Origin of the sequence: Burkholderia sp. LS-044, assembly GCF_004803625.1 — a bacterium.
Lineage (GTDB): Bacteria > Pseudomonadota > Gammaproteobacteria > Burkholderiales > Burkholderiaceae > Burkholderia > Burkholderia cepacia.
The window spans coordinates 283089-338381 of sequence record NZ_SSWO01000003.1; the positions used below are offsets into that span (position 1 = coordinate 283089).

At 67.7% G+C, this 55293-nt stretch carries 54 protein-coding genes and 1 tRNA gene (1 of these 55 cut by a window edge); 27 read left to right on the forward strand and 28 right to left on the reverse strand.

Annotation, left to right across the window (positions count from 1 at the left end; genetic code table 11):
* Positions 1 to 79 precede the first annotated feature (79 nt).
* Genes E9536_RS09725 through E9536_RS09735 form a run of 3 tightly spaced genes read right to left on the reverse strand, consistent with a single transcriptional unit; the run spans position 80 to position 2843 of the window.
* Positions 80 to 325 (reverse strand): ferredoxin family protein, encoded by a 246-nt coding sequence (locus E9536_RS09725; protein WP_006764074.1) that lies wholly within the window; start codon positions 323 to 325, stop codon positions 80 to 82.
* Positions 326 to 336: 11 nt separating this feature from the next.
* Entirely contained in the window at positions 337 to 2076 is a 1740-nt protein-coding gene (locus tag E9536_RS09730) for a fumarate reductase/succinate dehydrogenase flavoprotein subunit (RefSeq protein ID WP_027787121.1), read from the reverse strand.
* Positions 2073 to 2843: a GntR family transcriptional regulator gene (locus E9536_RS09735; RefSeq protein ID WP_136469788.1), complete on the reverse strand. Its 771-nt coding sequence runs from the start codon at positions 2841 to 2843 to the stop codon at positions 2073 to 2075. The genes E9536_RS09730 and E9536_RS09735 overlap by 4 nt, the downstream gene beginning before the upstream one ends.
* Before the next feature lie 324 nt (positions 2844 to 3167).
* On the opposite strand from E9536_RS09735, the gene E9536_RS09740 reads away from it, so the two are divergent.
* The 11 genes from E9536_RS09740 (at position 3168) to E9536_RS09795 (ending at position 13362) form a co-directional block, all read left to right on the forward strand.
* Positions 3168 to 4397 carry an MFS transporter gene (locus E9536_RS09740; protein WP_027787123.1) on the forward strand — a complete coding sequence of 410 codons (1230 nt, stop codon included), beginning with the start codon at positions 3168 to 3170 and terminating at the stop codon, positions 4395 to 4397.
* Positions 4398 to 4675: 278 nt separating this feature from the next.
* On the forward strand, positions 4676 to 5077 hold the full coding sequence (locus tag E9536_RS09745) for a DnaJ family domain-containing protein (RefSeq protein ID WP_006478536.1): 402 nt from the start codon (positions 4676 to 4678) through the stop codon (positions 5075 to 5077).
* Positions 5074 to 5670, forward strand: a complete 597-nt coding sequence (gene tadA / locus E9536_RS09750; RefSeq protein WP_021160355.1) for a tRNA adenosine(34) deaminase TadA — start codon at positions 5074 to 5076, stop codon at positions 5668 to 5670. Before E9536_RS09745 ends, tadA begins: the two co-directional genes overlap by 4 nt.
* A gap of 100 nt (positions 5671 to 5770) precedes the next feature.
* Positions 5771 to 6709 (forward strand): muramoyltetrapeptide carboxypeptidase, encoded by a 939-nt coding sequence (gene ldcA, locus E9536_RS09755; protein ID WP_027787124.1) that lies wholly within the window; start codon positions 5771 to 5773, stop codon positions 6707 to 6709.
* 307 nt (positions 6710 to 7016) lie between these two features.
* On the forward strand, positions 7017 to 7721 hold the full coding sequence (locus E9536_RS09765; RefSeq protein WP_059694660.1) for a GntR family transcriptional regulator: 705 nt from the start codon (positions 7017 to 7019) through the stop codon (positions 7719 to 7721).
* 149 nt (positions 7722 to 7870) lie between these two features.
* Entirely contained in the window at positions 7871 to 9355 is a 1485-nt protein-coding gene (locus tag E9536_RS09770; protein ID WP_059694659.1) for an NCS1 family nucleobase:cation symporter-1, read from the forward strand.
* A 10-nt stretch (positions 9356 to 9365) separates the two neighbouring features.
* Positions 9366 to 10157 carry an aspartate/glutamate racemase family protein gene (locus tag E9536_RS09775; RefSeq protein ID WP_027787127.1) on the forward strand — a complete coding sequence of 264 codons (792 nt, stop codon included), beginning with the start codon at positions 9366 to 9368 and terminating at the stop codon, positions 10155 to 10157.
* 148 nt (positions 10158 to 10305) lie between these two features.
* Positions 10306 to 11259 carry an allantoinase PuuE gene (puuE, locus tag E9536_RS09780; RefSeq protein ID WP_059694654.1) on the forward strand — a complete coding sequence of 318 codons (954 nt, stop codon included), beginning with the start codon at positions 10306 to 10308 and terminating at the stop codon, positions 11257 to 11259.
* Entirely contained in the window at positions 11256 to 11777 is a 522-nt protein-coding gene (uraD, locus tag E9536_RS09785; RefSeq protein WP_027787129.1) for a 2-oxo-4-hydroxy-4-carboxy-5-ureidoimidazoline decarboxylase, read from the forward strand. Before puuE ends, uraD begins: the two co-directional genes overlap by 4 nt.
* A gap of 62 nt (positions 11778 to 11839) precedes the next feature.
* Positions 11840 to 12853, forward strand: coding sequence for an allantoicase (alc, locus tag E9536_RS09790; RefSeq protein WP_136469790.1), 1014 nt, complete (start codon positions 11840 to 11842; stop codon positions 12851 to 12853).
* Positions 12850 to 13362 (forward strand): ureidoglycolate lyase, encoded by a 513-nt coding sequence (locus E9536_RS09795; protein ID WP_136469791.1) that lies wholly within the window; start codon positions 12850 to 12852, stop codon positions 13360 to 13362. The genes alc and E9536_RS09795 overlap by 4 nt, the downstream gene beginning before the upstream one ends.
* Before the next feature lie 86 nt (positions 13363 to 13448).
* Here the strand turns inward: E9536_RS09795 and E9536_RS09800 are convergent, their stop codons facing one another.
* Positions 13449 to 14411 (reverse strand): LysR family transcriptional regulator, encoded by a 963-nt coding sequence (locus E9536_RS09800; protein WP_134255256.1) that lies wholly within the window; start codon positions 14409 to 14411, stop codon positions 13449 to 13451.
* Positions 14412 to 14563: 152 nt separating this feature from the next.
* Here E9536_RS09800 and E9536_RS09805 point away from each other — a divergent pair, with 152 nt between their 5' ends.
* Complete coding sequence (locus tag E9536_RS09805) at positions 14564 to 14968, forward strand: RidA family protein (RefSeq protein WP_060084307.1); 405 nt, start codon at positions 14564 to 14566, stop codon at positions 14966 to 14968.
* A 26-nt stretch (positions 14969 to 14994) separates the two neighbouring features.
* Here the strand turns inward: E9536_RS09805 and E9536_RS09810 are convergent, their stop codons facing one another.
* Positions 14995 to 15810 carry an aminotransferase class IV family protein gene (locus E9536_RS09810; RefSeq protein ID WP_211097458.1) on the reverse strand — a complete coding sequence of 272 codons (816 nt, stop codon included), beginning with the start codon at positions 15808 to 15810 and terminating at the stop codon, positions 14995 to 14997.
* A 134-nt stretch (positions 15811 to 15944) separates the two neighbouring features.
* Here E9536_RS09810 and E9536_RS09815 point away from each other — a divergent pair, with 134 nt between their 5' ends.
* Positions 15945 to 16865, forward strand: a complete 921-nt coding sequence (locus tag E9536_RS09815) for a LysR substrate-binding domain-containing protein (protein WP_136469793.1) — start codon at positions 15945 to 15947, stop codon at positions 16863 to 16865.
* A 75-nt stretch (positions 16866 to 16940) separates the two neighbouring features.
* Positions 16941 to 17351, forward strand: coding sequence for an ACT domain-containing protein (locus tag E9536_RS09820; RefSeq protein WP_124532558.1), 411 nt, complete (start codon positions 16941 to 16943; stop codon positions 17349 to 17351).
* Between the two features lie 101 nt (positions 17352 to 17452).
* Here E9536_RS09820 and E9536_RS09825 read toward each other — a convergent pair whose 3' ends face one another.
* Both E9536_RS09825 and uraH read right to left on the reverse strand, forming a co-directional pair.
* Positions 17453 to 18646 carry a urate hydroxylase PuuD gene (locus tag E9536_RS09825; protein WP_021160368.1) on the reverse strand — a complete coding sequence of 398 codons (1194 nt, stop codon included), beginning with the start codon at positions 18644 to 18646 and terminating at the stop codon, positions 17453 to 17455.
* A 52-nt stretch (positions 18647 to 18698) separates the two neighbouring features.
* A complete protein-coding gene (gene uraH, locus E9536_RS09830) occupies positions 18699 to 19052 on the reverse strand; it encodes a hydroxyisourate hydrolase (RefSeq protein ID WP_059694643.1) in 354 nt (117 codons plus the stop codon).
* Positions 19053 to 19571: 519 nt separating this feature from the next.
* On the opposite strand from uraH, the gene E9536_RS09840 reads away from it, so the two are divergent.
* Complete coding sequence (locus tag E9536_RS09840; protein ID WP_136469794.1) at positions 19572 to 20984, forward strand: 8-oxoguanine deaminase; 1413 nt, start codon at positions 19572 to 19574, stop codon at positions 20982 to 20984.
* Between the two features lie 147 nt (positions 20985 to 21131).
* On the opposite strand, the gene E9536_RS09845 is transcribed toward E9536_RS09840, so the two are convergent.
* Positions 21132 to 22061 carry a LysR substrate-binding domain-containing protein gene (locus tag E9536_RS09845; protein ID WP_006478550.1) on the reverse strand — a complete coding sequence of 310 codons (930 nt, stop codon included), beginning with the start codon at positions 22059 to 22061 and terminating at the stop codon, positions 21132 to 21134.
* A 222-nt stretch (positions 22062 to 22283) separates the two neighbouring features.
* Positions 22284 to 22493, reverse strand: a complete 210-nt coding sequence (locus E9536_RS09850; protein WP_021160372.1) for a dodecin — start codon at positions 22491 to 22493, stop codon at positions 22284 to 22286.
* A 135-nt stretch (positions 22494 to 22628) separates the two neighbouring features.
* On the opposite strand from E9536_RS09850, the gene E9536_RS09855 reads away from it, so the two are divergent.
* Complete coding sequence (locus E9536_RS09855; protein ID WP_136469795.1) at positions 22629 to 23522, forward strand: NAD(P)-dependent oxidoreductase; 894 nt, start codon at positions 22629 to 22631, stop codon at positions 23520 to 23522.
* Positions 23523 to 23588: 66 nt separating this feature from the next.
* Here the strand turns inward: E9536_RS09855 and E9536_RS09860 are convergent, their stop codons facing one another.
* The 4 genes from E9536_RS09860 to E9536_RS09875 all read right to left on the reverse strand — a co-directional run bounded on the left by E9536_RS09860 (position 23589) and on the right by E9536_RS09875 (position 26963).
* On the reverse strand, positions 23589 to 24035 hold the full coding sequence (locus E9536_RS09860) for a hypothetical protein (protein WP_027784713.1): 447 nt from the start codon (positions 24033 to 24035) through the stop codon (positions 23589 to 23591).
* Positions 24036 to 24368: 333 nt separating this feature from the next.
* A complete protein-coding gene (gene mscL / locus E9536_RS09865; protein WP_006487991.1) occupies positions 24369 to 24800 on the reverse strand; it encodes a large conductance mechanosensitive channel protein MscL in 432 nt (143 codons plus the stop codon).
* A gap of 231 nt (positions 24801 to 25031) precedes the next feature.
* On the reverse strand, positions 25032 to 26192 hold the full coding sequence (locus E9536_RS09870; protein ID WP_136469796.1) for a tetratricopeptide repeat protein: 1161 nt from the start codon (positions 26190 to 26192) through the stop codon (positions 25032 to 25034).
* Between the two features lie 90 nt (positions 26193 to 26282).
* Entirely contained in the window at positions 26283 to 26963 is a 681-nt protein-coding gene (locus tag E9536_RS09875) for a PspA/IM30 family protein (RefSeq protein ID WP_021160377.1), read from the reverse strand.
* A gap of 443 nt (positions 26964 to 27406) precedes the next feature.
* Here E9536_RS09875 and E9536_RS09880 point away from each other — a divergent pair, with 443 nt between their 5' ends.
* Positions 27407 to 29923 carry a penicillin-binding protein 1A gene (locus E9536_RS09880; RefSeq protein ID WP_027787140.1) on the forward strand — a complete coding sequence of 839 codons (2517 nt, stop codon included), beginning with the start codon at positions 27407 to 27409 and terminating at the stop codon, positions 29921 to 29923.
* Between the two features lie 84 nt (positions 29924 to 30007).
* On the opposite strand, the gene E9536_RS09885 is transcribed toward E9536_RS09880, so the two are convergent.
* The 4 genes from E9536_RS09885 to mfd all read right to left on the reverse strand — a co-directional run bounded on the left by E9536_RS09885 (position 30008) and on the right by mfd (position 36510).
* The gene (locus tag E9536_RS09885) at positions 30008 to 30427 is read right to left on the reverse strand and encodes a DUF3574 domain-containing protein (protein WP_247873431.1); all 420 of its coding nucleotides are present in this window, start codon (positions 30425 to 30427) and stop codon (positions 30008 to 30010) included.
* A 196-nt stretch (positions 30428 to 30623) separates the two neighbouring features.
* Entirely contained in the window at positions 30624 to 31643 is a 1020-nt protein-coding gene (locus E9536_RS09890; protein WP_027787142.1) for a threonine/serine dehydratase, read from the reverse strand.
* 60 nt (positions 31644 to 31703) lie between these two features.
* Complete coding sequence (argE, locus tag E9536_RS09895) at positions 31704 to 32924, reverse strand: acetylornithine deacetylase (RefSeq protein WP_021160382.1); 1221 nt, start codon at positions 32922 to 32924, stop codon at positions 31704 to 31706.
* Positions 32925 to 33039: 115 nt separating this feature from the next.
* Positions 33040 to 36510 carry a transcription-repair coupling factor gene (gene mfd, locus E9536_RS09900; RefSeq protein ID WP_136469798.1) on the reverse strand — a complete coding sequence of 1157 codons (3471 nt, stop codon included), beginning with the start codon at positions 36508 to 36510 and terminating at the stop codon, positions 33040 to 33042.
* A 107-nt stretch (positions 36511 to 36617) separates the two neighbouring features.
* Here mfd and ispD point away from each other — a divergent pair, with 107 nt between their 5' ends.
* Positions 36618 to 37328, forward strand: coding sequence for a 2-C-methyl-D-erythritol 4-phosphate cytidylyltransferase (gene ispD, locus E9536_RS09905; protein WP_059694632.1), 711 nt, complete (start codon positions 36618 to 36620; stop codon positions 37326 to 37328).
* A gap of 28 nt (positions 37329 to 37356) precedes the next feature.
* Complete coding sequence (ispF, locus tag E9536_RS09910; protein ID WP_021160386.1) at positions 37357 to 37842, forward strand: 2-C-methyl-D-erythritol 2,4-cyclodiphosphate synthase; 486 nt, start codon at positions 37357 to 37359, stop codon at positions 37840 to 37842.
* 132 nt (positions 37843 to 37974) lie between these two features.
* On the opposite strand, the gene E9536_RS09915 is transcribed toward ispF, so the two are convergent.
* The 4 genes from E9536_RS09915 to ompR form a co-directional block, all read right to left on the reverse strand.
* The gene (locus tag E9536_RS09915) at positions 37975 to 38502 is read right to left on the reverse strand and encodes a carboxymuconolactone decarboxylase family protein (RefSeq protein WP_011352388.1); all 528 of its coding nucleotides are present in this window, start codon (positions 38500 to 38502) and stop codon (positions 37975 to 37977) included.
* Positions 38503 to 38578: 76 nt separating this feature from the next.
* Positions 38579 to 39127 (reverse strand): peroxiredoxin, encoded by a 549-nt coding sequence (locus E9536_RS09920; protein ID WP_006478563.1) that lies wholly within the window; start codon positions 39125 to 39127, stop codon positions 38579 to 38581.
* Positions 39128 to 39316: 189 nt separating this feature from the next.
* On the reverse strand, positions 39317 to 40678 hold the full coding sequence (locus tag E9536_RS09925) for an ATP-binding protein (protein WP_027787146.1): 1362 nt from the start codon (positions 40676 to 40678) through the stop codon (positions 39317 to 39319).
* Positions 40679 to 40718: 40 nt separating this feature from the next.
* Entirely contained in the window at positions 40719 to 41444 is a 726-nt protein-coding gene (gene ompR, locus E9536_RS09930; RefSeq protein ID WP_004199523.1) for a two-component system response regulator OmpR, read from the reverse strand.
* 267 nt (positions 41445 to 41711) lie between these two features.
* Between ompR and E9536_RS09940 the strand changes: the two genes are divergently transcribed.
* From E9536_RS09940 to E9536_RS09950, 3 genes are all read left to right on the forward strand, one after another.
* Positions 41712 to 41990, forward strand: coding sequence for a hypothetical protein (locus E9536_RS09940; RefSeq protein ID WP_011352385.1), 279 nt, complete (start codon positions 41712 to 41714; stop codon positions 41988 to 41990).
* Positions 41991 to 42132: 142 nt separating this feature from the next.
* Positions 42133 to 43635: a DUF1800 domain-containing protein gene (locus E9536_RS09945; protein ID WP_136469799.1), complete on the forward strand. Its 1503-nt coding sequence runs from the start codon at positions 42133 to 42135 to the stop codon at positions 43633 to 43635.
* Between the two features lie 67 nt (positions 43636 to 43702).
* The gene (locus tag E9536_RS09950; RefSeq protein WP_027787148.1) at positions 43703 to 44911 is read left to right on the forward strand and encodes a DUF1501 domain-containing protein; all 1209 of its coding nucleotides are present in this window, start codon (positions 43703 to 43705) and stop codon (positions 44909 to 44911) included.
* 13 nt (positions 44912 to 44924) lie between these two features.
* Here E9536_RS09950 and hpnD read toward each other — a convergent pair whose 3' ends face one another.
* Complete coding sequence (gene hpnD / locus E9536_RS09955; RefSeq protein ID WP_027787149.1) at positions 44925 to 45758, reverse strand: presqualene diphosphate synthase HpnD; 834 nt, start codon at positions 45756 to 45758, stop codon at positions 44925 to 44927.
* Positions 45759 to 45993: 235 nt separating this feature from the next.
* Between hpnD and E9536_RS09960 the strand changes: the two genes are divergently transcribed.
* Together E9536_RS09960 and E9536_RS09965 are read left to right on the forward strand one after the other, a co-directional pair.
* Positions 45994 to 46080: transfer RNA gene (locus tag E9536_RS09960), tRNA-Leu, on the forward strand.
* A 196-nt stretch (positions 46081 to 46276) separates the two neighbouring features.
* Positions 46277 to 46570, forward strand: a complete 294-nt coding sequence (locus E9536_RS09965; protein ID WP_136469800.1) for a hypothetical protein — start codon at positions 46277 to 46279, stop codon at positions 46568 to 46570.
* A 103-nt stretch (positions 46571 to 46673) separates the two neighbouring features.
* On the opposite strand, the gene E9536_RS09970 is transcribed toward E9536_RS09965, so the two are convergent.
* The 4 genes from E9536_RS09970 to E9536_RS09985 all read right to left on the reverse strand — a co-directional run bounded on the left by E9536_RS09970 (position 46674) and on the right by E9536_RS09985 (position 50421).
* On the reverse strand, positions 46674 to 46904 hold the full coding sequence (locus E9536_RS09970) for a hypothetical protein (RefSeq protein ID WP_021160392.1): 231 nt from the start codon (positions 46902 to 46904) through the stop codon (positions 46674 to 46676).
* A 114-nt stretch (positions 46905 to 47018) separates the two neighbouring features.
* Positions 47019 to 48128, reverse strand: coding sequence for a class II histone deacetylase (locus E9536_RS09975; RefSeq protein WP_060174331.1), 1110 nt, complete (start codon positions 48126 to 48128; stop codon positions 47019 to 47021).
* Positions 48129 to 48144: 16 nt separating this feature from the next.
* Positions 48145 to 49353, reverse strand: coding sequence for an MFS transporter (locus E9536_RS09980; RefSeq protein WP_136469801.1), 1209 nt, complete (start codon positions 49351 to 49353; stop codon positions 48145 to 48147).
* A gap of 21 nt (positions 49354 to 49374) precedes the next feature.
* Complete coding sequence (locus E9536_RS09985) at positions 49375 to 50421, reverse strand: porin (protein ID WP_119338197.1); 1047 nt, start codon at positions 50419 to 50421, stop codon at positions 49375 to 49377.
* Positions 50422 to 50723: 302 nt separating this feature from the next.
* Between E9536_RS09985 and E9536_RS09990 the strand changes: the two genes are divergently transcribed.
* Together E9536_RS09990 and E9536_RS09995 are read left to right on the forward strand one after the other, a co-directional pair.
* Positions 50724 to 51869, forward strand: a complete 1146-nt coding sequence (locus tag E9536_RS09990; protein ID WP_136469802.1) for a helix-turn-helix transcriptional regulator — start codon at positions 50724 to 50726, stop codon at positions 51867 to 51869.
* Between the two features lie 87 nt (positions 51870 to 51956).
* Positions 51957 to 52955, forward strand: coding sequence for a 2-dehydropantoate 2-reductase (locus tag E9536_RS09995; protein ID WP_059490001.1), 999 nt, complete (start codon positions 51957 to 51959; stop codon positions 52953 to 52955).
* A 169-nt stretch (positions 52956 to 53124) separates the two neighbouring features.
* Here the strand turns inward: E9536_RS09995 and E9536_RS10000 are convergent, their stop codons facing one another.
* Complete coding sequence (locus tag E9536_RS10000; protein ID WP_021160399.1) at positions 53125 to 53574, reverse strand: MarR family transcriptional regulator; 450 nt, start codon at positions 53572 to 53574, stop codon at positions 53125 to 53127.
* A 62-nt stretch (positions 53575 to 53636) separates the two neighbouring features.
* Positions 53637 to 54782 carry a glycerate kinase gene (locus E9536_RS10005; RefSeq protein ID WP_136469803.1) on the reverse strand — a complete coding sequence of 382 codons (1146 nt, stop codon included), beginning with the start codon at positions 54780 to 54782 and terminating at the stop codon, positions 53637 to 53639.
* A 386-nt stretch (positions 54783 to 55168) separates the two neighbouring features.
* Between E9536_RS10005 and tig the strand changes: the two genes are divergently transcribed.
* Positions 55169 to 55293, forward strand: partial view of a trigger factor gene (gene tig, locus E9536_RS10010; RefSeq protein ID WP_027787157.1) — the start only. The gene runs 1222 nt beyond the window's last position; 125 of the gene's 1347 nt are visible here — the first part of the coding sequence; the start codon lies at positions 55169 to 55171; its stop codon lies beyond the right edge, outside the window.

Below are 55293 nucleotides of genomic sequence, written 5' to 3' on the forward strand. Positions count from 1 at the left end.
GGCGAACGCCGGCCCGGCCGTCACGTCGTCGATGCACGGCCCGCGCGGGCGGCACGACGACGACCGGCCGCGCGCGCGCTCAGCGCAGCAGGTAAGGGATGTCGACCTTGACCGCGCCGGTCGGGCAGTCGCGCTCGCACGGCATGCAGTACCAGCATTCGTCGAACTGCATGTAGGCCTTGCCCTTGGTCACGTCGATCGCGAGCAGGTCGAGCGGGCACACGTCGACGCAGACGGTGCAGCCCTTGTCGGCAATGCAGCGTTCCTCGTCGATCGTCACGGGCGCGCTGCTGCGCAGGAAGATGTCGTGCGGGGTATGGGGCACGGTAGGGCTCCTCAGAGGGCGGCCGCGAGCGCGGCCGGTTCGCGGATGCGCAGATTCGTGTAGGCGCCGCGATCGTCGTCGGCGAGCGGCACGACGTACGGTTCGACCGGGCGCTTCTCGCTGCGCATCGCGCCGTCGGCGTCCTTGCGCAGCCAGGTGTGGCAGAACCATTCGGCGTCGTTGCGATGCGGAAAGTCGACGCGATGGTGGTACAGCCCCCAGCGGCTCTCGGTGCGGAACAGCGACGCGCGCGCGGCCATTTCCGCGCAGTCGCGGATCGCGCGCACCTCGGCGGCGCGCATCAGTTCGTGCGGATGGCTTGCCTTTATCTCTTCGATATCCTCGGTAATGGCATCGAAGCGCTGCAGCCCGATTTCCATTTTGCGTGTCACTTTCGGCGGTTGCAGATAGTCGTTCACCATGCGGCGCAGCTTGTATTCGACCTGCGCCGGTGCCAGGCCGCGCTCGCGCAGCAGCGGGGCAAGCACGCGCTTGCGTTCGGCGGCGACCTGTTCGTCGTTCACCGGCGCATGCTCGCGGCCGGCCACGTAATCGGCCGCGTTCTGCCCGGCAAACCAGCCGTACGTAAATGCGCCGAGCATGTAGTTGTGCGGGACGGCCGCCATGTCGCCGGCCGCGTAGAGGCCGGGCACGGTCGTCTCCGCGCGTGCGTTCACGTACACGCCGGACGCGCTGTGGCCGCTGCAGAAACCGATCTCGGAGATGTGCATCTCGACCATCTGGCTGCGGTAGTCGGTGCCGCGCCCCGCATGGAAGCGGCCACGGCTCGGTCGCTCGTTCGTATGCAGGATCTGCTCGATGGTCTGGATCGTTTCCTCCGCGAGATGGTCGAGCTTGAGGAACACGGGGCCGTTGCCGCTTTGCAGTTCCTGGTAGAACTCCCACATCATCTGGCCGCTCCAGTAGTCGCATTCGATGAAGCGTTCGCCCTTGCCGTTCGCGGTGAAACCGCCGAGCGGGCCCGTCACGTACGCGCACGCGGGGCCGTTGTAGTCCTTGATCAGCGGATTGATCTGGAAGCACTCGAGATTCGCGAGCGCGGCACCGGCGTGATAGGCCATTGCGTAGCCGTCGCCCGCGTTGGTCGGGTTCTCGTACGTGCCCATCAGGTAGCCCGAGGCCGGCAGGCCGAGGCGGCCGGCCGCGCCGCAGCAGAGAATCACGGCCTTCGCGCGGATCACATGGAACTCGGCCGTGCGGCAGTCGAAGCCGAGTACGCCGCTCGCGCGGCCCTGTGCGTCGGTCAGCACGCGCGTCGCGACGATCCGGTTCGTGATCGCGATGCGCGCGCGCTTCAGTTGCCGGTACAGCACCTTCTTGATGTCGTGTCCTTCCGGCATCGGCAGCACGTACGAACCCATGTGATGGACCTTCTTCACCGCGTAGTCGCCGGTGCCGTCCTTCTCGAACTTCACGCCCCAGCGGTCGAGCTGCTCGATCGTCGCGAAGCTGTGTGTCGCATACGCGTACACGGCTTCCTGGTCGACGATCCCGTCGTTGGCGATCGTGATCTCGCGCGTGTATTGCTCGGGCGTCGCATGCCCGGGAATCACCGCGTTGTTCAGGCCGTCCATCCCCATCGAGATCGCGCCGCTGCGTTTCACGTTGGCTTTTTCGAGCAGCAGCACACGCAGGGACGGGTCGCGCTCCTTCGCCTTGATCGCCGCCATCGGGCCGGCCGTGCCGCCGCCGACCACGACGATGTCGTATTCGAGCACATGGGTAGTCATCGTTGTTTCCTTGCAGGTTTGCGCGGTTTTTGCCGGTCGATGCGCAGCCGGTACTGGAAGGCATCGCCGCGGAAGTACAGGTATTCGTAGTCGATCGGTGCACCCGACGCGTCATGCGTGAGGCGCTCGATGCGCAGCATGGGGCTGCTTTCCTCGACGTGCAGCGCATCGACGATCTCGTCGTCGGCGAGGATCGCGTCGATCGACACGTCGGCATGGCCGAGCGGAATGCCGCAGTCGTTTTCCAGCACGAGGAAGATGTCGCGGGTCGCGAGATCGGCACCCGCGAGGCGCTTGCCGAGTGCCTCGGGCACCCAGGTCTGTTCGAGCGACACGGGCTCGCGATTCAGCAGCCGCACGCGGTGGATCTCGACGAGCGGTGCGCCTTCCGGCACGTTCAGCTTCGTTGCGAGATGGCGGTCGGCCTTGACGGTGCGGACACTGCGCACCTGGTTGACGATCTCGTAGCCCATCGACGACATCGCCTCGGCGAAGCCCTGCAGCGACGTCACGTTCTGGAATGCCTTCGGCTTCGACACGAAGGTGCCCTTGCCGTGCAGCTTGAACAGCAGTCCTTCCTTCTGCAGATCGCCGAGCGCCTGGCGCACCGTGATCCGGCTGACGCCGAACGCCGCGCAGAGTTCGTGCTCGGAAGGCATCCGGCTGTGCGGCGCATAGGTGCCGTCGAGGATGCGTGCGCGCAGCGTGTCCTTGATCTGCACGTAGAGCGGGGCCGCGGACAGCGGCACGACGTTGGGTGAGGTCATCGATCAACTTGTTATGACAAGATAGCTCGAGTGTAGTCAGCGCGATCGCGCGTCCCAACCAACGATTTCTGATTTCGACTTTCCGATTCCGGAAAAGCACGGCGGCAGGGGCGGACCGGACGGACGATCCGGCGTGAGGTGTCGATCCGATCCACCCATGACGGGCGAAGTGGAGCGGCGGACAATCAAGGAAATTCGCGGGCGCATGTGCCGCGCGTGTCGATTTCCCGATGCGTCGCCCGTCGTATCCATGTCGACCGGGCATTGCACCTTGCGGGTAGCGCCCGGGTACCGAGGAGTGCCGTAACGAAAAGGAGACCTCCCATGCCGGATTCCCGATACCGCTGGGTCATCGTCGCCGCGGGCGGCTTGATGGGCTGCATCGCCATCGGCGCGATGTTTTCGCTGCCCGTTTTCCTGCGCGCGATCGCGCGCGACACCGGCTGGTCGATGACCGGCATTTCCGGCGCGATGACGCTCGGCTTCATCGCGATGGCCTTCGCGAGCATGGGGTGGGGCAGCCTGTCGGACCGCGTCGGCACGCGCCCGGTCGTCATGACGGGGGCCGTCCTGCTGTCGGCAAGCCTGGCGCTGGCGAGCCGCGCGCCGTCGCTGCTCGCGTTCCAGCTGACTTTCGGCCTCGCCGTCGGTGGTGCGACGGCCGCGATATTCGCGCCGATGATGGCATGCGTGACGGGCTGGTTCGACACGCACCGCAGCCTGGCGGTGTCGCTCGTGTCGGCCGGCATGGGAATGGCGCCGATGACGATGGCCCCGCTGGCCGCGTGGCTCGTGTCGGTGCGCGACTGGCGCACGTCGATGCTGCTGATTGCGGCGCTGGCGGCCGTCGTGATGATTCCGGTGTCGCTGCTGGTGCGCCGGGCGCCCGCGCTCGACGGCGCGCATGCGGCCCCGGCGGCCTCCGCGGCTCCTGCGCCGGCCGGTGACCCCGCGGCGATGTCGGTCGCGCACGCGCTGCGTTCGCCGCAGTTCATCGTGCTGCTGCTGACCAACTTCTTCTGTTGCGCGACGCATTCCGGCCCGATCTTCCATACGGTCAGCTACGCGGTGACTTGCGGGATTCCGTTGATCGTCGCGGTGTCGATCTACAGCGTCGAAGGGCTCGCCGGCATGGGCGGCCGGATCGCGTTCGGGATCCTGGGCGACCGCATCGGCGCGAAGCGCACGCTGGTGGCCGGGCTGTTTGCGCAGGCGCTCGGCGCGCTCGGGTACGACTTCGTGCGCACGCTCGACGGGTTCTACGCGGTCGCGACCTTGTTCGGCTTCATCTATGCGGGCGTGATGCCGCTGTATTCGGTGCTCGCGCGCGAGAACTTCCCGCTGCGGATGATGGGCACCGTGATCGGCGGCTGCGCGATGGCCGGCAGCCTCGGGATGGCCGCGGGCCCCGTGGCCGGCGGCCTGATCGTCGATACGTTCGGCAGCTATGGCTGGTTGTACGTCGGTTCGTTCGCGATCGGCGTCGGCGCGTTCCTGATGGCGATGATGTTCCGCCCGTTCGCGAAAGCGCGGCCGGAAACGGTGGCCGCGTGACCCGGCGGCGGAAACACGGCGGCCTGAATTTCACCGTATCGGCGCGGCTCGGCCCGCGTCGTCACTGACAAAAAACGGGGCCGGCATTGCGTCCGTTCGCGGGTGTCTGGACAGCCTGCAGCCCGCTGCGGCGCAGCAGCGCGGCAAATGATGCCGATCGGCACGCATGCGCCGCGATTCGGCCCCTAAAAATGCAATGTCGAGCATATATTCGAAGGGCCTGTCATACCCGCGTCACCCTGCTAGAATTCGGCCTGCCGCATTGTTCCGATTGACTGATGAGATTGCTTGACGCCCTGGTCGAACAACGTATTGCCGCCGCCGCCGCGCGGGGCGAGTTCGACGATTTGCCGGGTACCGGCGCGCCGCAGGCGCTGGATGACGACCTGCTCGTGCCCGAGGAGGTGCGGGTGGCCAACCGTATCCTGAAGAATGCGGGCTTCGTGCCGCCGGCCGTCGAGCAATTGCGCGCGCTGCGCAACCTGCACGACGAAGTGCAGGCGGTCAGCGACCGTGCCGCGCGGTGCCGGCTCCAGGCGAAGATCCTCGCGCTCGACATGGCGCTCGAATCGCTGCGCGGCGGCCCGATGGTGATGCCGCGCGATTACTGCCGGCGCATCGCGGAGCGCCTGTGCGAGCGCGGGCTCGACGAAGCGTCCGCCGAAGCGGGGCCGATGTGACGTCCGACGCGCTGCACGACGCAGCCCGCCCGGCAGACACCCCGGCGGCCGAACCCGCCGCCGATTCCCCCGTTCCCGAAGCTGCGCCCGTATCGGCGCGCGACCTGCATTTCATGCGTCTCGCGCAGGCCGCCGCCGAAGAGGCGCGCGCGGCCGGCGAAGTGCCGGTCGGTGCGGTGCTCGTGCGCGGCGACGAAGTGATCGCGCGCGGCTTCAACCATCCGATCGGCGGGCACGACCCGTCGGCCCATGCGGAAATGGCCGCGCTGCGCATGGCCGCGCAGCATCTGCAGAATTACCGGATGCCCGGCTGCGAGCTGTACGTGACGCTCGAACCGTGCCTGATGTGCGCGGGCGCGATCATGCATGCGCGTATCGCGCGGGTCGTCTACGGCGCCGCCGATCCGAAGACGGGCGCCTGCGGCAGCGTGATCGACGCGTTCGCGAATCCGCAGTTGAACCACCATACCGAAGTGACCGGCGGCGTGCTCGCCGACGAGTGCGGCGCCGCGCTGAAGTCGTTCTTCGCCGAGCGCCGTCGCGCGCTGCGCGAAGCGCGGCTGGCCCGCGACGCCGAATCCGGCGCGTCATAGGCGCGCCCGCCGCCCCGACCCGAGCCGGGCGTGCACGGCTTCGTGAACCGGAGACGGTTCAGACCCTCTAAGCAGGTTTGACGACCCGACACCTTTCGCCATGTCCTTCCAGCCCGCCGCGTCCTACACCATCCGGCTGCTTGCGCCGTCCGGCTATCCGCACGACCCCGACGCGATCAACCGCGCGCTCGAGCGCCTCAGCACCGCACAGCACCGCATCGAGAACATCGAGGCGACGCAGCGGCGCTTCCAGCGGTTCGGCGGCACCGACGGCGAGCGGGCAGGCGACCTGAACCGTCTTGCCGATCCCGAGCGGCCGCTGCCGGACATCGCGCTGGCGGTGCGCGGCGGCTACGGCGCCGCGCGTATCCTGCACGGGCTCGACTATCGCGGGCTCGAACGCAGGCTGCGCGACCAGCCGGTCGCGCTCGTCGGCCACAGCGACTTCACGGCACTCCAGCTCGCGCTGTATGCGAAGGCACGCATCAAGACGTTCGGCGGCCCGATGCTGTCCGCCGATTTCGGCGCGGAAACGCCGAGCGACTTCACGATGCAGCACTTCTGGCAGACGCTGACGCAGCCGAGCACGACGATCGTCGCCGACGCGCCGCAGGTGCAGAGCGTGAACGTGACGGGCACGCTGTGGGGCGGCAACCTCGCGATCCTCTCGTCGCTCGTCGGCACGCCGTACATGCCCGACATCGAAGGCGGCATCCTGTTCATCGAGGACGTCAACGAGCAGCCGTTCCGGATCGAACGGATGATCTATCAACTGCACCTGTCGGGGCTGCTCGCACGCCAGCAGGCGCTGGTGCTCGGCCAGTTCACCGGTGCGCGGCCGTTCGAGTACGACAACGGCTACGACATGCAGGCGATGATCGAGCAGGTGCGCGCGGTGGTCGGGATTCCGGTCGTCACGGGGCTCCAGTTCGGCCACGTGCCCGACCTGCTGACGCTGCCGTTCGGCGCGCACGCGCAGCTGGTCGCGAATGCGCACGGTTTCCGGCTCACGCTGTCCGACTATCCGCACCTCGGCTGAGATGGGCGCGATCGATCGAAAGGCGGGTTTCCCGCCTTTTTCTTTAGGTAAGCGCGCAACTAACGATCAAGTTTTTTCGTCGACATCTACAGCGCAGTCGCCGAATTTTGCACCAGTTTTGTCAACAAAAAGGCCGGAAGGGTATACGACGAGAAGGGCCTCCGTCGTACGTCTCGGCCTTGTCGTGCATGGATTCGACGCATCATGCACCGAACGGGGTCGCGTCGATGCACGCAGATTGTGCGCAATGCCGGAAAAGAATTGTTGACAATCTTTATGTCCGCCCTAGGATGAGGATCATCACACGATGCCGATCATGAACGAGCCCGAAGCCCACCTGTCCGGTGCAGTCAGCCCCGAAGCGATCGCCGAGCGGATCCGCACGGCGATCCTCGAGCATCGGCTCGCGCCTGGTTCGAAGCTGACGGAGGCGCAGCTCTGCGACGTATTCGGCGTGAAGCGCGGGACGATCCGCCAGGCGCTTGCGCAGCTCGCGACCGACAAGCTCGTCGAGCTCGAGCCGAACCGCGGCGCGTTCGTCGCGAGCCCGACGCTGCAGGACGTACACGAGGTGTTCGAGATGCGCCGGATCATCGAGCTGGCCGTGGTCGAGCGGCTCGCGACCGGGCCCGGCGCGAAGCGGCTGAAGGGCGTCGCCGCGCTGATCGACAAGGAACGCAAGGCGTTCGAGCGGCACGACTTCGCGGCGTGGATCCGGCTGTCGGGCGAATTCCACACGGCGCTCGCGACGCTGATGGGCAATGCGACGCTCAGCGAGTGCCTCGAAGGGCTCGTCGCACGCTCGACGCTGATGTCGGCGCTGTACGAATCGCACGGGCGCAGCCCGTGCTCGTGCGACGACCACGAAGAGATCCTCGCCGCGCTGGAGGCGGGCGATCCGAAGCGGGCGGTGACGCTGATGGCGCACCACCTGCAGCATGTCGAACTGAAGATGCTGGACCGGCCCGCACAAGGGCAGGTCGATTTGCGCGAAGTGTTCGGCGGCGCCTGAGCGGCGACGCGAACCCGGCCGCGCGCCACATAACGAGCGAAATGCAGGCCCGCGGTATTTGCCGCGGGCCGCTGGTCCGACTCCGGGCGTCGATCCGGAGCGATATCGATGACGGTGGAGCGGCCATCCGGTCGCGTCAAGGAGAAGTCATGGCTCAGTTCAGTGTGGCGCACGATAGCGCCTATCCGGCGGAAGAGGGCGGCGAGGGCGGCGACCCGACGCTGCCGAAGGGTTACAGCGAACGTCTGTATAACGAAGATTTGGCACCCCTTAAAAATCAGACATGGGGTTCGTACAATATCTTCGCGTTCTGGATGTCGGATGTGCACAGCGTGGGCGGCTACGTGTTCGCGGGCAGCCTGTTCGCGCTCGGGCTGACGAGCTGGCAGGTGCTGATCGCGCTGATCGTCGGGATCAGCCTCGTGAACGTGCTGTGCAACCTGATCGCACGGCCGAGCCAGCAGATCGGCGTGCCGTACCCGGTCGCGTGCCGCGCGACGTTCGGCGTGCTCGGCGCGAACGTGCCGGCCGTGATTCGCGGGCTGATCGCGATCGCGTGGTACGGCATCCAGACCTATCTCGCGTCGAGCGCGCTCGTGATCGTCGTGCTGAAATTCTTCCCGCAATGGCTGCCTTACGCGGACGTGCATCGCTACGGCTTCCTCGGGCTGTCGGCGGTGGGCTGGGCCGGCTTCATGCTGCTGTGGGTGCTCCAGGCGTTCGTGTTCTGGAACGGGATGGAGACGATCAAGAAGTTCATCGACTTCGCGGGGCCGGCCGTCTACGTCGTGATGTTCATCCTCGCCGGCTACATGGTGTGGCGCGCGGGCTGGCGCAACATCGGCATCAACCTCGGCGGCGTCAAGTATCACGGCGCGGAAGTGATTCCGGTGATGATCACGGCCGTATCGCTGGTCGTGTCGTACTTCTCCGGGCCGATGCTGAACTTCGGCGATTTCTCGCGCTACTGCCGCTCGTTCGGCGACGTGAAGCGCGGCAATTTCTGGGGGCTGCCGGTCAACTTCCTCGCGTTCTCGCTCGTCACGGTGATCACGACGGCAGCGACCTTGCCCGTGTTCGGCGAACTCATCACCGACCCGGTCGAGACGGTCGGCCGCATCGACCATCCGACCGCGGTGATCCTCGGCGCGCTGACGTTCACGATCGCGACGATCGGCATCAACATCGTCGCGAACTTCGTGTCGCCCGCGTTCGACTTCTCGAACGTCGCGCCGCGCCTGATCAGCTGGCGCGCGGGCGGCATGCTCGCGGCCGTCGCGTCGATCTTCATCACGCCGTGGAACCTGTTCAACAACCCGGCCGTGATCCACTACACGCTCGACGTGCTCGGCGCGTTCATCGGCCCGCTGTACGGCGTGCTGATTGCGGACTTCTACCTCGTCAAGCGCGGCCGGCTCGTGCGCGACGACCTGTACACGATGTCGGAAAGCGGGACGTACTGGTACACGGGCGGCGTGAACCGCCGCGCGCTCGTCGCGCTGTTGCCGGCCGCGGTGATCGCGATCGTGTGCGTGATGGTGCCGGGCTGGCAGGGCGTCGCGAACTTCTCGTGGTTCATCGGCGCGGGGCTCGGCTTCGTGTTCTACCGGCTGCTCGTGAACACGAAGGCCTGAGGAGCGTGCGATGAAGATCCGGCTGATCAATCCGAATACGACGCAGCGGATGACCGACTCGATGGGCCGCTGCGCGCGCGAGGTCGCGGCCGCCGGCACGGAGATCGTGGCGGTGAGCCCGCCGATGGGGCCGCCGTCGATCGAAGGGTATTACGACGAGGCGCTCGCGACACCGGGGCTGCTTGCCGAGATCGCGCAAGGCGAGCGCGACGGCTGCGACGCATACGTGATCGCGTGCTTCGGCGATCCGGGCCTGTACGCGGCGCGCGAACTCGCGCGCGGGCCGGTGATCGGCATTGCCGAGGCCGCGATGCATGCGGCGAGCGTGCTCGCGCCGGGCTTCTCGGTCGTCACGACGCTCGCGCGCACCTGCGGGATGGCGTGGCACCTCGCGGAGCGCTACGGAATGAAGCGGTTCTGCCGCAACGTGCGCGCGACCGACGTCGCCGTGCTCGAGCTCGACCGGCCGGGCTCGGCCGCGCGGCGGATCATCGTCGACGAATGCCGGCGCGCACTCGACGAGGACGGTGCCGACGCGATCGTGCTCGGCTGCGCGGGGATGGCCGAGTTCGCGCACGAAATCGAGCAGCAGATCGGCGCGCCGGTGGTCGAGGGCGTCACGGCGGCGGTCAAGTGGGCCGAGGCGCTCGTCGCGCTGCGCCTCGCGACGGCGAAGCGCGGCGATTACGCGCGGCCGCTGCCCAAGCGCTACGACGGCGCGTTCGCCCGCTTCAGCCCGCCGGACGGGGACGAGGCGGAGCCGGCCCCGAATTTGCCGCAACCGCACATACACACCGTCTGACACGCACTATCTGCGCCGCTGTATGGGCGCGTATGGGCGTTTTCGCTACACTGGGCCGTCATCGCATCGGCTTGCGCAGCCGGCCTCCGGCACCCGCGCGGTCGATGCGAACCCATTATTTCAGCGAGCTTTCGCCGCACCTCGAACCATGTCACTCGATCCCAACTATCCTCGCGACCTGATCGGCTACGGCCGCCATCCCGTGCAGGCGAACTGGCCGGGGCGCGCCCGCGTCGCCGTGCAATTCGTGCTGAACTACGAAGAGGGCGGCGAGAACTGCGTGCTGCACGGCGATCCGGGCTCCGAGCAGTTCCTGTCCGAAATCGTCGGCGCGGCCGCGTATCCCGACCGCCACATGAGCATGGAGTCGATCTACGAATACGGTTCGCGGGCCGGCGTGTGGCGCATCCTGCGCGAATTCGAGAAGCGCGGGATGCCGCTGACGGTATTCGGCGTCGGCATGGCGATCGAACGCCACCCGGAGCTCGCACGCGCGTTCGTCGAGCTGGGCCATGAAATCGCGTGCCACGGCTGGCGCTGGATCCACTACCAGAGCATGGCGCCGGAACTCGAGGCCGAGCACATGCGCCTCGGGATGGAAGCGATCGAGCGCGTGACGGGCGAGCGCCCGCTCGGCTGGTACACCGGCCGCGACAGCCCCAACACGCACCGTCTCGTCGCGGAATACGGCGGTTTCCTGTACGACTCCGACAACTACGGCGACGATCTTCCGTTCTGGATGGACGTCGAAGTGTCGGGCGGCAAGACGTCGCCGCAGCTGATCGTGCCGTACACGCTCGACACGAACGACATGCGCTTCGCGACGCCGCAGGGCTTCAACACCGGCGATCACTTCTTCGACTACCTGCGCGATGCGTTCGACGTGCTGTACGCGGAGGGCGACGAAGCGCCGAAGATGCTGTCGATCGGCATGCACTGCCGGCTGCTCGGCCGGCCGGGCCGTTTCCGCGGGCTGCAGCGTTTCCTCGATCACATCGAGAAGCACGATCGCGTATGGGTGACGCGCCGCGTCGATATCGCGCGTCACTGGCGTGAACATCATCCGTATCAGCCCAATCATCGAAACGAAGGGAAAGCATGAAGGCGATGCGCTACACGTTGGATCAACTGAACACGATGGCGCCGAGCGCATTTGTCGCGGCGCTGTCGGGGATCTTCGAACATTCGCCGTGGGTGGCCGAAGTCGCCGCCGGCGAGCGGCCGTTCGCGAGCATCGACGCGCTGCACAAGACGATGTCGGGTGCCGTGGAATCGGGCGGCGAAGCGCGCCAGCTCGCGCTGATCAACGCCCACCCGGAACTGGCCGGCAAGGCCGCCGTGCGCGGCGAGCTGACGGCCGAGTCGACGCGCGAGCAGAGCGGCGCGGGCCTCGACCAGTGCACGCAGGAAGAGTTCGACAAGCTGCTGACGCTGAACCGCACGTATCGCGAGAAGTTCGGCTTCCCGTTCATTCTCGCGGTGCGCGGTTATGACCGGCACGGCATCATCGCGAACTTCGAGTCGCGCGTGAATCATTCGCGCACCGAGGAACTGCGCGCGAGCCTCGACCAGATCTACCGGATCGCGCGCTTTCGCCTCGACGACCTGATCGACGCCTGACACCGCAGTACGGCCCGCTGCGTCGCAGCGGCCGGATCGCCTCACTGAAACAAGGAAACATCATGGCTGTTCCGCTTCTCGATCCCAACGCACCCGAATTCACGCGGCGCTACGTGAATCTTGCCGACCCGCGTCTCGGTGCGCAGGCGCTCGAGGCCAGCGACGATTTCTTCGCGCCGAAGGACCGGATGCTGAACCCCGAGCCGGCCGTTTTCATTCCCGGCAAGTACGACGACCACGGCAAGTGGATGGACGGCTGGGAAACGCGCCGCAAGCGCACGACGGGCTACGACTGGTGCATCGTCAAGCTCGCGCGCCCGGGCGTGATCAAGGGCTTCGACATCGACACGAGCCACTTCACCGGCAACTTCCCGCCGGCCGCGTCGATCGAGGCCGCGTTCGTGACCGACGGCGCGCCGACGCAGGCGACCGAGTGGGTCGAGATCGTGCCGTCGACGACGCTGCAGGGCAACAGCCATCACTATGTCGACGCGAGCGACGCGCGTGCGTTCACGCACCTGCGCGTGAACATCTACCCCGACGGCGGCATTGCACGCCTGCGCGTGTACGGCCAGCCGCAGCTCGACTGGGCCGGCGCGAGCGCGACCGAGCAGTTCGATCTCGCGGCGATGGAAAACGGCGGTTACGTGGTGGCCGCGAACAACCAGCACTTCGGCGTCGCGTCGAACCTGCTGCTGCCGGGTCGCGGCGTGAACATGGGCGACGGCTGGGAAACCCGCCGCCGCCGCGAACCGGGCAACGACTGGGCGATCATCGCGCTCGCGCAGCCGGGCGTGATCCGCAAGATCGAAGTCGATACCGCGTTCTTCAAGGGCAACTATCCGGATCGCTGCTCGATCCAGGCCGCGTACGTGTCGGGCGGAACGGACAGCTCGCTGATCACGCAGTCGATGTTCTGGCCGGTGCTGCTCGGCGAACAGAAGCTGCAGATGGACAAGCAGCACTACTTCGAACAGGACATCGCGTCGCTCGGCCCCGTCACGCACGTGCGACTGAACATCATTCCGGACGGCGGCGTGTCGCGCCTGCGTCTGTGGGGGACGCTCGACAAATGAAGACGCTTGTCATCGAACCGCTGACCAGGGAAGCGTTCGCGCCGTTCGGCGACGTGATCGAAACGGAAGGGGCAAGGCAGATCCCGATCAACCTCGGCACGACGATCCGCTTCCACGATCTCGCGAAAGTCGACGTGACCGATGAAGACGGCCGCACGCTCGTCAACCTGTTCCGCGGCCAGCCGCGCACGCTGCCGTTCGAAGTGAAGATGCTCGAACGGCACCCGCTCGGCAGCCAGGCGTTCGTGCCGCTGAACGACCAGCCGTATCTCGTCGTCGTGGCGCCCGCGGGCGATCTCGATCCGGCAAAGATCCGCGCGTTCGTGACGAGCGGGTGGCAGGGCGTCAACTATGCGAAGGGCGTGTGGCATCACCCGCTGATCGCGCTCGGCGGCGTCAGCGACTTCATCGTCGTCGATCGCGGCGGCGACGGCCTGAACCTGAACGAGCAGGACCTGCAGGAATCGCTGTGGCTCACCGACGAGGCGCTGCACGCGCTGACGGCCTGAGTCGTCGCTGGCGGTTCCGCCATGGCCGATCGAAAACCCGCGCACGTTGCGCGGGTTTTTTCATGGTGCCGCCGTTTCGACGCGATTCAGGTCGCCGCGGTCTTGCGCGCGTCGCGCGGACCGTGGGCGCGGCGCCGGTTCGCGACCGGCGCATGCTCGGCGATCAGCCCGGCGGCCCAGTCGATGAAGACGCGCAGCTTCGTGCTGACGTGGCGGTTCGGCGGGAACGCGACGTACATCGGCATCGGTTCGAGCTGCCATCGCTCGAACAGCGGCACCAGTTCGCCGCGGGCGCGATGCGCGCCGGCCATGTAGTCGGGCAGCCACAGAATGCCCAGCCCGGCGAGGCCGGCCTCGAGGTACGCATTGCCGTCGTCGACCGCGAGCACGTAGCGTCCGCGCACGGTGATCCGCTCGCCGTCGCATGCCATCGCAAACGGCAACGCCTTGCCGGTGCGCGCCCACAGGAACCCGACGATCCGGTGATGCGAGTCCTCCAGCTCGTCCGGATGAGCCGGCGTGCCGGCACGCGCGAGATAGGCCGGCGACGCGTACACGCCGAGCCGCAGGTCGCCGACATGCCGCGCGACCAGCGAGCGGTCGGTCGGCTCGCCGCCGCGCACGACGCAGTCGACGTTCTCGCCGATCACGTCCACCACGCGGTCGCTCACGCCCATGTCGAGCTGGATGTCCGGATAGCGCGCATGGAACGCGGGCAGCGCGGGGATCAGGATCAGGCGCGCGAACGGGCTCGGCACGTCCACGCGCAGCCGCCCGCGGGGCGTCGCGGACGCCGCGGACAGGCTGGTTTCGGCATCGTCCATGTCGGCCAGCAGCCGCACGACGCGGTCGTAGTACGCGGCGCCGTCCGCGGTGACGACAACCTTGCGCGTCGTGCGGTTGAACAGCTTCACGCGCAGCCGTGCCTCGAGCTGCTGCACGAGTTGCGTGACGGTGGTGCGGCTCATGTGCAGTGTCTCGGCGGCCTTCGTGAAGCTGCCGGCTTCCACCACGCGGGCGAACGCCTGCATTGCGTCGAATCGGTCCATCGGGTCAGGGCTCCGCGTCGGTCGGGAATTGTTTGGGGCGCGCAAACAGTGTTGGACAGGGTTGCCGGTTTATTCGCCGTGCCACCGTCCTTAAAGTGCCTTCATCGTTGATGCCGGGGCGGTTTCGCCCCACAAACCGAAGGAGGTGCTGAATGGTAAAGCGTAGCGTGGTTTTTCCGCCCGGTCGGCAGGCACTGTACGAGCGCAACCGTTATTCGCCGGCGCTGCGCTCGAACGGCTTCCTGTTCGTGTCCGGGCAGGTCGGCAGCCGCGAGGACGGCTCGCCCGAACCGGAACTCGGCGCGCAGGTCCGCCGCGCGTTCGACAACCTGAACGCGGTACTGCGCGCGGCCGGCTGCACGTTCGACGACGTCGTCGACGTGACGGTGTTCCTCGTCGATCCCGAAGCGACGTTCGAGCGGATCTGGGAGATCGTCCCCGAGTACTGGGGCGACGCGCCTTATCCGACGCTGACCGCCGTCGGCGTGACCTGGCTGTACGGCTTCCAGTTCGAGATCAAGGCGATCGCGCGGCTGCCGGAGACGGTCGACGGGTGAGCCATGCCCGACACGGGGCCCGCGCGTCACGGCGCGACGGGCACCTCCTGTTCGTACGCGCGATGCAGCAGGGCGACGAACGACGACGCGTCCGGCAGCGTCGCCGTGCCGAACCGGTGCACGGCGACACCGGGCGTCCACGAGTTCATCACGACGGCGCCGGCCATCGACGGCAGGTCGGCCGGCGTCAGTTCGCGATCGTGCTGCGCGACGCCCAGGCGCGCCAGCTGCCGGCGCACGATGTGCATCGTGACTCCACCGAGCATGCCGGCCACCGGCCACACGACCGCGTCGCCCGTCCAGAACGCCAGGTTCCAGATCGAGCCTTCGCTGATGCGTCCGTGGCGATCGACGAATGCCGCATCGTCGAAACCCTGCGCGATCGCGCGGCGCAGGAAGTGCGTCTTGGCGACTTCGCCGACGTGCTTGATCTCCGGCAGCACGCGCTCGTGATCGAACAACACGAGATCGAGCGGGCCCGCCGGCCCCGACGACGGCGCGGCGGTGCGCACCAGCACGTCGAGCGCTTCGTCGTCGCGCGGCGCGATGAATTCACCCGTCGTCGCATGCACGGTCGCCGTCAGCGACAGCGCCGACGGCGCGCGCTCGAGCGCAGCGCGCAGGAGCGCGCGAATCCGGGTGTCGGGCAACGCCTGGCCGAACAGTGCGTTCGACGCATCGCGCAGCCGCGCGAGATGCAGGTCGAGGCCGCGTACGCGGCCGTCGCGCACCTGCATCGCGGTGAAATGCGCGTGGCCCGCGAATGCGAGCGGCGCGAGCGCGTCCGGGGTGGCGGCGCCGCCGTTGAGCTGAACGACGGACGGGAACGGGGCAACGGTCATCGGCGGATCTCCGGGTTCGGTCGCGAGCGCGGGGCGGCTCGCGGCATCGTCAAGAAAGCCTATTGTTTGCGGATTGATGGCATCTTGAAAAACGAGTAGTTTTGGAACGGTCATCAAATCCGGTTTGAAGATCGATGGAACGCATGTGGCCCGGTACGCGCGCGCTGAGGACGTTCGATGCGGCGGCGCGGCACCTGAATTTCTCGCGGGCGGCCGACGAGGTCGGGCTGACGCCGGCGGCGGTCAGTCATCAGATCAAGGAAATCGAGGCGCAGCTCGACGTCGTACTGTTCGTCCGCACGAGCCGCAGCATCCGGCTGACGCCGGCTGGTGCCGTGCTGGCCGCCGCGGCCGCCGATGCGCTGGCGGGCCTGCAGCGCGCGACGGCCCGGGCGCGGCGCATCGCGCGGGAGCAGACGGAGTTGCGCGTGTCGGTCGGCGCGCGTTTCGCGACGCACTGGCTGCTGCCGCGCCTGCCGCGTTTCAGGGCCGCGCATCCGGCGTTCGAGCTGACGTTCGACATCACCGACCGGTTGCGCGATTTCGACGATGACGATGTCGATGTCGCGATCCGCTTCGGCACCGGGCGCTATCGCGACGCGTGCGCGCAGCGCCTGTTCGATACGTCGGTCGTCGCGGTCTGCGGCCCGGCACTGCTGTCGGCCGTGCCGCCGTTGCGCAAGCCGCGCGATCTGCTGCGCCATACGCTCTGCCAGGTCGATTGCGAAGTCGACGGCGTGACCTGGCCGCGCTGGTCGGCGTGGATGGCCGCGGCCGGCGTCGACGGTTTCGACGACAGCCGCTGCGTGTCGTTTCCGGATTCGAGCCACGTCGTGCAGGCCGTGACGGACGGCACGGCGGTCGGTCTGGCGGAACCGCACATGATCGCGCGCGATCTCGCGGAAGGGCGCGTCGTGCAGCTGTTCGACGTGAGCGTCGGGGTGGCGCCGGGCCTTGCTTATCACGTCGTGTATCCCGAACGCACGCAGGACGATCCGCGCATCGTCGCACTGCGCGGCTGGCCCGCGGACGAAGTCGCGACGATGCGCGCGTAGCGGTAGCAGCGGCGGCGCATGCTATCGTGCCCGCATCTCCACCGCACGATGCCCGGTTCCGGGCGTGTTCTTCCGATGAGTCAACCTGAAAACGACCTCGCGGTCCTGCTGCGCACGATGCAGCCCGAACTGCATCCGGGTGCGTTTGCCTTCGTGTCGCTGTCGGCCGATGCAGACGTATCGTTATCCGAAGTCATTGCGACGTTCCGCGAAGCGGAAGGGCTGACGGTCGTGGTCGACGAGGAAACGGCTGCACGTCGCGGCTGGCCGGTGCTGTTCCGCTCGGCCTGGATCACGCTGACCGTGCATTCCGACCTGGCGGCCGTCGGCCTCACGGCGGCGTTCGCGCGGGCACTCGGTGCGGCCGGCATCAGCTGCAACGTGATGGCGGCCGCGTATCACGATCACATCTTCGTGCCGTTCGACGACGGCCCGCGCGCGCTCGATGCGCTCGTCGCGCTCCAGCGCGACGCGACGCGCGGCTGACGCGCGAAGGGCATCCGGGGCGCGCCAAAAAGAACGGGCCCGTCACCGGGCCCGAGAACGGAGAGGATTGCACCGGGCACTCACACCCGGCGCACGGCGGCTTACTTGTTCGCGCCACCCTCGAACCAGGCGGCGAGCTTCGTCCGCTCGTCGTCGGTCATGTGCGTGACGTTGCCGATCGGCATCGCCTTCAGGCGCACCGCCTGTTCGTAGATGCGCTGTGCGTTCTTCGACACTTCGTCCGGCGTGTCGAACATCACGCCCGCGGGCGCGCTGCCCATCAGCGTCGGCTTCGACGAGTGGCACTCGACGCAGCGTTGCTGCAGGATCGGCATGATGTCGTTGATCACGATCTTCGGTGCGTTGGCCGCCTGCGCTTCCGGCGCGACCGGCTTCGGCATCGTCCAGACCAGTGCGCCCGACAGCAGTGCGACGCCGCCGATCGGCAGGTACCACAGCTGCTTGCCGCGGTGACGCATCACGAAGAACTGGCGGATCAGCGCGCCGGCCAGCATGATCAGCACGAGCACGACCCAGTTGAACTTGTTCGTGTAGGTCATCGCGTAGTGGTTCGACAGCATCGCGAACACGACCGGCAGCGTGAAGTACGTGTTGTGCACCGAGCGCTGCTTGCCGCGCTTGCCGTAGATCGGGTTCGGCTCTTCGCCCTTGAGCATCTTGTCGACCATCTTGCGCTGGCCGGGGATGATCACGAAGAACACGTTCGCCGACATGATCGTGGCGAGCATCGCGCCGACGATCAGGTAGGCGGCACGGCCCGCGAAGATATGGCACGCGAGGTAGGCGGCGGCGACCACGTAGATGCCGACGCAGATGCCGAGCACGCGGTCGTTGGTGCCGAGGATGCGGCACAGCGAGTCGTAGACGATCCAGCCGGCCGCGAGGAAGCCGAGTGCGGATGCGACGGCGACCACCGGGCCCATGTCGAGCACGCTCTTGTCGATCAGGTAGGTGTTCGGTGCGAGCAGGTACAGCACGAAGAACAGCGAGAAGCCCGACAGCCAGGTCGTGTACGACGGCCACTTCGACCAGTGCAGGTCATCGGGCATTTCCGGCGGGGCGACCGTGTATTTCTGCATGTTGTAGAAACCGCCGCCATGGACATGCCACAGCTCGCCGAACACGCCGCGCTTGCGCTGGTTCGGGTCGGTCGGCGGTTTCAGGCTGTTGTCGAGCGCGACGAAATAGAACGACTCGCCGATCCACGCAATGGCGACGATGACGTGCAGCCATCGCAGCGCGAGGTTCAGCCAGTCGGTGATGAAGCCTTCCATGAAACTCCTCCAGACTCAAATCGTTTGTTTGATGCGGGCGCTGATTCGAATGTCAGCTGCCGCGATAGGTGCTGTACGACCACGGCGACACGAGCAGCGGCACGTGGTAGTGCGAAGCGGTGTCGGCGATGCCGAAGCGCAGCACGACGCGGTCGACGAAGCGGGGTTCGGGCACCTTCACGCCGAGCGACGCGAAGTAGTCGCCGGCGTGGAACACGAGTTCGTATTCGCCGGCGGCGAGCGCGGCGCCTTCGAGCAGGGGTTCGTCGCAGCGGCCGTCGCTATTGGTGAGCACGGTCTTGAGCGCGCGGCGCGATTCGCCGTCCAGCGCGTAGAGGTCCACCTTGATTGCCGCGCCGGGACGGCCGTGCGCCGTATCGAGTACGTGGGTAGTGAGCTTTCCCATTCGTTGTGTCCTTATGTGAATGCGGGGTTCGGCGGCGACTCGATCCATTGACTGTGCGGCGGATCGAGGCTCCACGTCACGTGGCTACATACCCGTCGGCGAGATTGAAGCGAGCGCCGTGCAGGCATTGTAAAAAGGTTCCCCGCGCAAATACGGGCGCGATATCAAAGATAATGCGCCGCGCATGAGCGGCTGTCGACGGTATGCCGGATACCGCTTCCGGCGGGCTTTTCGGGTGTTTCCGGCCTTTCGCCGGGCGGTGCGCGGCGTACCATATCGAAACCGTGAAGCGCGGTATTCCGGATCGCGCATTGTGTGCGGCGCGTGCTTGGGCGATCCTCCCGCCGTGCGCGTCGGCCTGTGGCCCGCGCGTACCCCGAAGACGGCGAGCACGCCGGGTAACCGGGCCAGGGCGTTCGAACGGACGCAGGCACCGGAGCGTGCCGCGATTCAGCGTTCGAACGGCTGTGTGACCGCCTCCAGGATCAGCGCCTGGAGGCAGACCGACGCGGAGAACGCATGAACCTCGAGCAGCACGCTGGCGCACGCGCGCCGAACCCTTCCTCATCCCGCCCGAAAACCCTGCTGGTCAAGCACGCCGACGTGCTCGTGACCATGGACGACACGCGCCGCGAGCTGCGCGACGCCGGGCTCTACATCGAAGACAACCGGATCGTCGCGGTCGGCCCGAGCGCCGAGCTGCCCGACACGGCCGACGAAGTGCTCGACCTGCGCGGCCACCTCGTGATCCCGGGGCTCGTGAACACGCACCACCACATGTACCAGAGCCTGACGCGCGCGGTGCCGGCCGCGCAGAATGCCGAACTGTTCGGCTGGCTCACGAACCTGTACCGGATCTGGGCGCACCTGACGCCCGAGATGATCGAGGTGTCGACGCTCACCGCGATGGCCGAGCTGCTGCAGTCGGGCTGCACGACGTCGAGCGACCACCTGTACATCTACCCGAACGGCAGCCGCCTCGACGACAGCATCGGCGCCGCGCAGAGGATCGGCATGCGCTTTCACGCGAGCCGCGGCTCGATGAGTGTCGGCCAGCGCGACGGCGGGCTGCCGCCCGATTCGGTCGTCGAGCGCGAGCCCGAGATCCTGCGCGACACGCAGCGCCTGATCGAGACCTATCACGACGAAGGCCGCTACGCGATGCTGCGCGTGGTGGTCGCGCCGTGCTCGCCGTTCTCGGTGAGCCGCGAGCTGATGCGCGACGCGGCCGTGCTGGCGCGCGAATACGGCGTGTCGCTGCACACGCACCTCGCGGAGAACGTCAACGATATCGCGTACAGCCGCGAGAAGTTCGGGATGACGCCGGCCGAATATGCGGAAGATCTCGGCTGGGTCGGCCACGACGTGTGGCATGCGCACTGCGTGCAGCTCGACGATGCGGGCATCGGCTTGTTCGCGCGCACCGGCACGGGCGTCGCGCACTGTCCGTGCTCGAACATGCGGCTCGCGTCGGGCATCGCGCCGGTGAAGAAGATGCGTCTCGCGGGCGTGCCGGTCGGCCTTGGCGTCGACGGCTCCGCGTCGAACGACGGCGCGCAGATGGTCGCGGAAGTGCGGCAGGCGCTGCTGCTGCAACGGGTCGGTTTCGGGCCCGATGCAATGACCGCGCGCGAAGCGCTCGAGATCGCGACGCTCGGCGGCGCGAAGGTGCTGAACCGCGACGATATCGGCGCGCTGAAGCCCGGCATGGCCGCCGACTTCGCCGCATTCGACCTGCGCCAGCCGCTGTTCGCGGGCGCGCTGCACGATCCGGTCGCGGCGCTGGTGTTCTGCGCGCCGTCGCAGACGGCGTACACGGTGGTGAACGGGAAGGTGGTGGTGCGGGAGGGGCAGCTGGCGACGCTCGATCTGCCGCCTGTCATCGCGCGGCATAACGCGCTGGCGCAGGCGCTCGTGGAGGCGTCGCGCTGATGCACTGAGCTGGAGAGTGCGCCGCGCGCTGCACGTCGGGCGCGTGGCGGCCGAGGCCGGGATCCGTCGCGCGCGGCCGCACGAGGCCGCTTCGGGCCACGCCGGGCCACTCCATAGCGGCGTGGCCGGCGCGCGCGTCGTGCGCGCTTACGCTTCGATCAGCGTGCGGGTGGCTTCGGCGACGAGGCTGCGCAGCCAGCGCACTTCGTCGGAGTAGTGGCAGCGCTCGTGCCACAGCTGGTAGTACTGCATCGGCGGGAAGTCGAGCGGCGCCGGCACGACCGACAGCGGCAGGAACTTCGCGTAGTGATCGGCGAACAGGCGCGTCGTCGTGAAGATCAGGTCGGACTTCACGAGCACGTACGGCGCGAGGTTGAAGTACGGCAGCGTGACGACCACGTGGCGCTTGAGCCGTTCGCGCGCGAGATGCACGTCGATCGCGCCGCGCTGGCCGACCGAGTACGGCGTCGGCGCGAGATGCGGCGCGTTCAGGTACTGGTCGAGCGTGAGCCCGCCACGCTTCGCGAACGGGTGCGTGTTGCTCATCAGGCAGACGATTTCGTCGACGAACAGGTTCGACAGGTGCAGCTGCTCGGGCGGTTCGGGCCAGTTGCCGACGACGATGTCGAGCTTGCCGTCCTCCAGCGCGAGCTCGTAGTCGAAGGCGGGGCCGAGCGAATGGAACTCGAGCGTCGCGTTCGGCGCGGCCAGGCGAAAGCGCTCGACGACGGTCGGCACGAACAGCACGTTCAGGTAGTCGGGGCAGCCGATCCGGTAGCAGCGGATCGACGTGGCCGGGTCGAAGTTGTGCTGCTGGAACTTGATCCGCTCGATTTCACGCAGCGCGTTCTGCACCGGCTCGAGCAGGCGCAGCCCGTATTCGGTCGGCACCATGCCGGATTTGCCGCGCACCAGCAGCGGATCGCCGGTGATGTCGCGCAGGCGCCGCAGCGCGGCGCTGATCGCCGGTTGCGACTGGTTCAGTTTGACGGCCGCGCGCGTGACGCTGCGCTCCATCAACAAGGTGTGCAAGACGCGCAAGAGGTACGTGTCGATCGCCTCGCGTTGCTGACTCATGATTTCTCCGGGTTATATGGCTGGGCTGATCGAGGGGTACTGTGGGTATATCGTTTTTAATATGAACGAAAATCAGCGTCAAGAGATGGATACCCGCAGGCACCCGCCGGCCGGGCCGCGACAAGGGGCCTGAACGGGGTTGCAAGCGGGCGCGCCGCGCCGTGCGGAGGCACGTGTCGTGCGACTCCGGATCGCGGCGCGGCGTGGGGTGCGACGGGCGCGTCAGTCGTCGATGCGCATGCCGACCTTCAGCGTCACCTGCCAGTGAACCACCTGGTCGCCTTCGATGTGGCCGCGCGTTTCGGTCACCTGGAACCAGTGCAGGTTGTGCAGTGTCTTGCCGGCTTTCGAGATCGCGTTGCGGATGGCGTCGTCGCTCGATTGCTGTGACGAACCGGTCAGTTCGATCATCTTGTACACGTGGTCGCTCATGATGCGCTCCCTGGGATATCGGCATATATCGCCGGTGCAGGTCGCGTTCCCGAAGCGGCGCCGCGCGTGCCCGGCTTCTTGAGTGATAGGTATGATGGGCGGCAAGTGCAACCCATATCGGAGACGAGGAACATCGTGGAAGTCGGATTTTGCGGACCGGGATTGATGGGCGCGCCGATGATTCGGCATTTGCTGGCGGCCGGGCATCGGGTCAGCGTGTGGAATCGTTCGCGCGACAAGGCCGAGGCGCTCGTGAAGGATGGCGCGCAAGTGGCCGGCACGCCGTGTGAACTGGCGGAGCGCGTCGATACGGTATTCATGTGCGTGCTCGACGGCCGCGCGGTGGGCGACGTCGTGTTCGGCGAGCACGGGCTGCTGGCCGGCGACGCCGCCGCGCGTCGCCTGCAACGCATCGTCGATCATTCGAGCATCCCGCCCGCCGCGACGCGCGATTACGCGGCGCGCGCGGCCGCACTCGGCGTCGGTTGGATCGATGCGCCCGTATCGGGCGGCGTGCCCGGCGCGCAGGCCGGCACGCTCGCGGTGATGGCCGGCGGCCGCGCGGCCGATCTCGACACGGTGCGGCCGCTGATCGACACGTACGCGTCGCGTATCACGCACATGGGCGACGCGGGTGCGGGGCAGACGGCGAAGCTGTGCAACCAGGCGATCGTCACCGCGACGGTGACCGCGATTGCCGAGGCCGTCGGTCTCGCGCAGGCGAGCGGCATCGATGCCGCCCGGTTGGCCGAAGCGCTGGCCGGCGGCTGGGCCGATTCGGTGCTGCTGCAGACGTTCGTGCCGCGCATGACGTCGGGCGGTCATGCACCGATCGGCGCGCTCAGCACGTTCCAGAAGGACGTCGATGCGATCGCCGACGCGGCGCGCGACACGGGTGCGGTGATGCCGGTGTCGGCCACCGTGCAGCAGGTGCTGCGGCTGGGCGCCGCGCAAGGGCTCGCCGGCGCCGATTTCGCCGCGTTCATCGACATCGTGCGGCCCGGTAACGGGCGTCGGCAGGCGTCGTGACGGGCAAGCGGGGCGCGTGAATGGCAGATGGGCCGCCCGGAGGCGGCCCATCGAATGGCAGGCGGATCAGCCGAGGGAGCGGGGTGTCGTGTCGCCGGCGTTCTGGCGGCCGAGCCCGCCGCGCAGGCTCGCTTTCGTGCCTGCACCAAACTCGGGCAGGATGCGCGCACGCGCACGGCTGGCGAACACGAGGAAACCGAAGCCGTTCGCTTCGTACCAGTAACCACCGTTCTCGAGGCCGTCGAGCGGCTGCTCGAGCGCGTTGGCGATCGATTCGATGCAACGCTTGCGCAGCTCGGCGATGGCGGGATAGGGCGGCTGGGCGCCGCGCACGCTGCACAGGAGCACGTCGAGACCGGGCAGCACGTGTGCGTACAGGACGGGTTCGTCCTGCGCACGGGCGCGGGCAATCTTGGTGTCGAGCTGGGCAAACGGTTTCGAGTGGCGCAATACCGCGAGGAATGACTCCTGGCCATCCTGCTGGGCACGCCGACGTTTTTTCGGGAAGGACATAAACACTCGCCTCAAAAACAATTGCAAGAAATGCGGCATTTTCATGCGACCCACTCCCGGCTATGTACGCCGCATGTCGATCCTTTATAGCACACGAAAATGCTGCCTTCGTGCAGTACGACGATCAATGTCTCCCGTCGACCTGCTCGCCATGATCGACACAGTCAGCGTCTTGGCGCCCGTACTGTCGTTTAGTCTCCATCATAGACCTGCTTTTCCCGCGCGTGCATTCGCCCGTCACAAAAAAGTGAGATAGGCCGCATGCGGCAGTGCATCGCGCGCGCAATAAAAAGGCCCGCACGGGGCGGGCCTGGCAGGCGGGGTGCTCGGCGATCAGCGCTGCTTCAGCGAATCGCGGATCTCGCGCAGCAGCACCGTGTCTTCCGGCGTTGCGGCCGGTGCGGCTTCTTCCGGCTTGCGCAGCTTGTTGATGAATTTCACCATCAGGAAAATGATGAATGCGAGGATGACGAAATTGATCGCCACGGTGATGAACGAGCCGTAGCCGAACGCGGCGACACCCGCGGCCTGCAGGTCCTTGAACGAATCGGGATTACCCTTGAACGTCGGGGGGATGGTGCCGAGCAGAACGAACTTGTTCGAGAAATCCAGACCGCCCGTCAGCACGCCGATCACCGGCATGATGAGGTCTTTCACGACCGAGTCGACGATCTTCGAGAACGCGCCGCCGATGATCACGCCGACGGCGAGATCCATGACGTTGCCCTTGACGGCGAACTCCTTGAATTCCTTGATGATGCTCATGAGCGGCTTTCTCCTGTTGGGGCGAGGGGAGGCGTGCCGCGACGCGCAGGGATGCAGAGCGTCGAATGAGGGTCGGTGGCACGCCGATGGCCGCATGATAGCGAACGCTCCCCATTGCCGGTAGTCCATCTTGAAATGATTGACAAATCCGCGCGTCGGCGCGGCCGGCGCTGAAGGGGAGCGTGGCGTGCGTTGCAGCGCGTCGTGGGTGTGTCGACGCGCTGCGCGGCGTCAGGTGTTGTCGTCGGTCCAGCCGTCGTCGTTGCTGCCGAGGTCCATGCCGCCGCCGTTGCCGTCGCTCCAGTTCGACGCATCGCCGCGGCCGAGGTCGAAGCCCGGATCGTTGTCCTGCCGGTGGCGTTCGCCGTCGACGATCACGTCGCGTTCGACCACGCGCTCGCGGCCGCCCGACATCGCCTCGCCGAGCAATACGCCCGTCAGCAGCCCGCCCATGCCGCCGCCGAAACCGCCGCCGCCTTGCTGGATCACGACAGGCGGCTGCTGTTGCGGGTAGGGTTGCGGCGGATACGGCTGGCCCTGCGCGCCCGTCATGCGATCGGCTTCCTGCGCATACACGGAGCCGCTGCCGTTCACCGGTGCAGCAGGCTGCGCGGCCGGGTCGGGACGCCCTTCGACGCGTGCCTTCACGCTAGCATGGCGCTGTTCGAGTTCGTCGACGCGATAGGGCGGTACCGGATTCTTGCCGTTGGACAGCGTTTCGACGAGCGTGCGCGCGTCGGTCTCGATCGCTTCGAGCTCGCCCGTGAGCGCCGCGGCCCCCGGCGCCGTCGACAGCTTCGCGTCGAGCTTCAGCGGGCGGATGTCGTTCAGCACGTCGGTGGCGCGCTTGAGCTGCGTGCGGCGTTCGTCGTCGGCGCGGCTGTCGTCGGCCGTGCGCGCGCGCCGCAGCGTCCAGCGCAGCACCAGCGCGATCACCGCGACGATCAGCCCGAGCCCGATCCACATGCCGGTCGACGGGCCGTGTTTTTCGGCCGGCGCGGCAGCGGGCGCGAGCGACGATTGCAGCGTGCCGGCCTGCGTCGCTGACGGTGCGTTGCCGCTCACGCGCGCGGCGTCGGCGCGAATGCGCGACTCCGTCTGGGCAAAGCGCGACGCATCGGTGAACTTCATTTGCGGATCGAGCGACTTCGCGCGCTGCAGCTGCGCGAGCGCATCGGACGCGCGGCCCTCGCGGTCCAGCACCTGCGCATACAGGTAGCGCGCGTGCGCGTTGTTCGGGTGGGCGTCGATGACTTGCGACAGCTGCGTGTCGGCTTGCTGCCAGTTGCGTTGCGCGATCGACTGCTCGACCTGCTGCAGCGACGGGACCGCAAACGCGGCGGACGACAGCAACATCAGCGAGAGGCCGAGTGCGGCGAGAGATTTCTTCATGGTCGAACCGGGCGCAGGCGCCCGTCTCCTGACGATCGGTTCGCGCCGCGCGCCCGGGGCGGGCGGCGGCGCGGTTGCCCGCAGTTGCCGTTACTGCGCGGGCGTGTCGAGCTGCTTCTTCAGCGCGGCGAGGCGATCCTCGACCGACGGGCCCTTGTTCAGCGCGGCGAGCTTGTCGTCGAGTGCCTTGCCGCTCGACGTGTCGGCGGAATTGAGGCGCGCGTCCGAGCGGGCGTTCTGCAGCGCGACCTTGTCCTCGAGCTTCTGGAAGTCTTCGGACAGGTTCTTGCCGCCGATGCCGCCCAGCGCGCTTGCCGCGACGTCCTTCGCCTGCGCGATTTCCTGCTTGGCCTGCAGGATGTTCGAGCGTGCATTCAGGTCGTTGCGGCGCTGGCGCATGTCGGCGATCTGCCCCTTCAGCTTGTCGACCGACGGCTCGAGCGTCGACAGCTCGGCCGCGAGCGCGTCACGCTCGGCCTCCGCGTTCGACTGCGCGCCGAGCGCCTCGCGTGCGAGTGCCTCGTCGCCGGCCTGCAGCGCGCGCTTCGCGCCGTCCTCGTACTTCTTCACCTTGTCGTCGGCCGCATCGCGCTTGCTGCGCTGGGTCGCGACCTGTGCCTCGATCTCGATCAGCGAATTCTCGGCACGGCCGATGCTGTCGTCGAGCTCCCGCACGATCTGCCGTGCGTCGCGCGACGGATCCTGTACCGAATCGGCCGCATCGTTCAGCAGGCCTTTGATCGTGCGCGAAACAGAGTCGAAAAGCGACATGAAATCCTCCGTGGTTGAAAGGCGCCGCGTAGCCGCGGCAGTGCCCGTAGCGAGCCGGTTCCGACCCGCATGAGCCGGCGGATATTACACCACCGGTTCACTTAAATACGGCTTAAACGCGCGAGTTCAAGCGGCGCGCGCATCAGGATGTCGAACCTTTCGCGGTTGAAAGAAAATCGACCGTGCGCACCATATTGCGTGTCCATGATAGGCAGAGGATGCCGACAATACGTTCCTCAAATCACGGCATTGCGGGAATTTTTACAAAAAATCGCGAAGGCACCCGGTCGATTTCATTAAAATGCGCTGTCACGTCGCGGGAACGGATCGCCGCGCGGCGGGGTCTGTCGACGTGACAGCCGCATCACGCTGTACCCGCTCTGATTCATCCGCTTGCATTTCCGCATGCGTCCGAGGGTGCCACGTACGCCCGCCATTCCGACATGCCAATTATCAAACGACCGCCTTCTTCTTCCGACAGGAACGAACCCCACTACACGCTGCGCCGTTCGCCGTCCGGAGCCTATTACCCCGATGACGACGATCGCGACGACGACCGCCGCACCCAGCGCAGCGGCGGCGGAGGGCGCCGTCGCTCGTTCGGCTCGCGCGTCGCGCTGTGGTTCGCCGGCCTGTTCGCGACGCTGGCGATCGTCGGCGCGCTGATCGTCGGCTACGCGCTGGTCGTGATGGCGCCGCAACTGCCGTCGCTCGATGCGCTGACCAACTACCAGCCGAAGGTGCCGCTGCGCGTGTTCACGGCCGATCACGTGCTGATCGGCGAGTTCGGCGAAGAGCGCCGCAGCCTCGTGCGGTTCCAGGACATTCCCGACGTGATGAAGAAGGCCGTGCTCGCGATCGAGGACTACCGCTTCTACGAGCACGGCGGTGTCGACTTCGTCGGCATCCTGCGCGCGGGCGTCGCCGACCTGATGCACGGCGGCGCGCGCCAGGGCGCGAGCACGATCACGATGCAGGTCGCGCGCAACTTCTTCCTGTCGAGCGAGAAGACCTACACGCGCAAGATTTACGAAATGCTGCTCGCGTACAAGATCGAGAAGGCCCTGACGAAGGACCAGATCCTCGAGCTGTACATGAACCAGATCTATCTCGGCCAGCGCTCGTACGGTTTCGCGGCCGCCGCGCGCGTGTATTTCGGCAAGGACCTGAAGGACATCACGCTCGCTGAAGCGGCGATGCTCGCGGGGCTGCCGAAGGCGCCGTCCGCCTATAACCCGGTCGTCAATCCGAAGCGCGCGAAGGTGCGCCAGGAATACATCCTGAAGCGCATGCTCGAGGTCGGCTACATCACGCAGCCGCAGTACGACGAGGCCGTGAAGGAAGAGATCCACGTGCGCACGCCGGGCAACCAGTACGCGGTGCACGGCGAGTACGTCGCCGAGATGGTGCGGCAGATGATGTACCAGCAGTACAAGGACGAAACCTATACGCGCGGGCTGACCGTCACGACGACGATCAATTCGGCCGATCAGGAAGCCGCGTACCAGGCCGTGCGTCGCGGCATTCTCGACTACGAGCGCCGCCACGGCTATCGCGGGCCGGAAGCGTCGATCCAGCTGCCCGCGGCCGGCGACGACCGCGACGAGGCGATCGACGACGCGCTCGCCGATCACCCGGACAACGGCGACCTTCAGTCGGCGGTCGTGCTGTCGGCGTCGCCGAACGCGGTCGAGGTGCAGTTCGTCGGCGGTGCGACCACGACGATCGGGCCGGCCGGGCTGCGCTTTGTGTCGGCCGCATTGAGCCCGCGCGCGAACGATACGCTGCGCATCAAGCCGGGCTCGGTCGTGCGCGTGCTGAAGGACGGCAAGACGGGCTGGCAGGTCGTGCAGCTGCCGCAGGTCGAAGGCGCGCTCGTCGCGATCGCGCCGCAGGATGGCGCGATCCGCTCGCTCGTCGGCGGCTTCGACTTCAACAAGAGCAAGTTCAACCACGTGACGCAGGCATGGCGGCAGCCGGGTTCGTCGTTCAAGCCGTTCATCTACTCGGCGTCGCTCGACAAGGGCATGGGGCCGGCGACGATGATCAACGACGCGCCGCTGTATTTCCCGCCGAGCGTGCCGGGCGGCACCGCCTGGGAGCCGAAGGACGACGACCAGCCGGACGGCCCGATGACGATGCGTACCGGCCTGCAGCGTTCGAAGAACCTCGTGTCGATCCGGATCCTCGCGTCGATCGGCACGCAGTATGCGCAGCAGTACGTGACGCAGCGCTTCGGCTTCGATCCCGCGAAGACGCCGCCTTACCTGCCGATGGCGCTCGGCGCGGGCCTTGTGACGCCGCTGCAGCTCGCGACGGGTTATGCGGTGTTCGCGAACGGCGGCTACAAGGTCGATCCGTACCTGATTGCCGAGGTCGACGACGCGCGCGGCCAGCCGCTGCAGAAGTCGCAGCCGGTGCTCGCGGGCAGCACGGCGCCGCGCACGATCGAAGGCCGCAACGCATACGTGATGAACAGCCTGCTGCATTCGGTCGCGACGGCCGGCACGGGCGCGGGCACCAACGCACTGGGCCGCAGCGACCTGCAGGGCAAGACCGGTACGACGAACGACGCGAAGGACGGCTGGTTCGCCGGCTACCAGCAATCGCTCGTCGCGGTTGCATGGATGGGCTTCGACCAGCCGAAGAGCCTCGGCAGCCGCGAGTTCGGCGCGCAGCTCGCGCTGCCGATCTGGGTGAACTACATGCGCACCGCGCTGAACGGCGTGCCCGAGCAGCAGATGCCGATGCCGGACGGCCTGACCTCGATCGACGGCGAGCTGTACTACGCCGATCGCACGCCGGGCAACGGCTTCGTCGCGAACGTCGACATCAACCCGGCCGAGAACGCGATCAGCGCGAACGACGCGCTGGGTTCGGCCGGTGCGGCCGGGCTGGCGCCGCCGCCCGTCACGCCGCAGGAGAAGCAGCAGATCATGGACATGTTCGAGAACAAGTAAGCGGGATACCGCTGTTCATGCATGCGACGGGCGCCTTCGGGCGCCCGTTTTTTTTGTGCGTCGAGGCAAGCGGGAGCGGCTGAATCAGAACGACGCGCAGGCAGGCACCACCGTCATGCCGACCGATTCCTGATGAAACCGCTCCATATAGGCCTTGCGGATCGTGGCGAGCCGCACGCGCGTGTCGGGCGTATCGTCGGCGATGATACGGATCACGAAGCTGTCCTCGCGCGTGATGCCGCCCGTCGTGCGGTCGCGCCATTGGCCGTGTGTATCCCAGTAGGTCAGGCCGTCGGGAAAACGCGGCGTGACCGTGTCGGCGAGAAACGCCGCGCGCTCCGCATCGGTGACGGAGCCGTGTCCCGCGATGTCGCGCCCGAACAGCAGGTCGGCCTGCAGCATGCGGCTCTCGCCCGTCTGGGTGCAGGCCGCCGCCGTGCCGGCGGCGGGCGGGGGCGGTGCCGCGCAACCGGCGAGCAGTGCGATCGCGACGCCGCCAATCATGGGCGCCGCGCGGTGCCACCAGGCCGCGGGGCGGGCGGCTGAAGGCCGCATCTGCCCAATTCGTGTCGATCGACCTCCGCGCGCGCAAAACGCTGCGCGCTCAATCACTTGCGTGCTTGTCCGGCGGGTTATCAACAGGGCTGTCAACATAATCTGGGGATAACCCTAGGTTGGTTCGCTGACGCCCGGCGCGCGATCAGTGCTGCAGTTTCGCGTGCGCGAGATGCATGCCGAGCGTACCCGGGTCGGTATTCGTGCCCGACAGCAGCACGCCGACGCGCTTGCCCTGCAGCGTTTCGCGCAGCGGGCCGAGCAGCGCGGCGAGGGCGGCCGCGCATGCCGGTTCGACCGACAGCTTCAGTTGCGAGAACAGGAACAGCATCGCGGCACGCAGCGCGTCGTCGGACACGGTGACGATGCGGTCGACGTGGCGCCGGCACAGCTGGTAGCTGTATTCCTCGGTATGCGGCGCCATCAGCGAATCGGCGATCGTCTGCATCGCGCTCATCTTGATCGTGTGATTGGCCGCGAAGCTGCGGCTCATCGCGTCGGCGCCTTCCGGCTCGACGCCGTACACGTGCACGCGCGGATTCGCGAGCCGCAGCGCGGTCGCCATGCCGGCCGCGAGCCCGCCGCCGCCGATCGGCACGATCACCGCGTCGAGGTCGGGGGTCTGCGTCGCCCATTCGTAGCCGAGCGTCGCGGTGCCGAGGATCGTGTGATAGCCGTTGAACGGATGGATGAAGAAGCGGCCTTCCTCGGCCTCGATCCGGCGCACCAGATCGAACGCCTGCGACGCGCTGCCCGCCAGCACGACTTCCGCGCGGTACTGTTTGCACTGCGCGATGCGCGTCGGGCTCGCGGTGTGGAACATCACGACCTTGGCGCTGCTGCCGAGCCGCATGGCCGCATACGCGACGGCCGCCGCGTGATTGCCGGCCGACACGCAGGTGACGCCGGCGTTCTTGCGCGCCTCGTCGAGCGCGAGCAGGTGCGTGAACGCGCCGCGCGCCTTGAAGCTGCCGCTCACCTGCAGCAGCTCGAACTTGAAGTTGACGTGCGTGCCCTCGAGGGAAGGCAGGTCGGCGCGTTCGAACACGGGCGTGCGCGCGACCCAGGGCGACAGCGCGAAATGCTGCGCGGCGATTTCGTCGAGCGTCGGGATCGGCTCGCCGTCGATCGTCGTATGGGCCGTGCCCTGTTGTTCAGTCGACATGACGTGGCGGGTGGCGGAGTGGGCCGGCCCGCACACGCGGGCCGGCGTGGCGGGAGGCAGTCAGTGCGCGTCGACCGACATGCTGCGGATGAACTTGCGCAGGAACTGCTCGCAGCCGGCGAGCTGCGCGAGCTCGACATATTCGTTCGGCTTGTGCGCCTGCTCGATGTTGCCGGGCCCGCATACGACGCTCGGGATGCCCGCGCGTTCGAACAGGCCGGCCTCGGTGCCGTATGCGACCTTGCGCTTGTCCTGGTCCGCCGTCAGCGCGCGCACGAGTTGCGTGATCGCGGCCTGTTCGGTTGCGTCGAGGCCGGGCGCCGCGGCGATCTTCGAAAATTCGATCGCGGCATTCGGATGCTCGCGAAGCATCTGCGGCAGCAGCGTTTCCCGTGCATACGCTTCGATGCGCGTGAAGATCTGCTCGGGATCGAGCGTCGGCAGGTTGCGGAATTCGAAGTCGAAACGGCACTCGGCCGGCACCGTGTTGATCGCGTTGCCGCCCTGGATCGTGCTCGTCTGCGCGGTCGTGAACGGCACGTCGTACAGTGCGTCGAACGGGCCTTCGGCGCGGAAGCGGTCGGCGATGTCGCGGATGTGGCAGATGAGGCGCGCCGCATACTCGATCGCGTTCAGCCCCTTCGGCGTCAGCGACGAATGCGCCGCGTGGCCGCGCACGCAGCAGCGGTATGCGTTGATGCCCTTGTGCGCGATGATCGGCCGCATGCTGGTCGGCTCGCCGACGATGCAGCCCGACGGTTGCACGCCGCGCTTGACGAGGTCGGCGATCATCAGCGGCGCGCCGGCGCAGCCGATTTCCTCGTCGTAGGACAGCGCGAAATGGATCGGCTTCGCGAGCTTCGTCGCCTGCATCTCGGGCAGCAGCGCGAGCGCGGCGCCGATGAAACCCTTCATGTCGCAGGTGCCGCGGCCGTACAGGCGGCCGTCGCGGATTTCCGGCGCGAACGGGTTGCTGTCCCATTGCTGGCCGTCGACCGGCACGACGTCGGTATGCCCCGACAGCACGATGCCGCCGTTCGTCGAGCCGTCGTGCGCAGGCACGGTCGCGAACAGGTTCGCCCAGCCTTCGCGTGGATCGTGCGTGATCGTCGAGGCGATGCCTTTCGCGGCGAGCGCGTCGCGCACCGTTTCGATCAGGCCGAGGTTCGGCACGCGGCTCGTCGTGTCCATCGACACCAGTTGCTTGATCCAGGGCAGGCTGACGAGCGACGCGTCGCCTTGGGTGTCGGTGGACGGCGCCGTGGCGTCGAGAGTGGACATGGCAAAACTCCGTCTGATGAATGCGAAAATCATACTCAAAAACGCGCCGGCCCGCCCGCGCCGCGCGCAGTGCGGTGCAGCATCGGCGCGGCCGTCAGGATCGCGTCACGACCCGTCAGCGCGCCGCGGCCACCGCGCCCTGCCTCGGGGCGAGCGCGCGCAGCGTTTCCTTGATCGTCGACACGCGGATCGCGAGGTCGGGCGAGCGCGTCTCGATCCGCAGCTTGTCCTGGCCCGCGAGCTTGATGTGCCGGTGCTTCTGCACCATCTCGATGATCCGCATCGGATCGATCGGCGGATTCGGCTCGAACTGCAACCCGATCGCGGCCTCGCTCGCGTCGATCTTCACGATGCCGAGCGGCTTCGCGGCGATCCGCAGCCGGTGCGTCTCGACGAGCGCGTGCGCCTGCGGCGGCAGCTTGCCGAAGCGGTCGATCAGTTCTTCCTGGATACCGTCGATCGCGTCGCCGTGCTCGCAGTTCGCGAGCCGCTTGTACAGCGACAGCCGCTCCTGCACGTCCGCGCAGTAGTCGGCCGGCAGGATCGCCGGCGCATGCAGGTTGATTTCCGTCGTCGCGGCGAGCGGGGCGGTGAGGTCGGGCTCCTTGCCGTTCTTCAGCGCCTTCACCGCGTCGTTCAGCATGTCCGTATAGAGCTGGAAGCCGATCTCGTGGATCTCGCCCGACTGCTTGTCGCCGAGCACTTCGCCGGTGCCGCGGATCTCGAGGTCGTGCATCGCGAGATAGAAGCCCGAACCGAGTTCCTCCATCTGCTGGATCGCTTCCAGCCGGCGCTGGGCCTGCTTGGTCAGCGCCTGCGGATCGTGCACGAGCAGGTACGCGTACGCCTGGTGGTGCGAGCGGCCGACGCGGCCGCGCAACTGGTGGAGCTGCGCGAGACCGAACTTGTCCGCGCGATGCATGATGATCGTGTTCGCGCTCGGCACGTCGATGCCGGTCTCGATGATGGTCGTGCACAGCAGCACGTTCGCGCGCTGCGCGACGAAATCGCGCATCACCCGTTCGAGCTCGCGTTCGTGCATCTGGCCGTGCGCGATCACGATGCGTGCCTCGGGCACGAGCGCCTCGAGCATGGCCTTGCGGTTCTCGATCGTCTCGACCTCGTTGTGCAGGAAGTACACCTGGCCGCCGCGCTTCAGCTCGCGCAGCATCGCCTCGCGAATCACGCTTTCTTCCTCGCGGCGCACGAAGGTCTTGATCGCGAGGCGCTTCTGCGGCGCGGTCGCGATGACCGAGAAGTCGCGCAGCCCCTCGAGCGCCATCCCGAGCGTGCGCGGGATCGGCGTCGCGGTGAGCGTCAGCACGTCGACCTCCGCGCGCAGCGCTTTCAGCGCTTCCTTCTGGCGCACGCCGAAGCGGTGTTCCTCGTCGATGATCACGAGGCCGAGGCGCTTGAACTGCACGTCCGACGACAGCAGCTTGTGCGTGCCGATCACGATGTCGACGCTGCCTTCGTTGATCTGCGCGATCGCCGCGTTCACTTCCTTCGTCGTCTTGAAGCGCGACAGCTCGACGATCCGGACCGGCCAGTCCGCGAAGCGGTCGGCGAAGGTCTGCGTGTGCTGCTCGGCGAGCAGCGTGGTCGGCGACAGCAGCGCGACCTGCTTGCCGCCCAGCACCGCGATGAACGCGGCGCGCAGCGCGACCTCGGTCTTGCCGAAGCCGACGTCGCCGCACACGAGGCGGTCCATCGGCTTGCCGCTCGTCATGTCGCCGATCACGGCCGCGATGGCTGCCGCCTGGTCGGGCGTTTCCTCGAAGCCGAAGCTTTCGGCGAACTTCACGTAGTCGCGCGGATCGAGCGAGAACGCGTGGCCTTCGCGGGCCGCGCGGCGCGCGTACAGGTTCAGCAGCTCGGCGGCCGTATCGCGGATCTGCTGCGCGGCCTTGCGTTTCGCGCGCTCCCACTGGCCGGAGCCGAGCGCGTGCAGCGGCGCGCTGTCGGGATCGGCGCCGCTGTAGCGCGAGATCACGTGCAATTGCGCGACCGGCACGTAGAGCTTGCTGTCGCCCGAGTATTCGAGATGCAGGAATTCGGTCTCGCCTTCGCCGAGGTCCATCGACACGAGGCCCATGTAGCGGCCGATGCCGTGCTGCGCGTGGACGACCGGGTCGCCGACCTTCAGTTCCGACAGGTCGCGCACCATCGCGTCGACGTTGCTGGCCTGTTCCTGCCGGCGGCGGCCCGCGCGGCGGCCGAGCGCGCCGTACAGCTCGGTCTCGGTGACGACCGCGTAGCCTTCGCCCGGCACCGCGAAGCCGTTCGCGAGCGGCGCGACGCCGAGCGCGAAACGTTCGTCGCTCTCGAGCCAGCCCGCGAAGTGGTCGTTCGACGCGGGGCGCAGACGGTGTTCGGCGAGCAGTTGCAGGATCGTCTCGCGACGGCCGGCCGATTCGACGGTCAGCAGGACGCGCTTGCCGGACGATTCGACGAACGTGCGCAGCGACGCGAGCGGATCGTCGGCATGGCGATCGACGGAGAGCTGGGGCAGCGCCGTCGCCCAGCCGCCGGCCGGCTGCGCGGGCAGCACGACGCGTGCGAACGGCTTCGCGAACGCGAAGAAATCCTCGTCGGACAGGAACAGGCGCTGCGGTTCGAGGATCGGCCGCTCGCGATCGTGCGCGAGGAACGCATGACGCTGCTTCGTATCGGCCGTGAAGCGGCGGATCGACGCCTCGAGATCGCCGGCGAACACGAGGTGCGCATCCTGCGGCAGGTAGTGGAACAGCGTGGCGGTTTCGTCGAAGAACAGCGGCAGGTAATACTCGATGCCGGCCGACGGCACGCCGTTACCGATGTCCTTGTAGATCGGCGCGCGGCTCGGGTCGCCTTCGAACGTCTCGCGCCAGCGGCTGCGGAAGGCCGTGCGCGCGGCTTCGTCGAACGGAAACTCGCGGCCCGGCAGCAGGCGCACGTCGCGCACCGGGTAGAGGCTGCGCTGCGTGTCGGGGTCGAACGCGCGGATCGAGTCGACCTGGTCGTCGAACAGGTCGATCCGGTACGGCAGCGGCGAGCCCATCGGGTACAGGTCGATCAGCGAGCCGCGCACGCAGTATTCGCCGGGCCGCACGACCTGGCTCACGTGCTCGTAGCCGGCCAGCGTGAGCTGCGCTTTCAGCTTCGCCTCGTCGAGCCGCTCGCCCTGCGCGAATGCGAACGTGTACGCGGCCATGAACGACGCGGGCGGCATCCGGTACAGCGCGGTGGTCGCGGGCACGAGCAGGATGTCGCAGCGGCCCTCGCCGAGATCGTGCAGCGTCGCGAGACGCTCCGATACGAGGTCCTGGTGCGGCGAGAACGTGTCGTACGGCAGCGTTTCCCAGTCCGGCAGCAGGCGCACGCGGGCGTCGGGCGAGAAGTAGCGGATTTCCTGCGAGAGCCGCTGCGCATCGACCGCGTTCGCGCAGATCACCGCGAGGAGCGGCACGTCCTGGCGGTTGTCGGCGAGATAACGGGCGATGGCGAGCGCGTCGGCGGAACCATGCGCGCCGTCGAAGGCGAAACGCTGGCCGGACTTGACGCGGGCAATGGGCGAGGCGGACGGGGTGGAAGCGTTATCTGGCATAGGGACGACAGGGGTGGCGTGCACGGGCGCATCGCGGTGCGCCGGTCGAGACGAAAGACCTATTATAAAATCCGCTTCTCGATTTCATCTTTCCGGCGTTTCCCTTCGTGACTCCCCGACTTTTCGCCCTGATTCCCTGTGCCGGCACGGGCAGCCGTTCCGGTTCGGCCGTGCCGAAGCAATACCGCACGCTGGCCGGCCGCGCGCTGCTGCACTACACGCTTGCCGCGTTCGACGCGTGCAGCGAATTCGCGCAGACGCTCGTTGTGCTCGCGCCCGACGATTCCCATTTCGACGCGCGCCGCTTCGCGGGCCTGCGCTTCGCGGTGCGCCGCTGCGGCGGCGGCTCGCGCCAGGCGTCGGTGCTGAACGGGCTGCTCGGGCTGGCCGAATTCGGCGCGACCGACCAGGACTGGGTGCTGGTGCACGACGCCGCGCGCCCGGGCATCACGCCGGAGCTGATCCGCACGCTCGTCGCGACGCTGAAGGACGATCCGGTCGGCGGCATCGTCGCGCTGCCGGTTGCCGATACGCTCAAGCGCGTGCCGGCCGGCGGCGACGCGATCGCGCGCACCGAGTCGCGCGACGCGCTGTGGCAGGCGCAGACGCCGCAGATGTTCCGCATCGGCATGCTGCGCGAGGCGATCCTGCGCGCGCAGCGCGAAGGGCACGACCTGACCGACGAAGCGAGCGCGATCGAATGGGCCGGCCATACGCCGCGCGTCGTGCAGGGCAGCCTGCGCAATTTCAAGGTCACGTACCCGGAGGATTTCGCGCTCGCGGAAGCGATCCTCGCGCGCCCCGCGAACGCCTCCTGACTTTCACCCCCTCTCAATCGGAACACGCATGGATTTCAGAATCGGACAAGGCTACGACGTGCACCAGCTCGTCGAGGGGCGCCCCCTCATCATCGGCGGCGTGACGATTCCGTACGAACGCGGCCTGCTCGGCCACTCGGACGCGGACGTGCTGCTGCACGCGATTACCGACGCGCTGTTCGGCGCGGCGGCGCTCGGCGACATCGGCCGCCATTTCTCCGACACGGACGCGGCATTCAAGGGCGCCGACAGCCGCGTGCTGCTGCGCGAGTGCGCGGCCCGCATCAAGGCGGCCGGCTTCACGATCCAGAACGTCGACAGCACCGTGATTGCGCAGGCGCCGAAGCTGGCACCGCATATCGACGGGATGCGCGCGAACATCGCGGCCGATCTCGGGCTGCCGCTCGATCGCGTGAACGTGAAGGCGAAGACGAACGAAAAGCTCGGTTATCTCGGCCGCGGCGAAGGGATCGAGGCGCAGGCCGCCGCGCTGCTGGTGAAGCAGGGCGGTTGACGGGGGCCAGCGGCATCGCGCGGTTCGCCCCGCGCGATGCCGCGGCAATGAAAAATGCCACGCATCTGCGTGGCATTTTCGTTTGAAGCCGGCGCCGCGCGCGGCATTGCTGCCGGCGCGGAACGCAACCGCTTATTCGCCTTCGGCGGCGATCACCTGCGCGGCGGCGTTGATCACCGATGCGATACGGCCGACGTCGCGCAGCTGCGTGACGGTCATCCCTTGCTCGTTCTTCAGCAGCGCATAGTGCGACTTCACGCAGAAGTGGCACTTGCCGACGATCGACGCGGCGAGCGCGTACATCTCGAACTTGCGCTTGTCGACGCCGCCGTGCGTCGCGTACGCGCCCATCCGCAGTTCGGCACGTTGCGTCTTCAGGTCGGCGTCGTCGGCCATCTCGACATACGGATACCAGGTGTTGTTCATCCCCATCAGCGCGGCCGCCGTCAGCACGGCATTCGTCTCTTCGGGCGACAGGACGCCGGCTTCGCGGATCGTCTTGATGAGTACCGTGCTCTTCGCCGCGATCGCCGCCGCCAGCGCGACGCCGACCGCGTCGGTGCCTTCGAGCGACGAGCGCGAGATCGTGCCGTCGAGGTTCAGGCGAATGTCCTTCGCGTAGTCGGGAATACGTGCCTTAATCGAATCGATGAATTCCATTGATATCTCCTATGGGTTGGCCGTTAAAAAAGCCCGCAGGCAGGACGTGCGCCGCGGGCTTCGTGCATCGATGCGCTTACAGCGTTGCGCCGCCGACTGCACGGTTGCACGGGCAGAGTTCGTCCGTTTGCAGGCCGTCCAGAATCCGCAGGACTTCTTCCGGGCTGCGGCCGACGTTCAGGTTGTTCACCGAAACGTGCTGGATCGTGTTGTCCGGGTCGACGATGAACGTTGCACGCAGGGCCACGCCGGCTTCCTTGTCGCGCACGCCGAGCTGGTCGATCAGCTCGCCCTTGACGTCGCCGAACGAGTAGTGGTTCAGCTTGTCGAGGTCCTTGTGCTCACGGCGCCATGCGAGCTTGACGAATTCGTTGTCCGAGCTGCCGCCCAGCAGGACGGCATCGCGCTCTTCGAACTGCTTCGTGAGCTTTGCGAATTCGACGATTTCCGTCGGGCACACGAACGTGAAGTCCTTCGGGTAGAAGTAGATGATCTTCCACTTGCCCGGGAACGACGCTTCGGTGACGGTCTCGAATGCCGACTGGCCGTTTTCTTCGTGGTTGTTGAAGCCCGGCTTCGCGGCCACGACGGTGAAAGCTTCGAGTTTATCGCCAACGGTTTTCATGCGGATACTCCTGTATGAGTTGGGAAGAAGACTGAGTCAAGCTACCTCGGTGCTGCAACGATGGTGTGACAGCATGGGCGAGACTGTAACACTATTGGTAAGACGCTTCAATAGATTTTGACTAACGCCATCCATAGTTTTTTTCAACCGGATCGATAGTGTGAAGGGCGGCAGGCGTACGCGAGCGCGTCACGCCGTCGCACGTGCCTTGCCGGCGCCGGGGAATTCGAGCGTGACTTCGAGGCCCGCGTCGGGGCTGCGGTTGCGCAGGCGCAGCGCACCGCGATAGCGGCCGACGAGGCGCAGCACGATCGCCATCCCGAGCCCCGTGCCGTCCGCCTTGGTGCGCGCCGTGTCGACGCGATAGAACGGCCGCATCACGAGCGGCAGCTGGTCCTCGGGGATGCCGGGGCCCTCGTCGCTCACCGAGAGCTCGACGCGCGCGTGCGTCACGCGCGTCTCGAGCGTGATGCGCGACACGCCGTCGTCGCGGCTCTGGCCGTATTTGCGCGCGTTTTCGACGAGGTTGCCGATCACGCGGCGCATGTCGGTCTCGTCGGCTTCGATCACGGCGTTCGGCGCGAGCCGCGTGCGGATCTCGACGCCGTCCTCGCCCGATACGCGCGCGGCGACTTCGTGCGCGATCGAGGAGAGGTCGACCGGCTCCGGCTTGCGCTGGGTCGGACGCGCGTAGTCGATGAAGGCCGCGATGATGCGATCCATTTGCTCGATGTCGTCGACCATCGCGTCCTTGGTCGCCTGATCGGACGGGCTCATCTCGGTCTCGAGCCGCAGCCGCGCGAGCGGCGTGCGCAGGTCGTGCGAGATGCCCGCGAGCATCAGCGCGCGATCGGCCTCGAGCTGCTCGAGGTCGCGCACCATCTGGTTGAAGCTGCGGTTGGTGTCGGCCGCGACGCCCATCCCGCGCTCGGGCAGCGGGTCGGGCGCCTGCCCCGAGCCGACCTGGCGCGCGACGAGCGCGAGCCGCGAGAACGGCCGGTTCACGAGGCTGGTGATGAACGCGGAGCCGAACAGCGACAGCGCGAGCGCGAACAGCCCCCAGCCGGCCCACTGCAGGCCCGTGACGTTGTCGAGCTGGTCGCGGTCGAGCGCGACCCAGTAATCGTCGTCGTCGATCTTGAAGCTGATCCACACGCCGGGAATGTCGTTGACCGACTGCGCGATCACGGTATCGTCGCCGAGGCGGCTGCGGATGTCGTGCTCGATCAGGCGGTTCAGCGATTCGTCGGGCTGCAGCTTGAACTTGTCGGTCTTTTCGCGCGGGTACACGCGCACGCCCTCGTTGCTCTCGAGATCCTGCAGCAGCGCGCGCCGCAGGTCGGGATCGGAATAGAGCAGGGCGGTGCGCGTGAGCTTCACGACCGCGACGAGCTGGAGAGCCACGCGCTGCGCGCGCGGCTCGCGCTCGATCACACGAAAGCTCTGGAACCACGCGGCGAGACTGACCGAGATCAGCAGCGCGATCAGCAGGAAGGTGCGCCAGAACAGCCCGCCGAACGCGAGCTGCAGGAGGCGCCGGTCGATACGCATGGGACGGGCCGTGGGCGGGCGAAACCGGAAAGGAAAAAGATCAGGCGGCGCCGTCCGGGATGAACACGTAGCCGAGGCCCCAGACGGTCTGGATGAAACGCGGGCTGCCCGGATCCGGTTCGATCAGCTTGCGCAGGCGCGAGATCTGCACGTCGAGGCTGCGGTCGAACACTTCGTATTCACGGCCGCGCGCGAGCTCCATCAGCTTCTCGCGCGACAGCGGCTGGCGCGGATGGCGCGCGAATACCTTCAGCACCGAGAATTCGCCGGTCGTCAGTGGAATTTCCTGGCCGGATTTCGTCAGTGTGCGGGTCGCGAGGTTCAGCGAGAACTCGCCGAACTCGAACACCTCGGTGGTTTCTGACGGTGCGCCCGGCAGCTCGGCCGGCGCCTGGCGGCGCAGCACCGCATGAATGCGCGCGACGAGCTCGCGCGGGTTGAACGGCTTCGGCAGGTAATCGTCGGCGCCCATCTCGAGGCCGACGATGCGATCGACGTCCTCGCCCTTCGCGGTGAGCATGATGATCGGCGTGCGGTCGTTGCTGCCGCGCAGGCGGCGACAGATCGACAGGCCGTCTTCGCCCGGGAGCATCAGGTCGAGCACGAGCAGGTCGAAACGCTCGCGGACCCAGAGCTTGTTCATTGCGGTTGCGTTTTCGGCGACGTAGACATTGAAACCCTGCTCGCCGAGATAGCGGCGCAGCAGATCGCGCAGGCGCGGGTCGTCGTCGACGACGAGAATCTTGGAGGGGTTTTTCGTTTCCATGATCGGCATCTTATCGCGAATGGGAATTGACGCACGGCCACGTATTTTCGTGCGTTACAGTCGGTTACAAAATTTACCCGTAGTGTCGCGCCGAGTAAAGGCAGGCTATATAGATTCCTTTACTCGAAGCCGAAATTCGGTAGATACTCCCCTGCACTCCATCATTCATCTTTGCACACCCGAATTCCGCAGGGTTTTTCAAGTACCAGAGGTAACCGGTTGCCGCGTGACGAAGGGAACAAATCGACCAAAGAAGCGAGGACGGTCATGCGATCTGCCCGGATTGCACTGATGCTGACGATCGCGCTCGCCGGTCCGTATGCGTCGAACTTCGCGTATGCGCAGCGCCCCGAGCAGGGCGCATCGTCGCGCAAGCTGCCGCGCGGCAAAGCGCCGCAGTCCGATCGTACCGCCGAGATGACGGTTCGTTCCGCCGTGCCTCCCGATCTCGAACAGCGCCGCCGCGACGGGCACATGACGCCCGAGGAGCGCCACCTTTTGCGCCAGCACATCGAGGACGCCGTTCGCGAGCTGTACAAGCGCTGACGCGCCGTCTTTCGCCCTGCACGGATGACACCGCGATACATCGCGCGGAAAAGATTCGTAGCAATTTTTCCGTCAACTTTCGCCTGCCGATTGCCGTTGTACCGGCATCCGCACCGCCGGTGCGCACCGGGAGTCCATGACGATGAAAGCGAACGCTGCCGCACCGGCGCCGTCGCCCGCCATGCAGTCGCCGCTCGACGCCGACGATGCATTGTTTTTCCTGAGCCGTACCGGTTTTTCTCCCGCCCCCGCCGATGTCGCGCGCATCGTCGGCATGACGCGCGCGCAGGTCGTGGCCGACACGCTCGGCAGTGTTCGGCGCGAGCCCGTCACGACGTGGCCGGACTGGATCGCCGAGTTGCCACCGACGCGCGCGCAACGCCAGGCGCTGACCCCCGACATGCGGCGCGACGAGCAGCGCGAGCGCAATGTCCGCTACGATGCGCTGCGCGCGGCCTGGGTCAACGAGATGATCGTCACGCCGTCGCCGCTGACCGAGCGCATGACGCTGTTCTGGCACGGGCACTTCACGTCGGGGCAGGACAAGGTGCCTTACCCGCAGACGATGGCCGCGCAGAACGCGCTGTTTCGCCGCGAGGCGCTCGGCAATTTCGGCGTGCTGCTGCACGCGGTCGCGAAGGATCCGGCGATGCTTCAGTATCTCGACGGCGCGAGCAATCGCAAGGGCCGCCCGAACGAGAACTTCGCACGCGAGGTGATGGAACTGTTCACGCTCGGCGAAGGGCATTACACGCAATACGACGTGACCGAAGCCGCGCGCGCGATGACGGGCTGGACGGTCGATCCCGACACGCTGCGCTTCGAGGTGCGGCCGGAATGGCACGATGCGGGCGACAAGACGATCCTCGGCGAGACGGGGCCGTTCGACGGCGACGGCTTCCTCGACATCCTGCTGAAGCAGCCCGGCACCGCGCGCTTCATCGCCGGCAAGCTGTGGCGCGAGTTCGTGTCGGATACGCCCGATCCGGGCGCGCTCGATGCGGTGGCCGAGCGGTTTCGCGCGAGCGGCTACGACATTCGCGCGGCGCTCGCCGCGCTGTGGTCGACCGACGCCTTCTGGGACCCGCGCAATCGCGGCGTGCTCGTCAAGTCGCCGGCGGAATTCGTCGTCGGCTCGGTGCGGCTGTTCGACGTTGCGTACGGCGATCCGCAGATGCTTGCGAACACCGTGCGCACGCTCGGGCAGAACCTGTTCTATCCGCCGAACGTGAAGGGCTGGCCGGGCGGCGCGCTGTGGATCAACAGCACCACGCTGCTTGCGCGCAAGCAGTTCGTCGAGCAACTGTTCCGCGCGACCGAGACGGCCGGCATGCACCCGCCGGCGCGTGCGATGGTGCCGCCGCTGAATGTCCGCGCGCACGCGATGCCGGTGGTCGATGCGGCGTCCGCCGCCGGCATGCGCGCGGCGCCTGCCAGGCCCGCGCGCGGCGGCCTGCGTTTCGACCTCGAACGCTGGCTCGCGCAATATCGCGCGCGGCCGCAGGCGATCGCGGGCTTGTCGACCGAGCTTCAGTTGCAGCACGCGGTGCTGCAGCTTTCGCCGGTCGCGGCGATCGACACGGATTCGACCGGCAGCGCGTATCTCGAGGCGCTGCTGATGGATCCGGTCTATCAACTGAAATGATTCGAACGACGATGAAGCGGGGAGCCGGTGCGGCAAAGGTGCCGGGCGGCGAACCAAAGGATGCGCGATGAACCGACGTGATTTTCTGACGCTGACGGGCGCCGCGGCCGCAGCCGGCGTGTCGCTGTGGCAGGCGCCCGCGATGGCTGCGACCGGACGGCAGCCGGCGGCAGGGTATGCGAACGTGCTGATCCTCGTCGAGCTGAAGGGCGGCAACGATGGCCTCAACACGGTGGTGCCGTATGCCGATCCGCTGTATTACCAGTTCCGGCGCAGCATCGGCATCAAGCGCGAGCAGGTGCTGCAACTCGACGCGCACACGGGGCTGCATCCGTCGCTCGCGCCGCTGATGCCGCTGTGGCGCGACGGGCAAGTCGCGGTCGTGCAGGGCGTCGGTTATCCGCAGCCGAACCTGTCGCATTTCCGCTCGATCGAGATCTGGGATACCGCGTCACGCTCCGACCAGTACCTGCACGAAGGCTGGCTCACGCGGACGTTCGCGCAGGCGCCGGTGCCGCCCGGGTTCGCGGCGGACGGCGTCGTGCTCGGCAGCGCCGAGATGGGGCCGCTCGCGAACGGCGCGCGCGCGATCGCGCTCGTCAATCCCGCGCAGTTCATCCGTGCGGCCCGCCTCGCCGAGCCGTCGTCGCTGCGCGAGCAGAACCCCGCGCTCGCACACATCATCGACGTCGAGAACGACATCGTGAAGGCCGCCGACCGGCTGCGCCCGCGCGGCGGGATGCGCGAATTCCGGACGGCTTTTCCGGCCGGCGCGTTCGGCACGTCGGTGAAGACCGCGATGCAGGTGCTGGCCGCGTGCGAAGCGTCCGGGCCCGGCGCGCAGGATGGTGTCGCGGTGCTGCGCCTGACGCTCAACGGCTTCGACACGCACCAGAACCAGCCGGGGCAGCAGGCCGCGCTGCTCAAGCAGTTCGCGGAAGGGATGAGCGCGATGCGCGGCGCATTGATCGAACTCGGGCGCTGGAACCAGACGCTCGTGATGACGTACGCGGAATTCGGGCGGCGCGTGCGGGAGAACCAGAGCAACGGCACCGATCACGGCACGGCCGCGCCGCATTTCGTGATGGGCGGTCGCGTGGCCGGCGGGCTGTACGGCGCACCGCCGGCGCTCGGGCGGCTCGACGGCAACGGCAACCTGCCGGTCGCGGTCGATTTCCGCCAGCTTTATGCGACCGTGCTCGGGCCGTGGTGGGGGCTCGATGCGACGCGCGTGCTGCAGCAGCGCTTCGACACGCTGCCGTTGTTGAAGGCGTGATGCGTCGTGACGTTCAGCGGCGGCGCGCGGCGCGCCACGCGATCCACAGCTTGCGGATCGGCGTCAGCGCAATGCGCTGGTGCAGCACCTGGTAGTCGTCGCGCTCGATTTCGTCGAGCAGCGCGCCGGCCAGCGCGATCTGCGCGCGCAGCGTGCGCTGTGCGCGGCGCCCGGACGCGGGGATCGCCGCTTCGGCGGCCGCAAGCGCTTCGCGCGCCCGTGCCGTCTGGAATTGCAGCAGCTCGGTGAACGCCGGGCTGTAGCGACGGTTCAGCAGGTCGGCCGCCGTCACGTTGTAGCGCTGCAGTTCGTCGATCGGCAGGTAGATGCGGCCATGGCGCGCGTCGTTGCCGAGTTCCTGCACGAACTGCGCGAGCATCAGCGCGCGGCCGGCGTCCGCGGCCCACGGCTGCGGGTCGGCCGGGTTCGCCGAACTGGCGCGCGCGACCAGCGACGCGAAGGTGCCGCCGACCTGCGCGATGTAGCGCTGCAGATTCGCGAAATCGAGGTAGCGCGCCTGTTCGAGATCCATCCCGTAGCCGTTGACGAGCGTGCGCAACGCGTCGGCTTCGGCGGTAATCGCGGGGTGATGCTGCGCGAGCGCCTTCGTGACCGGATGCGACGGCTGTCCGTCCGCCAGCGCCGCGAGTTCCTTGTGCCACCACGCGAGCTTCGTGTGTCCGACGGTCGGGTCGCTGGTTTCCTTGACGGTTTCCTCGAGTTCGCGGCGCAATGCGAACAGCGCGGTCAGGCGCGGTTGCGTGGCGAGCGGCGCCTGACGCAACGCGTAGTAGACGCTGGAGCCCGCAGGGGCGGCCTTTTGCTGACAGTAGTCGTCGAAGTTCACGGGCGGAATCGTGTGGGGGCGGGTTCGGGGGACGCGCGGCGGCGCGGTGCCGAAACGTCGAGCGCGGCATTCTAGCACCGCCGCACGACGGGCGCCGGCGGGGCGAGACAACGCCGCCCGGATCGGGTAGAATCTCGCGCTCGCCTGATCGGGCGTGCCGGCTCGAGGCCGGCGCGATGTCCCGGGCGCGCGGCAAAGCATCTTGCGTGCCGCGTAGTTGGGCGATGGAAAATGCGCGTGAGTGGCGAAATTGGTAGACGCACCAGGTTTAGGTCCTGACGCCCGCAAGGGTGTGCCGGTTCGAGTCCGGCCTCACGCACCAGAAGTCGAACATGCACTCGTCGGGGTGCTGTTCCCGAAAAAGCGCTGCCGGTCGGCTGACCGCAGCGCTTTTTTGTTGATGCCTGTCTTGTTCGCGGACGTGCAGCCGTACGAGGAGCGCACCCTCAAATTCGGCCGCATGTAATATCGTCAGCGCGATCGAATACAAGAAGTACGAGAACACCGAGGGGCCACCGATGAAAAACACCGTACGCATCCCGATTTCCGTTCTGGCGCTGATGCTGGCCGCGCCGGCGTTTGCCAATACACCTGCCGACAACGTCGCATGGAGCGCCAGACCGGTGCACGCGGCTGCATCGACGTCGGCGTGCTCTGCGTACTCGGGGCGGGTGATGTCGGGCGGCGAGTCGCTGTCGACCGAAAACGTGCTGAAAGCGCTCGGCACGTCGCTGGCCGGCGCCGTGCTGGGCGCCGTCACCGGTGGGTATCAGGGCGCGGTCTCCAATCCGTGCCCGCGTCCCGGCCTGTGACCGGCGCGCAGGCGAGTCGAGGGGCTCGCCGCGTCATCCGGAACAAGCCCGACGAAGCGCCGCGCGTCACCCGACTCGCGGCGCTTCGCCGTTTCAGGCGCGTCTATTCCCAGAAACTCCGGATCGCGACCGCCACGATCACCGGCACCGAAAAAACCAGCGGGATCGCGAAATACTGCGCTTCGCGATCGACGATCCAGCTATAGATCACCCACGCCGCGCCGAGCGCGAACGTGATGAGGCCGACCGTCACGGCGGCGATGTTCAGGGCCAGTTTCGAAGGCTGGCGGCGCGTCTTGGCATCGTCATTGTTGTCGCGCGGGGACGATTTCATCGGAAGAGTACGGCTTCGGGCCGGAACGGGAATAAAGGCACAGGAGACCCCATCCGCTCCGATCGCGCAAGAGGGCCGCCGCCGGCCGCCCTCCGTCGCGTTCGTCAGCGCGCATTACAACCCGAACGATGCCGCCAGTTCGTCGAGCAGCCCGCGCTGGAACGCGACGAACCGTTCGCCCGGCTGCTGCGCGATCGCGAGGTCGAGCATCGGATCGGCGACGTCGGTACGAATGCCGGCCAGTTCCTCGACGATCGCGAGCCCGCAGAACGGTACGTACGCCTCCGAATAGCCGCCTTCGTGAACGATCACGAGCCGCCCGCCGCAATGGCGCTGCGCGGCATCCTTCACCGCACGCGTCATGAACCGGTAGCTGTCGGTATGCAACTGCATGCGCGCGAGCGGATCGACCGCACTCGCGTCGAGGCCGCTGGCGATGACGATCAGCTCGGGCCGGAAACGCGCCAGCGCCGGCAGCACGATCCGCTCGAACGCGTACCGATAGGCATCGTCGCCGCTGCCCGCGAGCAGCGGCACGTTCAGGTTCGCGCCGACCCCCGCGCCTTCGCCGCGATCGTCCGCGCCGCTATAGCCGGGCGGGAAGCAGCGGTCCTGATGCAGCGAGATCGTCAGCGTGTCCGGATCGTCGTAGTAGATCGACTGCGTGCCGTTGCCGTGATGCACGTCCCAGTCGATCACCGCGACGCGCTCGATGCCGTGTTTCGCGCGGGCGGCCTCGATAGCGATCGGGATGTTCGCCAGCATGCAGAAGCCCATCGGGCGATCGCGCAGGCAGTGGTGACCGGGCGGCCGCGACAGCGAGAACGCGTTGGCCGCGCGCTCGCCGACGACCGTATCGACGGCCGCGATCGCAAGGCCGGCAGATAGCGCGGCGATCTCGTAGCTCCCTTTGCCGAACGGCGCGAGATCGCCGAGGTCGCCGCCGTTCGCGTCGCTGAGTGCGCGGAACGCGTCGAGATAGTGCGCGGGATGAATGCGCAGCAGGTCGGCGGTCGTTGCCGGTTCGGCGCCGCGCAGGTCGAGCTGCGCGGCCAGGCCCGAGGCCTGCACGAGCGACAGGAAACGGCGCTTCGAATCGGGCGATTCCGCGTAGCCCGCGCTCGACGGCGGCTGGACCCAGCCGCCGACCGGGAAGAACAGCGCATGCGTGCCGCCGGTGTGCCAGAAAGTGCGTTCGTCGGTGAAAAAGGCAGTGCGATTCATGGATGTGCGAGACCTGTCACGGTTGGGAGGAAACGGAGGCGTGCGTGCGGCGATCGATGTGGCGCAGCGCGGCGAAAGACACGATAGCGACGGCCGTCGCGGCCGTGAACAGCGCGTGCATCGTGCCGCCGGCGTCGAGCATCAGCCCGGCGAGCAACGGGCCGGCAGCGAGGCCGGCGCCGATCACGAAATTGAGCGTGGCCACGAGGCGCCCCGACGTGTCGATCTGCGCGACGGTCGCGAGGATGAACGGCAGGACGAACGTCCACGCGAACTTGAACGCGAAGATCGCCGCGCTGTAACCGCCGGCTTGCCGCACCACGGCGAGCGCGACGAGCGAGGCCGCCAGCAGCGCATAACCGGCCGTCAGCATGGCGCGCCGCGCGAGCCGGCCGCCCGCGCACGACGCGAGCGCCGCGCCGGCGATGCCCATCACGCTCGCGATCGCGAGTACGTTGCCGGTCGACTGCGGATCGAGCCCGGCTTCGGCCGCGGCGCGGCTCGCGAACGTCCACACGCTGCCGATCGCGAGATAGAACGTCAGCACCGCGCCGATCGCGAGCACGATCAAGCCTTGCGGCGTCCGTGCCGCCGCGCCGCGCGCGCGTTGCGCAGGCGCGGTTCGTGCGCCCAGCGATGACGGGAAGCCGCGCGACAGCGGCGCGGCGAGCAGCGCGAGCCCGGCGAGCGCGACGTACAGCGCGCGCAGCCCGAATGCCGCGAACACGTGCGGCAGCACGAACAGGCCGATCGCGCCCGCGATCAACTGACCGACGACCCACAGGCCGTACACGCGGTCGCTGTTCTCGCTCGTTGCGGCGCTCGTCATGCAGAGCACCATCAGCGAACCGCCGCCGAGCGCGGTCACGGCGCGCAGTGCGAGCAGCGCGACGAAGCCCGGCATCCACAGCGCGGTCAGCAGGTTGCCCGCGCCGAACAGCGCGATGGCGAACGCGGCCACGCGGCGAGCGTCGATGCGACCGAGCCACAGGTACGACGGCACGGTCGCGAGGCTGAACGCGCCGAGTTCGACGAAGAAGTAGGTGCCGATCTGCGAGGCGGACAGCCCGAGCTGCGTCGCGAGCTGGCCGGCGACGGCGGGCGCCACGAGCAGCAGCAGCGGCGTGATGGCCGCGAACACGACGAGCGCGACGAGCGTCGAGCGCGCGAAGGCCGATGCGCGGCCGTCGGGCGGGAGTGCGGCATCCGGGGACAGGGTTTTCATGGCGGGATCTCGTGTGGGGAATCAGAACAGGTGGTACATGCCGACCATCGCGCCGAACTGCGATGCGCCGGCGAGCGGCGTCGGGTCGTATTCGTAGACGGTCTGCGAACTCTGGCCGCTGTTGCGCGCATAGCCGAGGTTCACGTAGGCGACGGTGCGTTTCGACAGCGCATACGTGGTGCTCGCGATGAACAGCGTCGGGTGGCCGATGGCCGGCGCGCGCGAGTCGGTGTGGTAGACGCCCGCGTTCAGGCCGATCCCGTTCGGTGTCAGGTAGCGCGCACCGCCCCAGACGATCGTGCGCGCGGCGTCGAGGTCGCCGGTCAGGCGTTCGACACCTGCATAGACGGTGAGCGGCAGCGCGGCGAACGCATAGCGCGCGGCGAGCGTGCCGAGTTCGCGGCGGCGCGCCGACGTGTCGTCGGCCGCCGATACCTCGCCGTGTGCCTGATGCAGCACCGCGCTGACCGACAGGCCGTTGCTCGTGTACTGGCCGCCGAGTTCGAGTACGCGTCCGGCGCGCGTATTGCCGGCGACGCCGGACGTCGCGGCAAGCGCCTCGACGTCGAAGCCGGCGAACGTCGGCGACTGGTACTTGACGGAGTGGTCGATGAAGTTCGCGTTCATCGGCACGATGACGCCCTGGCCGCTGTACGACGCGTACCAGAGCGGGTCGTAGAACAGCGTCTTGTCGAACAGCACGCTGAACTGACGGCCGAGTGTGACGGTGCCCGCGGGCCCGGCGATGCCGACGTACGCGCCGCGGAAGAACGCGTAGCCGGGCACGGTCGCGGTGCCGTCGTTGAGGTTGAGGCCCTGTTCGAGCTTGAACAGCGCACGCCAGCCGCCGCCGAGATCCTCGTTTCCCTTCAGCCCGACCTGAGAAGGCAGGATGCCGTAGTTCTGCAACTGCACGGCCGAATGGCGCCCGTCGGCATGCGTCAGGTATTGCACGCCGGCATCGAGCGCGCCGTACAGCGTGAGGGTCGACTGCGCATGCGCGCCTGCGCCGCACGCGGCAAGCGTCGCGACGGCCGCGGCCGTGCGGATGAAGCGGGGTTTCGTCACGTGGGGTTCTCCATACCGTCCTGCATCGGTTTGTCGTTGGTGTTGTCGCGACGCAGTGTCCGCAGCGGGAAAACCTTCGAACAGTCGTACAGATGAACGGTGCGGAAAACCCGAGGTGCGCGGCATGGTCGCGACGCGCTGGCGTCGCGCGGCGTGCTGCGGAGCAGCAACGTGCCGCGTACCGTTCAAATGGATGGGGCTGGCGCCGGTTCCGGCACCGGGGCCTGTCAAAAAAGCCGGTCGCTATAATCGGCCGGTGTCGTTGCGCACGTCAGCAGCCCGATCGGGCAGGGGAGCGGAAGGTGAGGATCACGACGGATATCGGGCAGGATCTCGAAGCGCTGCGTGACGTGCCGGCAGCCATCGTGCTCGACGACTTCGCCTGGCCGCCGCTGCCGTCCCGGCGTGCGGATTTCGACGGCGTCACGCGCGGCGACGCATCGCAGCGCGAACTTGGGTTGATGCTGCTCGACCTGTACGCGGTTGCCGCGCGGTCCGGCATCGGCGAATTCGAATACCGCTTCTTTTCGCTGCTGCAGGCGCTCATTCCGTTCGACGCCGCGTGGACAGGCGTCGCGACGCATGTGCCGACCGGCCCGGTGATGCACAACAGCTTCCTGTACCGTTTGCCGCACGCGTTCTTCAGCGACTGGAAGCGCGTGCGCGATTGCGACCCGCTCGCGCACCGCACGCTGCGCGGCGCACACGGCCATGCGGTGCGGCTGTCGGTCGTCGAGCCGGGGCTCGATGCACGGTTTCGCGACTGGTGCGTGAAGTACGGGCTCGCGCAACTGTTGTGCGTGTGCACGCTCGATCGCCGTTTCGGCCTGACGACGTTCATGTCGATCTACCGTCAGGGCCTGAACCGTCCGTTCAGCGATGACGATGCACGCCGTTTCGAGGAAGTGATTCCGCATCTCGCGGCGGCGCTGACGATCAATCGCGCCGCGCAGCTCACGCGCGAGCGTGGCGATGCGGTCGCGCCGGCCGCCCGCGCGTTGTGCGACAACTTCGGTGTGCTGCATCACGCCGATCATGGTTTCGACGACGTGCTGCGCACCGAATGGCCGGCATGGGCCGGTGCACGCGTGCCGGAGCCGCTCGTTGCGCACCTGCGGCGCCAGCCGGGCCAGCCGTTCGTCGGCGATGCGTTGCGGATCCAGTGCGTGCCGGTTGCGGGGCTGTTCCAGATCGAGGCGCGGCCGCGCTCGCTGCTCGACCGCCTGAGCCCGCGCGAGCTCGCGGCGATCCGCTATTACGGCGCCGGGCGCTCGCACAAGGAAGTCGCGCAACAGATGGCGATTTCGCCGACGACCGTGCGCCACTACCTGCGCTGCGCGTACCGCAAGCTCGGCATGCACGACAAGAGCCAGATCGCCGGCGTGCTCGGCGCGACGGGCGGCGCGGCCAACGACGAACCGGTGGAAGCCGGCGGCGAGCCGCGCTGACGCATGCGTCGCACGGGGCGCGTGAATGGTTGTGCCCGCAACCATTGAGCGTTATGCTCGTCAGCTCCCAGGAGACGGAATTCCATCATGAACGACACGAATTCAGGGTCGGTGCGCGCGGCGGTGGTCGGGGTTGGCGCGATCGGCGGATTGCTCGCGGCCGCGTTGTCGCGGGCCGGGATGACCGTGAGCGCGTACGCGCGCGGCGCGACGCTCGACGCGCTGAACGCGCACGGCGTGCGCGTGATCGACGAGGCGGGCACGACGTCGTCGGTTCCGGTGCGAGCGAGTGACGATGCGGCCGCGCTCGGCGTGCAGGACTACGTGGTGATCGCGCTGAAGGCACAGGCACTGCCGGCATTGGCCGCGCGCATCGCGCCGCTGGTCGGGCCGGACACCGTGATCGTCGCGGCGATGAACGGGCTGCCGTGGTGGTTCACGCACGGGCTCGAAGGCGCGCTCGACGGCGTGCCGCTCGACGCGGTCGACCCGGCCGGCGCGGTGTCGGCGGCGTTGCCGCCCGCACAGGCGATCGGGTGCGTCGTCCACCTGTCGTCGAGTACCGACGCGCCGGGCGTCGTGCGGCGCGGGCGCGGCAACCGGCTGATCGTCGGTGCGCCCGATGCGCGGCTCGATACGGCCGCTGCCCGGTTTGCCGCGGCGCTCGCGGCGGGCGGTTTCGACGTCGAGTCGACGCCGGCGATCCGGGCCGAGATCTGGACGAAGCTGTGGGGCAACATGAACATGAATCCGCTGAGCGCGCTGACGGGGTCGACGGCCGAGCAGCTGCTCGACGATCCGTTCACGCAGGGCCTCGCGCTGCGGATGATGGAGGAGGCGGCCGCGATCGGCGCGAAGCTCGGCCTGTCGACGGGGATGAGCGGGCCCGAGCGGATCGCGGTCACGCGCAAGCTCGGTGCGTTCAAGACGTCGATGCTGCAGGATTTCGAGGCGGGCCGCGCGCTCGAGATCGGGCCGATCCTCGGTGTGTTTCCCGAGCTCGGGCGCAAGCTCGACGTGCCGACCCCGTATTGCGACGCGGTGCTCGGGTTGCTGCGCCAGCGGGCGACGAACAGCGGGCTATAAGTGCGGGAGGGCCGCTGCATGCGCGATGCCGGCGAGGTGACGCGCTGCAATCCGGTTGCCGCGCGCAGCGCATCACGCAAAGCGGGCCGCCCGCGTCGCTGGTGTGGCGACCGGGGCGGCCCGTCGAATTCATCGGATCAATACTGCGGGCGTCGTGCCCGCGTGCCGGTCAGTCGTCCCGCTCGATTGCGTGCGCGACGACCTTGTCGAGCAGCCGCTCGAATGTCTGGCGTTCGCTGTCGGACAGGCATGCGAGCAAGCCATCGTTCCACTTGCGCACGATCGGCATGATCTTGCGATGCAGCGCGCGGCCGTCGGCGGTCAGCGCGATCAACACGATCCGGCCATCCTCCTCGCTTGCGCTGCGTTCGAGCAGCCCCTGGCGCAGCAGCGCCTCGGCCGCCCGGCTCGCCTGGCTCTTGTCGAGATTGGTGTGGCGCGCCAGATCCATGATCGAGAACGGGCCGAAGGCGCCGACGGCGGCGATCACGCGCGCCTCGGGCAGCGAGATGTCGAGCTTGTGCCGGTACACCTCGCCGATCCCGCGGTCGGATCGCTTCGTGAGCGCGTGGAGGCGATAGGTCAGAAACTGATCGAGCCCGGCTTGACGGCCTTTCATGTCGAATCCTGAAGAAAAAGGGCGGGCCCGATTGTTCCTGTATCGCGCGCTCGGGTCAACGGTCAGTGTGCGCCGTACTTCAGGCGTGTCAATTGCTCCGCTTCGTTCGCGAGCAGATTGGCCGCGTCGCGGATCGCGACGTCGAGCGTGATCGGCCCGGGAGCCGGCGAGAAGCAGCCGGAAAAATGTTCGGACAGGCGCGGCAGCGCGGCCGGGTCGACCGCGCCGGACAGCAGCGACGCGGGTACGCCCGCGGCCTGCGCGTGGCGGCACGCGATGAACGGCGCCTTGCCGTGCAGCGTCTGTACGTCGGAGCGGCCTTCGCCGGTGATCAGCCAGCCCGCGCCGGCGAGCGCCGCGTCGAGCCCGACCTGCCGCGCGACCACCTCGGCCCCCGCTTCGAATTGCGCACCGAGCATGTGCAGCGCGAATCCGAGGCCGCCCGCGGCACCGGCGCCCGGCAGGTCGCGGCCGCGACGGTCGAGCGCGCCTTCGAGCAGGTCGGCGAAGCGGGCGAGTGCGGCGTCGAGGGTGGCGACCTGCTCGGGCGTCACGCCCTTTTGCGGGCCGAACACGGCGGTTGCGCCGTGCGTGCCCGTCAGCGGGTTGTCGACGTCGGACATGCCGATGAATTCGGTTTCCTTCAGCCGTGGGTCGAGCCCCGACGCATCGACGCGCGCGATGTCGGCGAGCCGCGACGGCACGGGCTCGACCGGCTGGCCGCCCGCGTCGAAGCACTGCAGGCCGAGGCCTGCGAGCAACCCGGCGCCCGCGTCGTTGGTGCTGCTGCCGCCCAGTGCGACGAAGAAGCGGCGCACGCCTTCGTCGAGCAGCGTGCGGATCGCCTCGCCCATCCCGCGCGTGCTGCGCGCGTCGACCGGCACGCTCATGCCGACCGGGTCCGTGATGCCGACGATCTCGGCCGTTTCGACGATCGCGGTGCGCGCGTCGATCACGCCGACCGCTGCGTCGCGCGCCGCGAGCGACGCACCGGCTACCCGCAGCGTGCGCCGCGTGCCGCCGCCTGCCAGCATCGCGTCGAGCGTGCCTTCGCCGCCGTCGGCCATCGGGCAGCAGCGCACGACGGCGTCGGGCCGGGCGCGGCGGATGCCGGTGGCGATCGCGTCCGCGACCTGCTCGGCGGAAAGCGAGCCTTTGAACGAATCGGGCGCGATGACGACGACAGGCGCGGACGGGTGTTGCGGCATGGTGTCTCCGGAAGGCGTGATTGGTGTGAAGAATATTGGGGCGCGACGGCGGTGCACCTCATTCGGAGCTTACAGGATGGCGGGCCCGTGGTGGATACGCCATGCGGCATAGCGGCGATCCGCGCGCATTGCCGTGCGAAGGGCTGCAGGCGCGGTGCGGACGCACGCGCGTCGCGTCGATCTGGCGGTGTGAGGAAAATTGTTTGCTAGAATAGTCGATTCTTCCGGCCAAAGCCGTGCTCCGAGCCGCTTGCGCTAGCCATCCGGCGCGTGCAGGGATGGCGTGGCGCTCCGGCGCGGCGAGTGTATGTGACGCACATCACGCCGCAGGCAGGCACGGCAAGGAAAACCCGATTCGCTCGAATAATTTTAGGACGATTGAAGCCATGGCTAACGTTGTTGAGAACCTCGGCAAGCTTGAACGCCGCGTGACGATTTCCCTGCCGAAAGACACCGTGCAGAAGGAAATCGACGCCCGTATCCAGAAACTCGCGAAGAACGTGCGCATGCC

What these genes read in the sequence shown, in the direction of transcription:
- E9536_RS09885 (WP_247873431.1), bottom strand. Translation starts at nt 30,427, where the DNA reads ATGATTGGCGGCGTCGCGATCGCACTGCTCGCCGGTTGCGCGGCACCG.
- E9536_RS09845 (WP_006478550.1), bottom strand. Translation starts at nt 22,061, where the DNA reads ATGAGTCAGCAACGCGAGGCGATCGACACGTACCTCTTGCGCGTCTTG.
- E9536_RS09915 (WP_011352388.1), bottom strand. Translation starts at nt 38,502, where the DNA reads ATGGAATTCATCGATTCGATTAAGGCACGTATTCCCGACTACGCGAAG.
- E9536_RS09825 (WP_021160368.1), bottom strand. Translation starts at nt 18,646, where the DNA reads ATGGAAGGCTTCATCACCGACTGGCTGAACCTCGCGCTGCGATGGCTG.
- E9536_RS10005 (WP_136469803.1), bottom strand. Translation starts at nt 54,782, where the DNA reads ATGCCGCAACACCCGTCCGCGCCTGTCGTCGTCATCGCGCCCGATTCG.
- E9536_RS09975 (WP_060174331.1), bottom strand. Translation starts at nt 48,128, where the DNA reads ATGAATCGCACTGCCTTTTTCACCGACGAACGCACTTTCTGGCACACC.
- E9536_RS09965 (WP_136469800.1), top strand. Translation starts at nt 46,277, where the DNA reads ATGAAAAACACCGTACGCATCCCGATTTCCGTTCTGGCGCTGATGCTG.
- E9536_RS09805 (WP_060084307.1), top strand. Translation starts at nt 14,564, where the DNA reads ATGGTAAAGCGTAGCGTGGTTTTTCCGCCCGGTCGGCAGGCACTGTAC.
- E9536_RS09850 (WP_021160372.1), bottom strand. Translation starts at nt 22,493, where the DNA reads ATGAGCGACCACGTGTACAAGATGATCGAACTGACCGGTTCGTCACAG.
- E9536_RS09970 (WP_021160392.1), bottom strand. Translation starts at nt 46,904, where the DNA reads ATGAAATCGTCCCCGCGCGACAACAATGACGATGCCAAGACGCGCCGC.
- E9536_RS09735 (WP_136469788.1), bottom strand. Translation starts at nt 2,843, where the DNA reads ATGACCTCACCCAACGTCGTGCCGCTGTCCGCGGCCCCGCTCTACGTG.
- E9536_RS09890 (WP_027787142.1), bottom strand. Translation starts at nt 31,643, where the DNA reads ATGTCGACTGAACAACAGGGCACGGCCCATACGACGATCGACGGCGAG.
- E9536_RS10000 (WP_021160399.1), bottom strand. Translation starts at nt 53,574, where the DNA reads ATGAAAGGCCGTCAAGCCGGGCTCGATCAGTTTCTGACCTATCGCCTC.
- ompR (WP_004199523.1), bottom strand. Translation starts at nt 41,444, where the DNA reads ATGGAAACGAAAAACCCCTCCAAGATTCTCGTCGTCGACGACGACCCG.
- E9536_RS09925 (WP_027787146.1), bottom strand. Translation starts at nt 40,678, where the DNA reads ATGCGTATCGACCGGCGCCTCCTGCAGCTCGCGTTCGGCGGGCTGTTC.
- E9536_RS09820 (WP_124532558.1), top strand. Translation starts at nt 16,941, where the DNA reads ATGAGTCAACCTGAAAACGACCTCGCGGTCCTGCTGCGCACGATGCAG.
- E9536_RS09810 (WP_211097458.1), bottom strand. Translation starts at nt 15,810, where the DNA reads ATGACCGTTGCCCCGTTCCCGTCCGTCGTTCAGCTCAACGGCGGCGCC.
- E9536_RS09870 (WP_136469796.1), bottom strand. Translation starts at nt 26,192, where the DNA reads ATGAAGAAATCTCTCGCCGCACTCGGCCTCTCGCTGATGTTGCTGTCG.
- E9536_RS09775 (WP_027787127.1), top strand. Translation starts at nt 9,366, where the DNA reads ATGAAGATCCGGCTGATCAATCCGAATACGACGCAGCGGATGACCGAC.
- E9536_RS09800 (WP_134255256.1), bottom strand. Translation starts at nt 14,411, where the DNA reads ATGGACCGATTCGACGCAATGCAGGCGTTCGCCCGCGTGGTGGAAGCC.
- E9536_RS09950 (WP_027787148.1), top strand. Translation starts at nt 43,703, where the DNA reads ATGAACCGACGTGATTTTCTGACGCTGACGGGCGCCGCGGCCGCAGCC.
- mfd (WP_136469798.1), bottom strand. Translation starts at nt 36,510, where the DNA reads ATGCCAGATAACGCTTCCACCCCGTCCGCCTCGCCCATTGCCCGCGTC.
- E9536_RS09765 (WP_059694660.1), top strand. Translation starts at nt 7,017, where the DNA reads ATGCCGATCATGAACGAGCCCGAAGCCCACCTGTCCGGTGCAGTCAGC.
- E9536_RS09730 (WP_027787121.1), bottom strand. Translation starts at nt 2,076, where the DNA reads ATGACTACCCATGTGCTCGAATACGACATCGTCGTGGTCGGCGGCGGC.
- E9536_RS09940 (WP_011352385.1), top strand. Translation starts at nt 41,712, where the DNA reads ATGCGATCTGCCCGGATTGCACTGATGCTGACGATCGCGCTCGCCGGT.
- E9536_RS09740 (WP_027787123.1), top strand. Translation starts at nt 3,168, where the DNA reads ATGCCGGATTCCCGATACCGCTGGGTCATCGTCGCCGCGGGCGGCTTG.
- E9536_RS09815 (WP_136469793.1), top strand. Translation starts at nt 15,945, where the DNA reads ATGGAACGCATGTGGCCCGGTACGCGCGCGCTGAGGACGTTCGATGCG.
- ispF (WP_021160386.1), top strand. Translation starts at nt 37,357, where the DNA reads ATGGATTTCAGAATCGGACAAGGCTACGACGTGCACCAGCTCGTCGAG.
- E9536_RS09880 (WP_027787140.1), top strand. Translation starts at nt 27,407, where the DNA reads ATGCCAATTATCAAACGACCGCCTTCTTCTTCCGACAGGAACGAACCC.
- E9536_RS09995 (WP_059490001.1), top strand. Translation starts at nt 51,957, where the DNA reads ATGAACGACACGAATTCAGGGTCGGTGCGCGCGGCGGTGGTCGGGGTT.
- E9536_RS09795 (WP_136469791.1), top strand. Translation starts at nt 12,850, where the DNA reads ATGAAGACGCTTGTCATCGAACCGCTGACCAGGGAAGCGTTCGCGCCG.
- E9536_RS09770 (WP_059694659.1), top strand. Translation starts at nt 7,871, where the DNA reads ATGGCTCAGTTCAGTGTGGCGCACGATAGCGCCTATCCGGCGGAAGAG.
- puuE (WP_059694654.1), top strand. Translation starts at nt 10,306, where the DNA reads ATGTCACTCGATCCCAACTATCCTCGCGACCTGATCGGCTACGGCCGC.
- E9536_RS09745 (WP_006478536.1), top strand. Translation starts at nt 4,676, where the DNA reads ATGAGATTGCTTGACGCCCTGGTCGAACAACGTATTGCCGCCGCCGCC.
- argE (WP_021160382.1), bottom strand. Translation starts at nt 32,924, where the DNA reads ATGTCCACTCTCGACGCCACGGCGCCGTCCACCGACACCCAAGGCGAC.
- E9536_RS09875 (WP_021160377.1), bottom strand. Translation starts at nt 26,963, where the DNA reads ATGTCGCTTTTCGACTCTGTTTCGCGCACGATCAAAGGCCTGCTGAAC.
- E9536_RS09840 (WP_136469794.1), top strand. Translation starts at nt 19,572, where the DNA reads ATGAACCTCGAGCAGCACGCTGGCGCACGCGCGCCGAACCCTTCCTCA.
- uraD (WP_027787129.1), top strand. Translation starts at nt 11,256, where the DNA reads ATGAAGGCGATGCGCTACACGTTGGATCAACTGAACACGATGGCGCCG.
- ldcA (WP_027787124.1), top strand. Translation starts at nt 5,771, where the DNA reads ATGTCCTTCCAGCCCGCCGCGTCCTACACCATCCGGCTGCTTGCGCCG.
- mscL (WP_006487991.1), bottom strand. Translation starts at nt 24,800, where the DNA reads ATGAGCATCATCAAGGAATTCAAGGAGTTCGCCGTCAAGGGCAACGTC.
- uraH (WP_059694643.1), bottom strand. Translation starts at nt 19,052, where the DNA reads ATGGGAAAGCTCACTACCCACGTACTCGATACGGCGCACGGCCGTCCC.
- E9536_RS09860 (WP_027784713.1), bottom strand. Translation starts at nt 24,035, where the DNA reads ATGTCCTTCCCGAAAAAACGTCGGCGTGCCCAGCAGGATGGCCAGGAG.
- E9536_RS09920 (WP_006478563.1), bottom strand. Translation starts at nt 39,127, where the DNA reads ATGAAAACCGTTGGCGATAAACTCGAAGCTTTCACCGTCGTGGCCGCG.
- E9536_RS09980 (WP_136469801.1), bottom strand. Translation starts at nt 49,353, where the DNA reads ATGAAAACCCTGTCCCCGGATGCCGCACTCCCGCCCGACGGCCGCGCA.
- alc (WP_136469790.1), top strand. Translation starts at nt 11,840, where the DNA reads ATGGCTGTTCCGCTTCTCGATCCCAACGCACCCGAATTCACGCGGCGC.
- E9536_RS09945 (WP_136469799.1), top strand. Translation starts at nt 42,133, where the DNA reads ATGAAAGCGAACGCTGCCGCACCGGCGCCGTCGCCCGCCATGCAGTCG.